Consider the following 57,671-nt stretch of genomic DNA (forward strand, 5'->3'; position numbering starts at 1 on the left):
GTTAGACAACCAGACCGCCCACATATCTCTTCAGATAAACTATCAATGTCAAAAAGCAGAGGAACAAAATCACCAGAGAAGCGCCAATCAATCGACGCCCGCTCCAGACAATCCGAACCAGAATTTCACCCCGGTCAGCCGCGCCTCTCAGCACCGCCTGCCCGGCCCCTCCAGCGTTCCCGCCTTCGGTGAAGCGGTGTTTAGACAGACCGAACCAGAGACGCAAGCAGGTTTCCCGAGAAAAACGACACAAAACACAAAAACAAACGCAACCCGCTGATAATACAAAGATAAATATCCGAGCCAACAACGAGAAACACACCGGAACGCCAGTAGGAACACGAATCAACCCTGCGACTCGCCGAAAATTTCAGCAGTTATGCTGCCATACCACGCCTCGGCCTGATCCGCCGTGGCCTTGCGTTGTGCCGCACTTTCCGACGGTTGGCTAATGAAGCTGTTGCTGGCCAGAATACGTTTATCTCTGACCCCGTAATTGGCCCCTACGCGCACGGCATCACCGGGCGCAATCAGGGACCAGCAGGTATTGGCATAGCTGGCCTCATAGGCGGGGGTGTCGATCAGCTGGTTCAGGATCGCCTCGGCGGCGACCTTGGCCTGTGAATTTGCGGCATAGGCCGATTTTGGCATCTCACCCTGATCTGCGCTGTCACCCAGGACGAAAATGTCAGGATCCATCAGGGATGCCATGTTGGTCCCATCCACCGGGGCCCAACCTTCGCCACCCGTCAATCCGGCAAGGGTTGCGATGGCACCGGCCTTCTGCGCCGGAATGACATTGCATAAATCGACCGGTTGCACCTGTCCATCGATGATCACTTCGTTGCTTGCCGGATGAACCTGAACGTCTGCACCGCCAAAATCTGGGCCAATGCGCTCGATCATACCGGGGTAGTGGTACTGCCAGCCTTCAAGGAACAAGGCCTGCTTGGCAAAGCGCGGCTTGGGGTCAAGAACCAGGATCTTGGCGGTCGGATTCCGATGCTTGAAGAAATGAGCGATCATGCTGACCCGCTCGTAGGGACCAGGTGGGCAGCGATAAGGGTTTGGCGGGGCGATCATCGCGAACAATCCCCCTTGCGGCATGGTGTGCAGCAAGCGCGCCAGCAGCTGTGTCTGCGCACCTGCGCGATAGGCATGAGGCATCCTCTGCGCGTCCTGCTGTGTCCAGCCCGGGACGGATCCATCGACGAAATCGATCCCCGGCGACAGGACCAGACGGTCATAGGACAGGCGCGCACCTCCGGCCAGGACGACCAGACGACGATCACGATCCACGGCCACCGCCCGGTCATGGATGACCTGCACGCCGGCGCCTGCAATGCCGCGATATCCGTATTGCAAGCTGTCGAAATCCCGAAGTCCGCCAAGATAGAGGTTGGAGAAGAAGCAGGTGGTATAGATCGCGTTCGACTCGACCAACGTGACCTTGATACCGGGATGGGCGGCCAGCATTCGGGCCGCGGACGCCCCCCCTGCCCCGCCACCGACGATCACTACACGCGCCGAGCCTTGGGCACGCAACGCAGGTGCCGAAAGCACGGTGGCGGCTCCGGTGGCCAGGAACATGCGCCGCGATAGGAAGGTCGAGCGTGCGGTCATCTTATTCCACCCTCAGATCGCGGCTGTCGCTATGGACGTCGCCATTCTCATCGTACCAGGTGAATTCCAACCGCCCCGAGCTTTCGGTCAACACATCGAATTCGACAAAGGGATCGGCCGAGATGGCGGGCTCGAAGGCTATATCGATGACCGGCACCCCATCCATGGCACAGGTAAAGCGATGAATGATGCCGCGCGGCACGCGCCGGCCCGTGCGGTCGATGCGCAGACCGGTTTCCATCGGGTGGCGGATCATGGCGCGCACAGCGAAGGGTTCCCCTGCCCGCACGACCTTTGGAAGCCTGATGCGGATCCGGGTCATCCGGCGCATCCTGCAACAAGCACATGCACGAATGCCACCGCCTGCAACACCGCGCCATCGGGCCGTCGGGCCAACGCCATGACCTGCTGGCTTTCCGCCAATCTGATCCGGGTCGCAAGGCGTGCCGGACCACTGGCCGGTCCGAACTGGGCCCGGGCGACTAGGGGCGACCGGCGGGCCAATGCCAGCAGCATAAGGTGACTTGCCCCCGCGGCCCGAACCTCGACCGGAACCCAAAAGCCGTCCGGTGCCTCGGACGGAACCGACAGGGTGATGCCGTCCTCTACCGGAACCGAGCCTTGGGCGAAACCCGTGATCAGATCGTTCACCGATCCTGCCATGACCTGCCCCGGCAGGACGGATGCGGCAAGACCGCTCAGGCCAAGCCAGATGGCATCACGGCGCGACAGGGTCACGGGCATTGCGTCTCCTCCTACAACGAAGGTTAGCGCCCGGTGCCCGCGCCGCGCAACAATGACACAGGGCACCCAAGACAAAGGCCGCAGAACGGGGCCTCAGTTTCCGAACATGGCCAGCAGAACCAGGTAGAAGACCGAGGGCCCCATCAGGCAGCCAAGCCCGGTGTAGAAGGTCGCCGTCATCGCACCGTAAGGCACCAGCCGCTTGTCGGTGGCTGCAAGCCCGCCAGCCACGCCGCTGGTCGTTCCCATCAGCCCGCCATAAGCCATGGCCGATTTCGCGTTGTTCAGCCCGATGTAGGGCGCGACGAAGGGCGTGCCGATCATCACCAGAACCGCCTTCAGCAGACCCGCCGCGACCGACAGGGCGATCACCTCGGAGCTGGCACCAAGCGCGGTGCCGGTGACCGGACCCACGATATAGGTCGCGGCACCGCCGCCGATGGTCGCCATGCTGATGGCATCGGTATAGCCGAAGGCGGCAGCTACCAGTGCGCCAACGATGAAGGACACGATGATCCCGAGCGCCAAGGCGGTGGCACCCGCCACTCCGGCCTTCCTGATCTCGCGCATGTCGACGCCGTATGCGGTCGAGACAATGGCCAGATCGCGCAGCATCGACCCGCCCATCAGCCCGATGCCCGAAAAGAGGGTCAGATCCGCCAGCCCCTTGGAGCCGCCGGTGATCGTGCCGCCCAGCCATGCCAGGAACAGGCCGATGATGATGGCGATGGCCGAGCCATGCAGCCGCCCCGCCGACAGCTTGTCCGACAGCTGATAGGAAATCCACATCACGACGCCGATCACGACGAAGGCGAAGACGAGGCCGTTCTTGGCCAGAAGTTCGACGATCTCCATGGATCAGGCCTCCTGCACGGTTAGGGGCGGCAGGGGGGCGTCCTGACCTCCGATGCGGGCGACGACCGGGACCAGCGCCATGCAGGCGACGGTCGCGCCGACGCCGGCGATGATGGCGATCGGGCCACCGGCCAATGCGGCGACGACGTTCTGCTGTGCGGCCATGGCGACGACGATGGGGATGTACATCGCGCTCCAGAACAGGATGCCCTGTTCGCTGATGGCGGGCAGGCGGCCGGTGCGGCGCATCCAGTCGGTGGCGAAGATTAGCAGCAGCATGGCAAAGCCCACGCCGCCGACATTGGACTGGACGCCCAGAAGGCTGCCCAGCAGGTCGCCCAGGATGACGCCCGCCAAGTGGCAGGCGGCCAGGGCCGCAACTCCGAAGATGATCATGTTTCCTCCCATGTGTTTGATCCCCGCCAGCGCCCTCCTCCGACGCGGGCGGGGTTTTGATCAGGCAAATGTGTCGGCGTATTCCTTGCGCAGCTGGGCCTTCTGGACCTTGCCCATAACGTTGCGCGGCAGGGCATCTGCCACGAAGACGCGCTTGGGCTGCTTGAAGCGGGCCAGCCCGTCGGCCAGCAAGGCGCGGATGGCGTCGGGGTCGACGCTGGCACCGGCGCGGGGCACGACAACAGCGGCGACGGCCTCGCCCAGATCGGGATGCGGCAGGCCGATCACGGCGCTTTCCAGAACGCCGGGAAGGGCGTCGATGGCCTCCTCGACCTCCTTGGGATAGACGTTGTAGCCGCCCGATATGACCAGATCCTTGTCCCGCCCGACGATGCGCAGATAGCCGTCATCACCGATCATCCCCAGATCGCCGGTGATGAAGAAACCGTCGTCGCGAAACTCCGAGGCGGTCTTTTCGGGCATGTTCCAATAGCCTTCGAAGACGTTCGGACCCTTGACCTCGATCAGGCCGATATGGCCCTGCGGCAGGACCGCCGCGCTGTCGCGATCCGCGATGCGAACCGTGATGCCGGGCAGCGCCATGCCGACGGCACCGGGGATGCGGTCGCCGTCATAGGGGTTCGACGCGATCATGCAGGTTTCCGTCATGCCATAGCGTTCCAGGATCGCCATGCCGGTGCGTTCCTGGAAGGCGCGATGATCCTCGGCCAGAAGCGGGGCCGAGCCCGACACGAACAACCGCATGTTCGAGGTTGCTTCATGCGTCAGGCGGTCGGACTTCAGCAGGCGGGTATAGAAGGTCGGCACCCCCATCAGCACGGTGGCGTCCGCCATCAGGTCGATCACCTGATCGGGGTCGAACCTGGTCAAGAAGATCATCGTCGCCCCGGCGGTCAGCGCCATGTTGGCGGCCACGAACAGCCCGTGGGTGTGAAAGATCGGCAGGGCATGGATCAGGCGGTCGTCTTCGGTGAAGCGCCAATGCTCCAGCAGGGCCTCGGTATTGGACATCAGGTTGCCATGCGTCAGCACGGCCCCCTTCGACCGCCCCGTCGTCCCCGAGGTATAGAGGATCGCCGCACGGTCGTCCGCCCCGGCAGGATGGCTGTCCTGACGCGGGCTGGCATCCGCGGCCCTTGTCAGCAGCGTGCCGTCGCCATCCGCGCCAAGCGTCTGAACCGCCAGCGCGTCGCCCGCACGGTGGGCATGAGCCTGTTCCTGCGCCGGATCGCAGACGAACAGCCGCGGGGCGGCGTCGCCGATGAAATAGTCGATCTCGGGCCCGGTATAGGCGGTGTTCAGCGGCAGGAATATCGCCCCGACGCGCAGCACGGCCAGATAGAGCGCGATGGCCTCGGGCGATTTCTCGACCTGCACGGCCACGCGGTCGCCGGGGGCGACGCCCAGGTCGCCCAGCACCGTGGCCAGCCGTCCGACCAGATCCTGCATGTCGGCAAAGCTGATGTCTGGCTGTTCCGGACGCTCGAAAAGCGCCTTGTCGCCCAACTTTGTGGCAACCTTGGTGAAATTCTGTTCGATGGTCTGCATCTTGATGTGCCTTTCCTTCAGCTTGTCAACGCTTCGGCCAGCTGGTCGCCATGGGCGACGGTCTGGTCGCGGACGAATGCCTCGTGTCGCGTCTCGATCTGCGTCAGTTCGTAAAGATAGTTGATCATCAGGCCATGCGCGGCCTTCATCGCCGAAGGTGCCATATCCGCAGGCCAGTTCAAGCGATGTGCCGAAGCGCCGTTGCCCAGGTGGAAGCGGGCGACCGGATCGGGGGGCATGCCCCCCCTGCCCCGTTCAACCACGATATAGCGCGCGGCAAGGGCCATAACCTCGGGGCGCAGCGCCTCGATCCGGTCGGGGTCGTGCTGCCAGTCGTCTGCGGCCAGCGCCTGCGACAGGGCACGGGCGCGCTCGTCCCCCTGCCCCGCCAGCCAGCGCGCGAAGCCCGGCACCGGCGAAAGCGTCACGAAGGTCTTCAGCTGCGGCAGTTCGGCCGACAGCTCGGCCACCACCTGCTTGATCAGGAAGTTGCCGAAGGACACGCCCTTCAGGCCTGCAAGGCTGTTGTTGATGGAATAGAAGACAGCGGTGTCAGCCACGGGTTGCCCGGTGCTTTCGGGCGCGGTCAGGATGGGGGCGATGGCATCCGGCATGCCGCTGGTCAGGGCGACCTCGACGAAGATCAGGGGCACATCGCCCGTGGCCGGGTGAAAGAAGGCATAAAGCCTGCGATCCGCCGGCGCCAGGCGCCGCTTCAGATCGTTCCACCCCTGCATCTGGTGGACACTCTCATACCGCTGGATCTGTTCCAGAATCGCCGCGGGCGCATTCCAGTCGATCCGGCGCATCGACAAGAAGCCGCGGTTGAACCATGACGCCAGCAGATGCGCGAAATCCTGATCGATGGCGGCAAGCGAGGCATCCTGCCGGATCGCGTCCAGAAGATCGCTGCGCATGGCGACCAGCTGAGGTGTCGCACCGGGGGCAAGGTTCAGGCGGCGCAGCAACGTCTGACGCGCCGGTTCGACCACGCGGAACAGATCGGCCACGGCGGCGGCATCGGGATTGGCGTCCCATGCGCCATAGGCTTGGCGGATGCTGTCGGCATCGACGCCATAGTCATCACGCAGCCCTTGAAAGAACCGCAGCTTTTCATCGGGCTGCAACTCGCCATAGGCCCGCAACGCCTGTTCTGCCACGGCAACCCGCGCCGCATCCCGATCCGTCCCATCAACACCGAGCAGGCAGCGGTGATCCGTTCAAACGCTGGCCGCGCCAGCGCCTTCAGCGTCTCGGCCTCTTCGCTGGAATTGCGGCTCCGGCGGGTGACGGCCTCCACGAAATCGGTCAAGAATGCCAGACGTTGTTTTACCATGTTCCGATCCTCCCCGGCTGTTGATATACACACTTTTGTTCTTGATGTATATAACAAGCTTGTCGATGGACTTTCGCCGCGGGGAAAGGTCCAATTGCCAAGGCAAGACTGGACGAAGCCATGAAGATACCGACTGCAACACAGATCCGGCTGGCCTTGGAAAACGCCATTGTTGATGGGGTCTACTTTCCGGGTGACCGGATCGACCCGGACAGGATCGCGGCGGAATACGGCTGTTCACGAACGCCGGTCCGTGAGGCCCTGCAAGCCTTGGAGGCGTCGGGTCTGCTGGTCGTTCAACCCAAACGGGGCACATTCGTGACCAAGCTGACCGTCACCGAACTGATGCACCGCTTCGAAGTCATGGCCCAGCAGGAAGCGTTCTGCGCCACCTTGGCCTGTCGACGTGCCGATGCCTCCGATCTTCTGGCTATCGACGACAGCCTGCAGGCTTGCGAAAAGGCCGCGATTGCCGGTGACAGCGACGCCTATTATGCATGCAACACGCAGTTCCATCAGGCGATCTATGCTGCGGCCCACAATCCATTCCTGCGGACCGAGACATTGCGCCTGCAGGCCATGCTGCAGCCCTATCGCAGGCGGCAATTGCAGGCACAGGGACGGGTGCAAACGTCTCTGGCCGAACATCGTGCCATTGCCGCCGCCATCCGGGCAGGCGATGCCGAGGTCGCATCGCGCGCAATGACCGATCACGTGCTGGTGCAGGGTGAAAGGTTCCGCGACCTGGTCGCACTTCTGGACCATTTGTCGGCGCGGCAGACGGGCTGAGGCCCTTCCCTATCCCGGTGGCGTCCCCGCGCGACGTTGGCAGGTGCGTTCCAACCCCAGCTTGTGTTCGCGCCAGATGATCAGAATACCCGCCATGATCACCACCGACGCGCCACTCAGCACCGTCGCGGTGGGCATCTCTCCGAAGACGGTCCAGCCGATCAGCACCGCAAGGATCATCGAGGCATAGTCGAATGGCGCCACGACCGAGGCATCGGCGAAGCGATAGGACGACGTCAGAAGGATCTGGCCCAACCCGCCAAGGATGCCGGTCAGGATCAGCATCGCGAAGGTCCCGCCCGACGGCATGACCCATCCGAACGGCAGCGTGACCAGCGACAGCAACGTCGATGTGACCGAAAACCAGAAGACGATCGCCGAGGTGCGCTCTTGCTGGACCAACTTGCGCACGAAGATCTGTGCCAATGCCGCACAGGATGCGCCCATCAGCGCGACGACAGCGCCAAGCATATGGGCAGGGTTCGAAGGACCGGCCCCGGTCAACTGCGGTGACAGGACGATCAAGACGCCCGCCATACCCATCGCAACCATTCCAAGCCTGAAGGCGCGGACGTTCTCACCCAGGAACATGCCGGCGAAGATGACCACCAACAGTGGGGCCGCATATCCGATGGCCGTCGCCTCGGGGAATGCCAAGAGCGACAACGCCCAGAAGTTGAAACCCATGGCCGCGGTTCCGACGATGCCGCGATAGAAATGCCCCATGGGTCGAAAGGTCTTCAGCCCGACGCGCAGTTCGGAACGGAAGACCAGCCAGATCAGGATCACCGGCAAGGCGAAGAACGACCGGAAAAAGACCTGTTGTCCCGGAGGCACCGGCACCTCGCCAAGGGATGTCGCCTTCACCAAGGCAGCCATGACCGTGAAAACACTGACGCTGAGGCATTTCAGGACGATCCCCCTGAGCGGGGCGGCGGGTGTCGGGGTCATCGGATTACCTTGGCTGGGATCACGTCGTGGTAAGCCTGTTTTGCATTTTGTGCAATATGTAAGATCAGTGACCCCGCAGGTCCACAATATATAACCTATTGTTTTTCAATGTTTTTTCACACGCGACCGTCGGCACTTCCCCGCGGGGAAGAACCTATTCCAATTGGTCCAGCATAGCTGCTACTGCGGCCTCCAGCTTACGACGGTCCACGGCAGAGAAGTCGCGCGGCAGACGGATCTCCAGCCGACCATTGGCGGCGGTGCATTTCGCGCTGCCCTGTGGGCGCTGCAACTGAAAGGTCGTCTTGGCCTTGGCAGCAGGCGCCGGGCGATCCGACGTTGCGGTGCGATCGGTGGGCATGGCCTCCGCCCCACCCTGCCCCGCATATCGCCGAAGCAATTCGACCTCATCGCTTGCCGAGCGCTTGTCCCAGTTCTTCAGGTCCGACTTGATCGCGGCGGCGATTCCCGGAACATCCTGCAGACGCTGCGCCAATGACAGACCCAACGCGCGAGAGATCTCCTGCGGAAACATCAGCGCATCGCCCAGGTGTTGGACCAGAGGAATGAAATTCCGGATATAGCTGCGCTTCTGATAACCGGCCGATTTGAACAGGATCGCCACGGCCTTTTCCGGGTCCGGTTCGGCCGTCTGCGGATCTTGCGCATATCTGAGAGCCAACTGCGCCATTTCAGCAAAGGAGATATCCTTGCGGATCAGGTTCTCATCCACCATGCGGCGATAGAGTTGTTCAAGCTGGTCCCCACGCGCCGCGATACCTGCCGGTATACGCCCCCACTTTTCGGTTTCACCGGTGTCGTCACGCAGCTTCCGATAAGCTGAAAGACGGCGGTACCCTTGAATCAACTGGTACCGCCCCTCGCCCGAGGGCTCGACCTGGATCGGATTCGACAGACCTATATCGCGGATCGAGGCGATCAATTCGACCAGCTCAAGATCGGCCACGGGTTTACGGTCGCGAACCAGCTTCGATGTGTCGATCAGATCCAGATCGATCATGTCTGTGATCAGACCCGCACGCTTCAGGCGGACATGCTCCTGCGCCAAGGCATCGTTCTCGGCCCGAATTCTTGCTTCGATGGCGGCCCGATCCCGGGTGGATTCCGCCGTTTCGACAATCGCGGCCGCCATCGGGCCCCTGCGCTGGTCCGCCTTGTCGACCTTCCCCGCGGGGAAGTCGGCGCCTTCGTCTTCGGGAATGTCGATGTCGAACATCCGGCGCTTGCGGCTCATGCTTGATCCTCCAGCTGGTCCCATGCGGTCAGGACGTGGCCACGAAACTCCTCATAGGCTTGGTCAAAGGTTGCACGTGCGCGACGCCAGGTTCCCCGTGTCATCTCCCGGTAATCGATCTCGTAGATCGAAGAGAGGAAACGGCCCGACTGTTCTACGGCGCGGGTCAGTTCGATGGGGTTCTCGGCCATTCGATCTCCGAAGACCTGCCTGAATGCTCCCAGCATCGCTTGGTGCAGTTCATTCGACGGCTCGAAACGCGTCATCAGAAAGCGGATGTCAGTGAAAGTCTTGGGCAGGGTGATCTTCCCCGTGGGGAAGTTCTCGAAGCCATGGGACAGATCCTCCAGGGCTTCGGACAGCTGTCCGATGAAGCTGGTGGTGCTGTCGTATTCCCAGTAACCGGGGCCCGAAGGAACATAGAGCATGTCTGCGGCAAAGACCGCATTCATCGACTGATAGCCGATCGCCGGCGGGCAATCGAAGAGGATCAGGTCGTAGGCATCATCGGCCAGACTGTCCAGAAAGCGCGAGACCGCACCGAAGAAGGTCCATTCGGGATTCAGATGCCGGTATTGAGCGCTGGCAAATTCGACGAAGGCCGCATTGGCACAGCTTGGAACGATGTCGATGGTGGGCCATGCGGTCGACTTGATGAAATCGGCCGGCCGCAATGTGCCAAGACCCATGTCGCGGATGGAGGCGGGCAACTTGCGTTGGGGCAGGGCGGTGCCAGATTCGGCCCCGGCACTGGCTAAATTCATTCGATCGGTCTCACGCTCCAGGTCGCGGGCCATGATCCCCCAGACCGTATGATCCTCACCGACATCGGAGAGACCCATCGAATGCGACAGGGTTGCCTGCGGATCGAAATCGACGACCAGGACGCGATAGCCGTCCAAGGCTGCGGCATGCGCGAAATGCAACGCCACCGTCGATTTCCCCGCGCCACCCTTGAAGTTGGCGATGGCCGCGCGAAAGGCACGCTTCCCGTCGGGGCGAGGCGGCATCAGGCTCTTCTTGTTGATACGGACCCGACGGCGCAGTTCATTCACCTCCTCGAGGCTGAACCAGCGCTGCCGGCCATCCTCCTCGACTTCCCCAAGGGGAAGGTTCGGATCTGCGGCAAGCTTGCCACGAAAGGTCGACTGGTTGATTCGGAAGATCAACTCCGCAACCTCCCAGCTCGAGAAGCGACGCAAGGTCTTCTCATTTGCGGGGCTGAAGGTCTGACGGCGGATCCAACCCTGCATCTTCAGGGACTGTGCCTGCAATCGGGCGAGGTCTTCGTGGGTATACATGTTGTGCTTGAATCCCAGAACGCTAATTATCGATGTTTTGGCTTTTACGCCTGATTTGCCTTTTTGGCAAAAGACAACTTCACTCGAATCCAAAAAAGTCGACAATGCTCGTCGATAGCTCGAATCATCAGCACGGCTTGAGAGTTTCACCCAGCCTCCGATGAAAGCGGAAAATGGGGACAGAAAAGCAAGGTTGGCACTCGAATGGGGGACATCGCATCCTGACTACGGGACATTCAATGTGTCCCTCTATACCAATGATACCTGAATTTCTAAGAATGCAGGGGCAATCAAATTGATCCCTCGGCCTACCTGCTTGACAGAATCGTCAAACAGGACGCAAATGCGATCAGGATGCGGAATTACGTTGGGGCGCCCCAAGACCTCGCCCGTATCCAGGCAGTAGCCGGACCCTTCCGGCAGCAGGAGCGAAGATGCAGGTGATCAAACCCGTCGGCCGAGAGGCGGCGGCGCGCAAATACGACATTCTGTCGGCATTGCTGGCGCATGGTCTGGCAGGCGATCAGAACTTGCAGCGGCTGGTTCTGCGCCTGATATCGCTGATCACGACTCGCTACAACTGGCAACGCAACGACCTGTCGATCGGCCAGAAGGAGATCGCCCGTCTCTGGTGCGTCGACGAACGTACCGTCAAACGCGACATGGCGAGACTACGGGCCTTGGGGTGGATCACCGTCAAGCGACAAGGCGCCCGGGGCCGCGTGTCGGTCCTGGCCTTGGACCTTGATCGCATTCTCCTCGACACGCGTCCCGCCTGGACGAACATCGGCAGCGATTACGTCACGCGCATGTCCGGTCAAACCGATCCCGAACCGGCAGCCAACGTGGTGCCCTTCCGTCGAAGCGAGTCCGAGGACATGCCGGGCGCATGGGGTACGATGCGAGCCATGTTGCGGGCCGAGGATCAGGCGCTTTTCGATGCCTGGTTCGCCCCTTTGACGGATGCCGGTCAGGAGCATGGTATCCTGCATCTGGCGGCGCCCTCGCGGTTTCACGCAACCTATGTGCGCACGCATTTGATGGGACGCTTGACCATCGCCGCACGTCGGTCAGGAACCGATGTGCAGGCAGTCCGCCTGATACCATAGTGCCCCCGGAGGAGATGGCGCATTCACACGCCATGGGGGTGAACCGAGACAAGAGGAGGGGCCTGCATGGATTTTACCATCACGCCGGAGCTGGACGATCTTCGCGGTCGGATCGCCGCATTCGTTGAAAGCCGCATCATCCCGCATGAAGCCGACCCTGCGGCCTATGACCATCACGGCAATATCGACGACGCGTTGCTTGCGGAATTGCGCGCCCAAGCCCGTGCCGAGGGGCTGTGGTGCCTGCAATTGCCCGAACGCGACGGCGGGCTTGGCGTCGGCATTCAGGGCATGGCCGTCTGCTACGAGGAGATGAACCGTTCGATCTTCGGTCCGGTGGTCTTCAACGCGGCAGCCCCGGACGATGGCAACATGATGGTGCTGTCCAGGCTGGCGACACCGGAACAGCGCGACCGCTGGCTGGCACCGATCGCGCAAGGGCGGGTCAGATCGGCCTTCGCGATGACCGAACCCGCTCCGGGTGGCGGGTCGGACCCCTCGATGATCCGGACGCGGGCGGTGCGGCAGGGGGACCATTACCTCGTGACCGGCCGCAAGTGGTTCATCACTGGCGCAGAAGGTGCGCAGCACTTCATGCTTCTGGCGCGCACCTCGGATGGCCCCAAGGATGCGCTGACCGCGATGATGTTCGACGCAGCGCAACCCGGCTGGCGGATCCTGCGGCGCATCGGCATCATGGGTCCCGAAGAACACGGCGGACATTGCGAGTTGGAGTTCGACGGCCTGCAGATTCCGGTCGAGAATGTCATCCTGGCCGAGGGCAAGGGCATGCGCGTCACCCAGACCCGCCTTGCCCCCGCGCGGTTGACCCATTGCATGCGCTGGCTGGGGCTGGCCAAGCGCTGCATGCAGATCGCGCAGGACTACGCAGAGACGCGCGAGGGTTTCGGCATCCGCCTGGCGGACCGCGAAACCGTGCAGGTCGCCACGGGCGATCTGGCCATGCGGATCGAGATCGGGCGCCTGCTGGTCATGCGCGCGGCGTGGGAACTGGACCAGGGGCGCCGGGCAGGGCCCCAGATCTCGATGGCCAAGATCCACGTCGCCAATCTGTTGCATGATGCCGCCGACCGCGCGATCCAGGTGAATGGCGCGCGCGGCTATTCCACCGACACGGTGCTGGAATGGATCTATCGCTATGCCCGTCAGGCCCGGCTGGTCGACGGCGCGGACGAGGTTCACAAGATGGTCCTGTCGCGGGCCTTCGCAGGGCAGGGCGCCGATTTCTGGTCGTGGCCGGTCGCGGATGCAGGGGACGCCGATGACGCAGGATGACCGCTTCGCAGGGCTGAAACCTTGGCTGGACCTGAGATTCGGCGAAGGGGTTTACACCCTGCGACCCATCGCAGGGGGCCAGTCGAATCCCACATGCATGGTCGATCACGGCGACCGCCGGATGGTCCTGCGCACGCAGCCCATGGGACCCATCCTGAAAGGCGCCCATGCCATCGATCGCGAATATCGCGTTCTGACCGCCCTGCAGGGAAGCGATGTCCCCGTCCCCGAACCCATTCTCTACTGCGATGACGCGGACATCATCGGGCGGCCATTCTACCTGATGCAGCGATTGGAAGGGCGGGTCTTTCACGACAATTCGCTGCCGGGGCTAACCTCGGCCGAGCGTGCCGACATCTTCGGCGAGATGGCCCGCGTCATGGCGCGTCTGCACGCCGTCGATCCCGCGGCCGTTGGTCTGTCCGACTTCGGACGCCCCGAGGGATACTATCCGCGCCAGATCTCGCGCTGGTGGCAACAGTGTCAGGCTTCCGAGGTTCTTCGACGCGATCCGATCGCCTCCTTGCCCGTGCTGCATGACTGGTTGCAGGCGAACCTGCCACGACAGGAGGAACGCGTTTCCATCGCGCATGGTGATTTTCGGCTTGGTAACCTGATCTTTGCCCCCGATGCGCCGCGCGTCATCGGTATTCTGGACTGGGAGCTTTCAACCCTTGGCCCGGCCTTGGCCGATCTGGGTTTTGCCTGCATGGCGTGGCGCACGTCACCCGATCAGTTCGGCGGCATCGCGGGGCTGGACCTTCAGGCCTTGGGCATTCCCGCGCGCAGCGAGTTCGTGGAAAGCTATTATCGGCACGCCGTTCCGACCCCGCCCTTGCAGCCCTTCCACGAAGCTTTTGCCCTGTTCCGCTTTGCGGCGATCTTCGTGGGCATCGCGGATCGGGCAGCGGCCGGAAATGCCGCGGGGCAGGGGGCCGGTGATCTGGCTCCGTTGGCTGCGGTCTTCGCCGAACGTGGCCTGCAGATTGCCATGGGGACCTGATGGGAACCGCGGCGGCCCCGTGACGTTTCCATGCAGCCCCAACAGGAAGGTTTCGCCATGTCCCGCCCGTTCTTTCAGATCGCCTTCGGCATCTCGGCCCTGATGATCGGCCTGTCAGGTCCGGTGATGGCGCAGGACGCCCAAGGCAAACCTTCGGCCGTCTCGTCCGAAGCGACCAATGACAGCGCGGCACCAGCCTGCACCGACGAATCCGGAACGGCTGAACCCGCGACCAGTCCCGCCCCGTCAGAAGATGGCACTGCCGCCGAGAACACCGGCACCACGGGTTGGAGCGGCGGCACGGGTGGATCGCAGCTGGGCACCAACACACAAGGAGCAATCGAGCGGTCGCCGACGTGGCAGCCGCCCACGGCGCGTGGTCTGGATCTGAAGGGCGAGCCGGACGAAACGCAGACGTGCTAAGCGTCGTCCAGACGCAAGCGCAATCCGTCGCGGTTCAGGAACTCGCCATCGCGGATCAGGGTGCGGTCGGCATGCATCGCCTTGACCAAGGCATCCAGCCGGGTCTTGGCGACATCATCGGGCACGATGCCTTCGCGTCCGGCGCGGAACAGGGCAACCGCATCCCAAGCGACCCCGGCACTGTCTAGGTGCTGTGCCAGCACGGGCCAGTCCAGCTCATCCCCGATGACATGCAGATGGGCCGACCGCAGCAGCGTGATGCGCCCGTCGTTCAATCCCAGCAAGACCACCAGCATGGTAAAGCCGTCGGAATCGCTCAGCGATTTGGCCAGCCATTCGTCGAAGTCGGTTGCGTGGTCGATCATCTTGTTCCGCATCAGTTGGTGATGGCGGAGAGGAATGGGAGTCGAACCCACCCGGGACAGGCTCGCTGCCCCAACCGGATTTGAAGTCCGGCCGCCCCACCAGAGACGATTCCCCTCCGCAGCCAAGTCGATGCCTGGCACGTTCCACAGATGGACCGCGCCAAGCGCCTTGGCAAGGGGAGGGGGCGATCAGCTGGCCAGCAACGCTGCGTTCCCCCCGGCCGCCGTGGTGTCGACGCAAAGATGCCGTTCATGGCAGACGTGCGCACGGTCCGGCATGGCGGTGATCAGCGCCACGATGGGCCCGTTGCGCTTGGCCAGGGTCAGGGCGTGATCGCGACCACGTGCCTCGTCCCCCCACCACAGGACCGCAGCCAGGTCATCCATGCCCGTCAGTGCCTCGGCATCCCCGGTGATTGCGATGCCACCCAAGGCCTCGACCGCGGCGACCTGGTTGCGGATGTCCTGATCGTCCGGGCCAAGGCACAGGACCGGTCCGCGCGGCACCAGGGTCAGGCGGTTCAATTCGCCCGTGGGCCCGGGCATCAGCTGATCCGACGGGACGACCGACATGTTCGTCATCTTGCCCGGCACGGCAGGGGCGAAGAAGCGCGGCAGATACAAAGGTCCGCCCGCCTTCGGGCCGGTCCCCGACAGACCCTCGCCACCGAAGGGTTGGCTGCCAACCGTGGCACCCACCTGGTTGCGGTTCACATAGACGTTGCCGACATGGATCTTGGCGGTGACCTGTTCGACCCGGCTGTCGATACGGGTATGCAGGCCGAAGGTCAGACCATAGCCGCACGCGTTGATCGTCTGCACCACCTTGTCCAGATCGCGCGCCTTGTAGGTGGCGACATGCAGGACGGGGCCGAAGATCTCTCGGTCCATCTGCTCGATGCCGTCGACGCGGATCAGGGTGGGGGCCACGAAATGGCCATCGGCGGGGGTCTGCAGGCGGTGCAGCACGCGGTCGCGGTGGGCCTCTACATAGGCGTCGATCTGGTCGCGCGCATCCTGATCGATGACCGGCCCGACATCGGTCGACAGATCCCAAGGGTCGCCGACCCGCAACAGATCCATCGCGCCCTGGATCATGCGGATGATCTGCGGGGCAACGTCTTCCTGCACATAAAGACACCGCAGCGCGGAACAGCGCTGTCCTGCCGAGCGGAAGCTTGACGCGATGATGTCGCGCACGGCCTGTTCGGGCAGGGCGCTGCTGTCGACGATCATGGCGTTCAGACCGCCGGTTTCCGCGACCAACGGCGTGCCGGGGGCCATATGGGTGGCCATGCTGTCGGCGATCAGCTGTGCGGTCTCGGTCGATCCGGTGAAGACGACGCCTGCGACGTCGGCGCTGCGGGTCAGGGCCGCGCCGACCGAGCCGCCGTCGCCCGGCAGCAGCTGCAGCGCCGATTGCGGCACACCCGCCTTCAGCAAAAGGCGCGTGGCATGGGCCGCCACAAGCGAGGTCTGCTCGGCCGGTTTCGCCACCACGGCGTTCCCCGCCATCAGCGCCGCCGCGATCTGGCCGGTGAAGATCGCCAAGGGGAAGTTCCACGGGCTGATCGCCACGATGGTGCCGCGAGGGGCGTCCTTACGACCCTCGCCCTGCTGTGCATAATAGCGCAGGAAATCGACCGCCTCGCGCAGTTCGGCCACGGCGTCGTTCAGCGTCTTGCCGGCCTCGCGGGCCAGCAGGCCGAAGAAGGGACCGAATTCGGCCTCATAGAGATCGGCGGCGCGGCGCAGCACTGCGGCCCGCTGGTCCGCGGTGGCATCCCAAGGGCGGGCATCGGCCAGCGCACGGGCGACGGTATCGCCGTCGGCCATGGTGATCTGCGCGATGACCTGACCCGTGGCGGGGTTCACGACCGGCTGCGCCTCGCCCGTGGGCGGGCTGACGGTCAGCGGACCGGCATCGGCAATCGCGCCGTCACGCGCGACTTCGATCCGGTCCAGCACATCGCGGGCATTCAGATCGAAGCCCTGCGAGTTGACCCGACCCGCGCCATAGATGGCTTCGGGTGCGACCAGCGATGCGGGCGGGGTCTCGGTCTTGACCGCCTCGAAGGGGTCGCGGGCGACCTCCTCGGGGGTCACGTCCTCATCGACGATCTGGTTCACGAAGCTGCTGTTCGCGCCGTTTTCCAGCAGGCGCCGCACCAGATAGGCCAACAGGTCGTGATGCGCCCCCACCGGCGCATAGATGCGGCAGGCCGTGCCGTGATCGCGCAGGACGATGTCATGCAGCCGTTCGCCCATGCCGTGCAGGCGCTGGAATTCGAACTGATGCCCCTTGGCCATGTCCAGAACGGCCGCGACCGAATGGGCGTTATGCGTGGCAAACTGTGGATAGATGCGGTCGTTCATCCCCAAGAGCTTGCGTGCCAGCGCGATATAGCTGACGTCGGTTGCCGATTTGGTGGTGAACAGCGGGAAGCCGTCAAAGCCCTCGACCTGCGCGCGCTTGATCTCGGTGTCCCAATAGGCGCCCTTGACCAAACGCACCATGATGCGGCGGTCCAGCTGGGTCGCCTGCGCGTAGAGCCAATCGATGGCGGCACCGGCACGCTTGCCATAGGCCTGCACCACCACGCCGAAACCATCCCATCCCGCCAGCGAGGGATCTGCCAGAACTGCGCGGATCACCTGCAGCGACAGGGTCAGACGGTCCTGTTCCTCGGCGTCGATGTTCAGACCCATGTCGGCGGCCTTGGCACGCTGCGCCAGATCCAGCACCACGGGCACCAGTTCCGCCATGACGCGATCCGTCTGCGCAACCTCGTAGCGCGGATGCAGCGCCGAGAGCTTGATCGAGATGCCGGGGTTCTTGCGCACCGACCCCTTGTTGCAGGCACCGGCAATGGCCTCGATCGCCTTGCGGTATTCACCTGCATAGCGGTCGGCATCGGCCTGCGTCATCGCGGCCTCGCCCAGCATGTCGTAGCTGTAGGAATAGCCCTTCTTTTCCTGCCCCTTCGCGCGGGACAAAGCGTCCGAAATCGTCTGTCCCAGGACGAACTGGCGGCCCATCTCGCGCATGGCGCGGGTGACGGCGGTGCGGATGACAGGCTCGCCCACGCGGCGGATGGCACCGCGCAGCGTGCCCGCCAGCCCCGGCTGGTCGTCATCCAGAACCTTGCCCGTGAGCATCAGCGCCCAGGTCGAGGCATTCACCATGCTGGATGAGGATTCGCCGAGGTGACGCCCCCAATCCGAGGGCGCGATCTTGTCCTCGATCAGCGCGTCGATGGTGGCGCGGTCGGGCACGCGCAGCATCGCCTCGGCAAGGCACATCAGGGCGACACCTTCCTGCGTGGACAGCCCGTATTCCGCCAGCATCAGCTCCATCATCGTCGGCTCGGATTCCTTGCGGATCCGGGCGACCAGCTTGGCCGCATCTTCGCTGATCCGCTGGCGGTCCGCCGCGGAAAGCGCCGCTGTCGCGGTCAACTGGTCCAGCAGCGGCGCATCCGGCTGGAACTTGGCAGAGGAATCAAATGCGGACAGATCGATCATGGCGGCCCCCTTGGCGTTTCACGCATGATACAGGGTCACGTCTGGACTATGTGTCCAAAGATGGCGTAAATTGTGGGTACTCAGACCAAAATGAACCAGGATCAAAGCCGTTGACCGAACTTCTGGACGCCACGAATCGCCGCATACTTGAGGCGCTGACCGAAGATGCACGCATTCCCATGACGGAACTGGCGCGCAAGGTCGGGCTGTCCAAGACCCCCGTCGCCCTGCGCGTCCGCCAGCTTGAGGATGCCGGGCTGATCACCGGGTATCGCGCGATCCTGTCACCGCTGAAGCTGGGCCTGACCCATGTGACCTATATTGAGGTCCGCGTCACCGACACCCGCCAGAAGGCGCTGGAGGCGTTCAATGCCGCCGTCCGCGCCGTCCCTGAGGTCGAGGAGTGCTACATGATCGCAGGCGGCTTCGATTACCTGCTGAAGGTGCGGTCGCGCGACATGGCGCATTACCGCCAGATCATGGCCGAGAGCATCTCGTCGCTGCCCCATGTCCATGCCACATCCAGCCATGTGGCGATGGAGGCCGTGATCGAGCAGGGGGCGATCACCTTCTAGCCGAACTGGTCCAGCCGGTGCGGGTTCAACCGGCGCAGGTCGCCGCGCCGCAGCGTGACGCCGTGGCGGTCGAAGAAATCGAGGATCTCGATGGCGACCTTGCGGCCGTTCTGCACCCGGTCGCGGAAATCGGCGGCGGTGAACCAACCGTCGGACGATGCCGCCGAAACATCGCGCAGGATGGCGACCATTTCGGATGTGGTGCTGCGGGCGAAGAAATGGTCATGCGCGATCTGATCGGTCCGGCCCAGCTTCTGCGTAAGCTTCAGCACGCGACGCACTTCTTTTTCATCGACGCCGAAGTCGGTGGCGAAATCGCGCACGCGGGGCGGGCGAAAGCGGATCGGGCCATCAAGCGAGGGCGCGATGCGATCCCAGAGCGCCTGATCCTGATCTGTCAGCCGCACCTCATGCCCGGGTAGGCGGATGAAGGCGCCGTCCAGCACGATGCGGCCCGCCTGCGCCTCGGCATGCAGCAGCGCCAGATAGGCGTCCTTGGTCAATCGCGGCGTCAGGGCCAAACGCAGCTTTTCCCGTCCCAGCCCCGATAGATCGGGGTTTTCGGCGTGAAATTGCGATAGCTGTCCCTGCATGCCATCCTGCAGAGATTGCAGATGGTCGGCCGAAAGCGCCATCGGACCGATGGCCCGCCCGCCCGCGTCATGCAAAGCCTGACGCGTCGCGGCATCGGTCAGCCCACGATCGCGCGTGAAGACCGCCAGTTCGACCGGCGCGACGGCCAGCATCGCCCGCAGCGCTAGGCCGGGGGTGGGATGTCGGGCGGCCTCGATCAACGCAAGGCGTTCGGGCGTCCGCCGTTTCCTGGCCGGGGCCCGCAGGTCGAGGAAATGCCCGCCGCCGATGGTGCGCACCGCAGAGACATCGCGCAGGATGAAGCGGTCGCCGATCCCCGCCGCCATGGGCCGGTCCAGCACGATCTGCACCGGCCCCTGCGTTCCGGGCTGGATCGGATCGCCAAGCGGCACGATCCGCGCGCCAAGTTCCGCCGCATGGCTGTGCAGCCGCGCGGGGAACCAGGTGCCGATGGGTGCCGGCTCGGACGGCAGGACGGCGAGGGTCGCATCGATCCGCATCGTGGGGGCGTGCAGGGCAGGGGCCATGACCACATCGCCACGGTGGATCGCCTCTTTCGACACCTGATCGCCCGCCAGGTTCAGGGCGCAGCGCTGACCGGCCAGCCCTTCGCTCGCCACGCGGTTCTGCGCATGGATGCCGCGCACCCTTGCCGCCAATCCCGAGGGGCCGACAATCACCTGATCGCCGATCGCGACGCGCCCCGCGATCACTGTGCCGGTCACGACCGTCCCCGCCCCCGAAAGGGTAAAGCTGCGGTCGACCGTCATTCGTAGGGGACCGTCGGCGTGTCGCGCGGCGGTCTCGACCTCGGCCCGCGACAGGGCGTCGCGCAGTTCGGGGATACCCTCGCCCGTCAGCGAGGAGACCATCATCACCGGCGCATCCCGCAGCTCCGATGCCGCCGTCAGATCGCGAAGCTGTTCGACCACGGCGTCGCGCCGCCCTTGATCGGCCAGATCGCATTTCGTGACGACCACTAGCCCGCGTTGCATGCCAAGCAGGTTCAGGATCGCCATATGCTCGCGCGTCTGCGGCATCACGCCATCGTCGGCGGCGACGACCAGCAAGGCCATGTCGATACCGCCCGCGCCTGCCAGCATGGTGTGGATCAACCGTTCATGCCCCGGCACATCGACGAAACCGGTGATCCGCCCCGACCCCAGATCGGCATAGGCGAATCCCAGGTCGATGGTAATGCCGCGGGCCTTCTCCTCGGCCAGGCGGTCGGCATCAGTGCCGGTCAGCGCCTTGACCAAGGCGGTCTTGCCGTGGTCGATATGTCCCGCCGTGCCGACGATCATAGGTCGGACAGCGCCCGCATCAGTGCATCGTCGTCGCCAAGACAGCGCAGATCAAAAATTAGCGCACCGTCGCGGATATGTCCGATCACCGGGCGGGGCAGGGCGCGCAGCATGGCGGCCAGCCGGTCGGGCGCATCGCCACCTGCACCCGTCAGCCGCAAACCGGCCGAGGGGATGGTATCGGTTGGCAAGGCCCCCGACCCGATCTGGCTGGCGCAATCGGTGACGGCGGCGGCGAAACCATGCGGTGCCAGCAGCGCCTGCACCTGCGGGGCAAGCCGCGCCGCCTGCGCCGCGATCTGATCGTAGGGACGCGACAGCATCCGCAGCACCGGCATCCGCGCGGTCAGCCGGTCGGGGTCGCGATAGAGCCGCAGCGTCGCCTGAAGCGCGGCAATGCGGATCTTGTCCAGACGCAGGGCGCGCTTCAGCGGATTCCTGTTGATCCGCGCGATCAGGTCCCGCCGCCCGACGATGAAGCCTGCCTGCGGCCCGCCGAGCAGCTTGTCGCCCGAAAAGGTAATCAGGTCCGCGCCCTCGGCCACGGCCTCGGCGACGGTGGGTTCGCGGCGCAGCCCGTAATGCGACAGATCGACCAGCGATCCGGCGCCAAGGTCGTTCATCACCACGACCCCCGCTTCGCGTCCGATCCGCGCCAGTTCGGTCGCGCCCACCTCGGCAGTGAACCCCTCGATCCGATAGTTCGAGGTATGCACCTTGAGGATCAGCGCCGTCGCATCGGTGATCGCCTCGCGATAGTCGCGGGGATGGGTGCGGTTTGTCGTCCCGACCTCGACCAGGCGGGTCCCGGCGCGGGACATGATGTCGGGCATGCGGAAGGCGCCGCCGATCTCGATCAGCTCGCCGCGCGAGACGATCGAGTCGCGCCCCTGTCCGAAGGTGTTCAGCGCGATCAGCACGGCGGCAGCATTGTTGTTGACGACGGTCGCATCCTCGGCGCCCGTCAGCTCGCAAAGAATGTCGCGCAGGTGATCGTCGCGCTGCCCGCGCCCGCCCGTGGTAAGGTCGAACTCCAGCGCCAGCGGCGAGGCCATGGCATCGGTCGCGGCCGTGATCGCCTCATCGGACAGGATCGCGCGGCCAAGGTTGGTGTGCAGCACCGTCCCCGTCAGGTTCAGGATCGGGCGCAGGTCCGTCTGCGCCATCCCCGCCAGATCCGCCGCCAGCAGATGCGGCAGCCGCGCGGCCTGCACCGCGCCATCCGCGCCATCCCTGATCGCGGCCCGCGCGGTGTCCAGCGCGGCCCGCGCGGTTGCGGTCACCAGCTGGCGACCATGCGTGTGGATCAGCTGCGCAACGCTGTCCGTCTGCAGCAGCTGATCGACCGAGGGGAGGGCACGAAAGCCGTTCATCAATAGCCGATCAGGAAGGGATTGAAGCCGCCACGCGTCTTGTCGGTGTCCTTCATCATCAGGTCCAACCCAAGGCTGGCGACATCATCGGCAATGGGTTCCAGGCTGTGGTTCTTGTTCTGATACAGGACCTTGACCCAGTGATCGCATTCCGAGCAGACTTCGGCGCGGACGGTGGCCTCGATGGTCTCGACGCTGCGATAGCTGATGCCCTTGGTGGACCCGCAGCACAGGCAGGTCAGGCGGACCTCGTTCCACTGCGTCGTGCAGCAGGAACAGGCGGCATAACGCGCACCGTCCAGCGCCCCGATGCCGACCACGCTGGAGGTCGCCGGACGACCTCCGCAGGACGGGCAGACGCCGGTGCGGATCGGCACCAACTGATCGGCGGGCAGCGTCGCCGCAATGCGCGACAGATGCAGCTGGACGGCAGCGGCGACGAACAGATGGGCCGCCGCGCTGTCGTCGGGAATACGGTCGGCGAGCACGTTTTCCAGCAGCCAGTGGCGGTCGGCCAAGGGGGCCGCCTTGACGGCCTGAAGGGCGATGCGGGCGGGTTCGGGCATCTCGATCTCGGCGGCCAGGTCAAGCAGGCGGTCCAGCGTCGCGTACAGCGTCGCATCGGTCGCCAGGTCGGCGCGGTCGATCGGGGGCATGCGGTTGGCGCGGGCAGTCTGGATGACATCGGCGGGCAGCGCCTCGACGGCGGGCAGTTCCGCCGCCAGCCGCGCCTGAACCGCCGTCAGCGCCCCCAGAAACCGCAGATAGGGGGCGACGTTACCCCCGTGGTCGGCCAGAAAGCCGAACCGCTCGGCCCGGGTCGCGAACAGCTTCGCGGGGTCCGGCAAAAAGGCAAGCGGCGCCTTGGGGACGCCGCCGATGGCCGATGGATCGGGTTGGATCACAGTGTTCATTGTCTTCTCCGGGCCGACCGGCCACAGGGGGTCGGCGATGAAGCCTCGGCAGATTACTCTGCCGGGCCTTTTGTGTCGCGGCTGGCGATCTCGCGCAACCATTTCCGGTGGTGACGCCACGCCCAGCCACCGGTGACGGTGCCGCGGGTCATGGCGCGCAGGGTGCCACGGGTCCAGACCGCCGCATAGACATGCAGGATGAAGACCAGCAGGATCGCCACGGCTGCCAGGGCATGCAGAAGAACCGCGATGCGGCGCAGGGGAACCGGCACGTAATGGGCGAAGAACTGCTGCCAGATCATCACGCCGGTGACGATCAACAGCAGGATCAGCCCGGTCATCGCCCAGAAGACGAACTTCTGCCCGGCATTGTACTTGCCAAGCTCTGGCAGCTTGTCCTCGTTCCCCTTGACCACGTCGCCGATGCGGGTGGTCCAGGTGACATCCTCGGGCTTGGGCATGTTCAGGCGCCACAACTGCACGAACATCAAGAGGAAGCTGAAGAACAGCACCACCCCCATGATCGGATGCAGCCAGCGTGTGATCTGACCGCCGCCGAACAGCCCCGTCAGGAAATAGAGCGACGGGTGGAACAGCGCCAGCCCCGAGATCGCCAGCAGGATCAGCGTCGCCGCCGTGATCCAGTGGTTGATGCGGGTGAACCCCCGGTAACGGCTGACCGTCACCGGGGCCTTGCTGTCGATATGATCGCCGCGTTCGGAATAATAGGGACGTGGCGCCATCAGACATGACCTCCGTTTTCGGGATCGCGACGTTCGACCACCAAGGTTTCGGCGGCGTCATCGTCATGTTCGTCGGGGCGGTTGCCGCGGCTGAACAGCCCGTGCAGGGTCGCACCAAGGGCGGCAAGCCCCACGACCGCCAGACCGGCGGTCTTGGTGACACCCTTCCAGCCTTCCACCAGCGGAGAGATCCGCGGGTTTTCCGGAAGGTTGTTGTAGATGCCCGGCTTGTCGGCATGGTGCAGCACATACATCACATGCGTGCCACCGACACCCGCAGGATCATAGAGCCCGGCGTTATCGTAGCCGCGCGACTTCAGATCCTCGATCCGGGTTTCGGCATGGGCCTTCATGTCTTCCTTGGTGCCGAAGACGATGGCCTGGGTCGGACATGCCTTGGCACAGGCCGGGCCCTGGCCCACGGCGACGCGGTCCGAACACAGGGTGCACTTGTAGCTCTTGTGATCGACCTGGCTGATCCGCGGGATGTTGAACGGGCAGCCGGTGACGCAATAGCCGCAGCCGATGCAGTTGTCGTGGATGAAATCGACGATGCCGTTGGAATATTGCACGATCGCGCCGGGGGCCGGGCATGCCTTTAGGCAGCCCGGGTCTTCGCAATGCATGCAACCGTCCTTGCGGATCAGCCATTCCAGATCGTCGGTCTCGGGGTTCTCCCATTCGCTGAAGCGCATCAGGGTGAACATGTTCGGGGTCAGATCGTGGGGGTTTTCATAGACCCCCACGTTCTCCTCGATCTCGGGCTTGGTATCGTTCCACTCGATGCAGGCGGATTGGCAGGCCTTGCAGCCGATGCATTTGGACACATCGATCAGCTTGGCCAGCTTCTCCAGCTGACGGGTGGGTTGCGGCACGTCCTTGGTCGCCGAGATCCGGACGATGTCGGACGTATCGAAATACGCCTTCATCGGCTGGACGGGCGGGTTCGAGACCGCTGTGGTCGGTCCGGTGGCTGTATCCTTCATGCGACCGGCTCCTCTGCTGCGGGTTCGATATTGACAAGGAAGGCCTTGAATTCGGGCGTATCCGTGTTGGCGTCACCGACGAAGGGCGTCAGGCTGTTCGGCCCGAAACCTTTCTTGGCGGCCCCCATGAAGCCCCAATGCAGCGGGATGCCCACCACATGGACGGGCTTGCCGTCGCAGATCAGCGGACGCAGGCGCTTGGTGACCACGGCTTTCGCCCAGACCTCGCCCCGTTTGCCCCAGACCCGGACGCGACCGCCCTTCTTGATGCCCCGTTCGGCCGCCAGCTCCTCGCTGATCTCCACGAAGAACTCGGGCTGCAGCGCGGCGTTCACCACGTTGTGCTTGGTCCAATAGTGGAAATGCTCGGTCAGGCGGTACGAGGTCGCCACGAAGGGGAACTCGTCGCTGGTGCCAAGACGTGCCGCGTCGCTTTCGAAGATCCGCGCCACGGGGTTGCCACGCATCTTCGGGTTGAAGACGTTGGCCATGGGGCTTTCGAACGGCTCCATATGCGTCGGGAAAGGCCCGTCGCGCATCATGCCCCGGGTGAACAGGCGCGAGACGCCTTCCTGGTTCATGATGAAGGGGCCGACCTCGGAGGGCTTCGCGGTAGGCGAGATGTCGGGCACGTCGTAACCCTCCCATTTCTCGCCGGTCCACTCGATCAGCTTGCGGGACGGATCCCACGGCTTGCCCTGCATGTCGGCCGAAGCGCGGTTATAGAGGATCCGCCGGTTCGCCGGCCATGCGAAGGACCAGTTCAGGAACATGCCGGTATCGTCGGGATCGGAATTGTCCCGCCGCGCCATCATGTTGCCTTCCTCGGTCCAGCTGCCGGAGAAGATCCAGCAGCCCGCCATGGTCGAGCCGTCGTCGCGAAGCTGGCCAAAGCCCGAAAGCTGCTTGCCGGCCTCGGCCACCACCTTGGTATCGTCGGCAGTGTCATAGACGGCGGACAAGGCCTTGCCGTTCATTTCCCGTGCCAGTTCCTCGGGGGTGGGCTCGTTCGGGTCCTCATAGTTCCAGGTCAGGTTCACGATCGGATCGGGGAAGGCACCGCCTTCTTCCTGATACAGCTTGCGCACCCGCTGGAAGATCTGCGCCATGATCCAAGTGTCATGCTTGGCCTGACCCGGAGGCGTCGCCCCCGCCCAGTGCCACTGCAGCCAGCGACCCGAGTTGACAAGCGCGCCTTCGTCCTCGGCGAAGCAGGTCGTGGGCAGCTGGAACACCTGCGTCTGGATGGACGCGGTGTCGACGTCGTTGTGGATGCCGTGGTTCTGCCAGAAATTCGAGGTCTCGGTTTCCAGCGGGTCCATGGTGACCAGCGTCTTCAGCTTGGACAAGGCCGTCGTGATCTTGCCCCGGTGGGGGAAGGACAGCATCGGGTTGAAGCCCTGGCAGAAATACAGGTTCACCCGGCCCTGGTCCATCAGCTCGAACATGCGCAGGATGTCGTATGACGGCACGTCGAGCTTGGGCAGGTATTCGAAGGCCCAGTCATTCTCGGCCGTCGCGGCATCGCCCCACATCGCCTTCAGGAAGCTGACCATGAACTTGGAATAGTTCTGCCAATAGCTTGTCTGGTTCGGCTGCAGCGGCTTGAAGTCCCGCGTCGACATATAGGTCTGCCAGTCGGGTTCCTTTTCCGTCGGGATGTTCAGATACCCGGGGATCAGGTTCGACATCAGGCCCAGATCGGTCAGGCCCTGGATGTTGGAATGACCGCGAAGCGCGTTCATGCCGCCACCGCGCACGCCGATGTTGCCCAGGATCAGCTGAAGCATCGCCATGCCGCGGATGTTCTGGCCACCCTTGGAATGCTGCGTCCAGCCAAGCGCATACATCGAGGTCATCGTCCGGTCGGGCGCGCTGCATTCGCCGATCATCTCGCAGATGGTCAGGAACTTGTCGCGCGGCGTGCCGGTGATGTTCTCGACGAATTCGGGCGTATAGACATCGACATGCTTCTTCAGCAGCTGCCAGACGCAACGCGGGTTCTGCAGCGTCGGGTCGGTCAGCGCATAGCCGTCGTCGCCAATCTGGTAATCCCAGCTGGACTTGTCGAAGTCGCGCTTCTCTTCGTCGTAGCCGGTGAAGAGCCCGTCGTTCCAGCCGAATTCATCCTTCACCAGCAAGGCGGCATTGGTGAAGTTCTTGACGTATTCCCACTGGACCTTGTCGTTTTCCATGCACCAGCGGATCGCGCCCATCAGGAACGCGATGTCGCTGCCCGGACGGATCGGGGCATAGTAATCCGCGACCGATGCGGTGCGGGTATAGCGCGGGTCGACCACGATCAGCTTGGCACCACGATGGGCCTTCGCTTCGGTCACCCATTTGAAGCCGCACGGATGCGCTTCGGCGGCATTGCCGCCCATCACGACCACGAGGTCGGTATTCTTGATGTCGGTCCACGCGTTGGTCATCGCGCCACGGCCAAATGTTGGGCCCAAACTGGACACCGTAGGGCCGTGTCAGACGCGTGCCTGATTATCGAAGCCGACTATCCCCATGGAGCGGACCGTCTTGTAGGTCAGCCACGCGGTTTCATTGGTGGTTGCGGACGCGGCCAGGAAGCCTGCGGTCGTCCAGCGGTTGACGGTGACGCCTGCATCGTTCTTGGCGATGAAGTTCTCGTCCCGGTCGTCCTTGATCGCGCGCGCGATGCCGTCCAGCGCCTCGTCCCAGGAAATCTCCTCGAAGCGGTCGGAACCGGGGCGACGGACGCGGGGCTGCGTCAGACGGGTGGGCGCATGGACGAAGTCCTTCAGCGCGGCGCCCTTGGGGCACAGCGTTCCGCGGTTCGTCGGGTGATCGACGTCGCCTTCGATATGCAGAAGTTCGGCTTTTTCGCCGGCCTTCACATCGCCCTTGGAATACATGATGATCCCGCAGGCCACCGAGCAGTAGGGGCAGGTGTTGCGTGTTTCCGTCGTCGTGGCCAGCTTGAAGGCGCGCACATGCGCGGCCTCGGCTGCCTCGGCCTCGCCGAAGCCCAAGGCTCCAAGCGACGTTGCCGCAACCCCCGCACCCGCCAGCCGTAAGAAGCCGCGGCGCGAAAGGTCAATATTCATGGGGACCCTCCATCCTGCCTGTCGTCATTGATAGGTACTGTCATATTGTCCGCCCCGCCCGCGGCCAAGTCAAGGGGAGCTGACGCGCGCGTGAGCCTGCAATCCCTGCTGTTCACGATGTCTTGCGCGGGGGGCGCGGGGCTTGCTAGAAGGACGGTGAAAAGCCAATGCGCCGGGTGCGCTTGGGCCGATGGGCTTGACCGCATGGCGGTGGCTTGACGACACGGTGCGCGACCCGGCCTGCGACTTGCGGGGTCCGCCGTTTTTCCCCGTGTTCCGCCATCTGCAGCCAAGGATCCCGCCCATGTCCCTTTCCCGTCTGTCCACCCTGGCCGTCGCGGCCTGCCTGTCGCTTGCCGGCATCGCCCAGGCTCAGGACACCCTCTATTTCTCGGCCATCCCCGATGACGACGAAACCCGTCTGGCCGAACGTTTCGGCGCGGTCGCGGACTATTTGTCGCAGCAGCTGGACGTGCCGGTCGAATTCGTGCCGGTGAAATCCTATCCGGCCGCCGTCACCGCCTTCCGCAACGATCAGGTGCAGCTCGCTTGGTTCGGCGGTCTGTCGGGCGTGCAGGCCCGCCTGCTGGTCCCCGATGCCCGCGCCATCGCGCAAGGGCAGGAAGACACCAGCTTCGTTACCTATTTCATCGCCAATACCGAAACCGGCCTCACCGAATCCGAGGATTTCCCCGAAGCAGCCCGCGGCATGTCCTTCACCTTCGGCGCCAAGACCTCGACCTCGGGTCGGCTGATGCCGGAATACCAGATCCGCGAACAGACCGGCGAGGCCCCCGAGGAATTCTTCGGTCGCGTCGGCTTCTCGGGCGATCATGCGCAGACGCTGCGGCTGGTGGCTTCGGGCGCATGGCAGGTCGGTGCGCTGAACTTCACCGTCTATGATCAGGCCGTGACCGAAGGCGCGCCGGAAGTCGAGACCGCCAAGATCATCTGGAAGACTCCGCCTTACCCCGATTACAACTGGACGATCCGCGGCGACGTCGATGCCCGTTGGGGCGAGGGCTTTGCCGACAAGGTTCAGGCCGCGCTGATCGGAATGGACGACCCGGACCTGCTGGCGGCCTTCCCTCGCGCCTCCTTCGTGCCCGCCAGCAACGAGGATTACGCCCCGATCGAGCAGGTCGGTCGCCAGCTGGACCTGCTGGAGTAATCGCTTGCAACTGCTGGACGGGGTCGATCTGGGCTATGACGGCGCGCCGGTGCTGCGCGATCTGCGTCTGACCATCATCCCCGGCCAGCGTGTCGCGCTGTTGGGGCGCAGCGGGTCGGGGAAATCGACCCTGCTAACCGCCCTGCGCGACGCCCTGCTGCAACGCGACATGCGTGTCGCGCTGGTGCCACAGGATCATGCGCTAGTCCCGCAGCTCTCGGCGCTGCGCAACGTGCTGATGGGGCGGCTGGACGATCACGGGGCATTGCGTAACCTGCGCACCCTGATCCGCCCGTCGCGGGCTGACCGGAACGCGGGCCTTCACGATCTGGATCGCGTCGGCCTGACCGATCAGGCCGATCGTGCGGTCGAGACCCTGTCCGGCGGCCAGCAACAGCGCGTGGCCCTGGCCCGCGCCTTTCATCGCGGTGGCGACGTCATCGTCGGGGACGAGCCGCTCTCGGCCGTCGATCCGCGTCAGGCACTGGCGTTGGCGGATCAGATCCACCACGCCTTCCCGACTGCCATCCTGGCCCTGCACGACGTGGCCATCGCCCGTGCCTTTGCCACCCGCATCATCGGGCTGAAGGATGGCGCGGTCCTGTTCGATCTGCCTGCCGATCAGCTGGACCCCGCCCGGACCGAGGCGCTCTATGCCCGCTAGCCTGTCGCGCGGCGGCCTGGTCGCGGTCTTTGTAGCGCTGGCCGTGATCTGTCTGCCCTTTGCCGATCTGGCGACCGCAGGTCACGACCCTTGGGCCGAATTGGGTCGCATGGCACGCGGCTTCCTGTCCCCCGATTTCACCGCGGTCGAGCAGATCGGATGGGCCGTCGCCCTGACCGTCGCCTTCGCCGTGGCGGGGGTGGCGCTTGGCGGGTTGGCGGGGCTGGCGCTGGCGCCCTTCTATCGCCTGCGCCCCGTGAGCTGGCTGGCCATCGCCCTCCGGTCGGTCCATGAACTGTTCTGGGCGCTGCTGCTGTTGCAGGTCTTCGGCATCAGCGTCTGGTCGGGGCTGCTGGCCATCGCGCTGCCCTATGCGGGCATTTTCGCCAAGGTCCTTTCCGAGATCCTGGACGAGGCCGACCCCCGCCCCTCCCGCTGGCTGGGCGTGCGCGTCGATCCCCTGACGCGCTTCCTGTGGGCGCGCGCGCCCTTGGCCCGGCCGCAAATGGTCAGCTATGCGCTCTATCGGCTGGAATGCGGGCTGCGATCCTCGGCGGTGTTGGGGTTCGTGGGGCTGCCGACGCTTGGTTATCAGTTGGACAGCTTCTTCAAGCTGGGAAACTATGGCGCGGCGGGCGCGGTGATGGCCATCTATATCCTGCTGATCGCCACGGTGCGCCAATGGATGCGCCCGCGTCTGGCACTGGCCTGGCTGGCGGCGGCTGTCGGCGTGCTGACGCAGGTCAGCTCGCCGCCCATGGGGCAGGGGGCGTTCTGGCGTTTTCTGACGCAGGACATCGTCCCGGCGCCCCTGCGCGCGGGCGATCCGGCGGCGCTGTGGCCTTGGCTCCAGGATCTGGTCACCGGGTCCATCCTGCCGGGGCTGGGGGCGACACTGGTCGTGGCGCAACTGGCGCTGATCCTGGCGGGGGCGCTGGCCTTCGTGGGGCAGGCGCTGATCGTGCCGCGGATCAGCGGGCGCATCGGCGCGTGGCTGGGGCATCTGGTGCTGGTGCTGCTGCGGTCCTTTCCCGAATACATGTTGGCTTATCTGTTCTTGCAGGTCTTCGGGCCCTCGATGCTGCCCGCCATCCTGGCGCTTGGGCTGCACAACGGGGCGATCATCGGCCATCTTCTGGGACGGCAGGCCCGCACCCTGACCCTGCGCCCCGACGCGCCGCGTGGTCTGACGCTCTGGGGGTGGGAGTTCGTGCCACGACTGTTCGGCAGCTTCATCGCCCTGTGTCTTTATCGGTGGGAGATCATCATCCGCGAAAGTGCCATTCTGGGGCTGCTGGGGGTCGCGACGCTTGGGTTCTATCTGGACGACGCCATCGTTGCGCTGCGCATGGACCGCGCAGTCGTCATCCTCGTCGCCACCGCGCTGGTGACGATCGCCATTGATGCCCTGTCGCGGGGCATCCGCGCCCGCATCGGTGCGGGCGAACTGCAGCGCAGGGATGCCTTGCCGGGCCGTGTGGCCCGGCAGGCAGGCCCGAGCTAGGCGGTCATGTCCAAGGGCGCCCGGACCGCGCAGGCGAAGGCCAGGAACTTGCCGTCGTCGTTCGACACCAGGTCCCCCATCGGGCGCGGCGTCCAGCCAAGACGTGCCGCCATCCGCAGGAAGGCGGGCGGCCCCAGGAACAGGCAGTCGCTGGCGCCGACCGTATGCAGGTGGGTGTTGGCAGCCTCGAGGATGCTTTCGGCCAGACCCGGCAGGGGCAGGGCGGCAAAGCGTGTCAGCTCCCATGCACCCGCATCGACGGGCGGTTCCTCGTGGCACAGGTTGGTGGGCATGCCCGGAAGCAGGCCCAGATGCGCATCGCGGATCATGTAGGAATAGACCACCTTTCCCGCCCCGAACACCTTGTCGGTGCGCTTCAGCCGGGCGCCGCCCACGGCCTGCCCATCGCGATGCGCGATGACATAGACGGTGTCGAAGGTGTCGTACTGCTCGAACTCGATCCCTTCGGCGTGGTGCAGCGGCCAGGCCATGCGATCCACGAAGATCTGCTTGCGCAGCTTGAAGAAGCTGGTGACCAGATCGAAGCGTGCCATGTCGCGCGGCAGGCAGATCAGCTCGACGGTGATGTCGTTGGCGGGGGTGCGTGTCATCGTCATGTCCCCCTTATTGCCGGATGCCGTCGGGCAGCTTGGCCAGCCCCAGGAACTGGCGTCCGCCGGTCACCTTGTTGGGCAGCCACAATCCCCATGAGGTCACCTCGACCTGCAGGACGCCTTCCTCGGCGTAGGCGTCGAAATAGGTCAGCATGGTTTCCACCATGTCACGGCTGAATTCGGCCGTGGCCAGCTTTGGTTCCTTGATATGTGCCATCATCGCATGTCTCCTGTTGGCGTGATCAACGCCGGGAGCCTGCGCCCCGAAGATGCATCTGTCTTGCAAAAACCGGACAACCTGCCTTTTCAGTATGTCCGAAAAGGCATATCCTGCAGGTCAGGCAACATGGGCACGACATGCTGAACGATCTGATACCGAACTTCGACGACGAAATCGCCCAGATGCATGCGATGGCACCAAGCGGCTGGATCATGGGGTTCAACCTGACCTATCGGGGGCCGGAGCACCTGTACAACGCCTATCCCGATGCCTGGCGCAAGATCTACGAGGATCGCAACTACTTCTTCGGCGATCCCATCGCGATGTGGACGATGACCCATGACGGGGCCGCCCGCTGGTCCGAGGTGCGCATCCCCGACCTGCGCGGCGTCATGTCGGCGGCCAAGAAGTTCAAGCTGAACCACGGCGTCGCCATTTCACGCAAGGTGGCGGGCAAGCGGTCCTTCCTGACCCTGTCCCATCCCGACCGCGAATTCACCGACGACGAGATCGCGCGCTGTTCGGCCAAGTTCCATCTGTGGACGGACATGGTCCTGAACCGCGCGGCGCTGACGCAGGCGGAACTGGACGTGCTGCGCTGTTTCCGCGACGGGCAGGGGCAGCAGGAGACGGCCTCGCAGCTGGGCATCGCTGAATCGACCGTCAAGCAGCGCGCCTTGAAGGCCTGCGCCAAGCTGGGTGCGAAAAGCCGCACCCAGGCCGTGGCGATCGCGGTGGCGCGAAATTACCTCTGAGCGGTGGCGATCGCCGGATAGGCGGCACGGAAACCGGCGTATGCCTCGTCGAAGGCGGCGCGCAGGTCGGGGTCCGGTTCCACGCGGTCGGTGATCTGCGGCGGTGTCATCACCTGCGCCACATCGCCTTCCCCCGAGGCCACCATCGCCAGTCGTGCCGCCCCAAGCGCCGCCCCGAATTCGCCGCCCGCGGGCAGATCCAGCGTGACGTTCAGCGCGGTGGCGATCACCTGCAACCAGTAACGCGACCGCGCACCGCCACCGATGGCCATCAGGCTGTCCGGGCGGGCACCTGTGGCGCGCAATGCCTCCAGACTGTCGCGCAGGCCGAAGGCCACGCCCTCCAAGACAGCGCGGGTCATGTCGTCGCGATCGGTCGCCAGCGCCAGCCCGGTGAAGCTGCCACGGATGGCAGGGTCGTTGTGGGGCGTGCGCTCACCCGACAGATAGGGCAGGAAGCGCACGGTGCCGGGGGCCCGCAGGTCGCCCAGATCGGCGGTCAGCTGCGCCGGGGTCGCGCCGGTGATGCGGGCCAGCCAGTTCAGGCAATCGGTCGCCGACAGCATGACGCCCATCTGGTACCAGGTATCGGGCACCGCGTGGCAAAAGCTGTGCAGCGCCGTTTCTGGCGCTGGCCGGTATCCGTCCCGCGCCATCAGCAACACCCCCGACGTGCCAAGCGAGACGAAACCCGCGCCCTCGGTCATGGCGCCGATGCCGCAGGCGGCAGCGGCATTGTCGCCCGCGCCACCCGCCACGGTGACTGTCCCCCGCAGGCCCCATTCCGCCGCCAATTCCGCGCGCAGCGTGCCGGCAGAGGCGCAGCCCTCGACCAGGCGGGGCATCTGATCGCGGGTCAGGCCGGTGCGTGCCAGCAAGTCGTCGGACCAGTCGCGGGCGCCGGTGTCCAGCCATCCGGTGCCCGACGCATCCGACAGATCGCCGACATGATCGCCTGTCAGCCACAGGTTCAGATAGGCGGCAGGCAGCAGGACGCGCGCGGCCTTGGCCCGCAGGTCGGGCTCATGTTCTGCCATCCAGTCCAGCTTGGGGGCGGTGAAGCCCGGGAAGACGATGTTGCCGGTCAGGGTGCGGAACTCGGCCTGCGCATCCAGGGCCGCCGCCTGCGCGTGACTGCGGGTGTCGTTCCACAGGATGCAGGGCCGCAGAACCGCATCATCTGCCCCCAGCACCGTGGCGCCGTGCATATGTCCGGCCACGGCGATGCCGCGCAACGATGCGAATTCGGGGTGGCTGTCTCGCAGTGACGCGACCGCGCCACGAAAGGCCGCGATCCAATCGGCCGGGTCCTGTTCGGACCATCCGGGGTGGGGGTTGCGGGCGTGATAATGCCGTTCGGTCGCGCCGATGGGCTGGCCGTCATCGCCCACCAGAAGTGCCCGCAGACCCGAGGTCCCCAGATCGATGCCAAGATAGCTCATGTCGTCATTCCCCCCTGATCGACCCGCCGCCGTTTGTGACGCAGCCCGGGGGCCACGTCAAATCCGCCACGGCAGATTTGACGCATGAGGGAAAAATCCGCATGCTTTGGGCGTCAGGGACGGGTATCGACGTGGGTCTGACCACGCGCGCGCATCTGGGCCGTCTGCTCGTCCATCAACTCGCGTGCGCGCTTCAGATAGGCGGCGTTGTGCTGGGGTGGCACGTCGGGGTCATGCAGATCGGCCAGCTCGCGGATGGTGCGCTGGTTGTGGGCCACGAACCTGCGGGCGGTCAGCTCGGCCTGATCGCGCGGCACGCCAAGCGCCTCATAGACGGAACGTCCCGCGCGGACGGCGCTGTCGAAGGTCTCGCGGATGACATCGCGACAGCCTGCTGCCCACAGCTCATAGACATGGCTCTGATCGCGCGCGCGGGCGGTGATATGGACATGCGGATAGGTCTGGCGGACATAGCGGACCATGGCGGTCACCTGGTCGCGGTTGTCGATGGCGATGACCAGCACGGTCGCCGTCTCCAGCCCCGCCGCGCGCAGCAGGTCCGGCCGTGTCGCATCGCCATAGAAGGCGCGGACCCCGAAGGCGCGCAGCATCTCCAGCTGGGCCGAGGAATGGTCCAGGACCGTCGTTTCATGGCCCGCGCTCAGCAGCATGCGGTTTATGATGCCGCCGAAACGCCCGTGACCGGCGATGATGATATGGCTGGGGGCGGTGATCGTATCGGCCTCGGTCGGTTCGGCAAAGCGGTAGCGGGGCAGGATCACCCGGTCATAGAGGATGAACAGCAGCGGCGTCAGCATCATCGACAGCGTGACGACCAGCGTCAGCCGCGGCGCGATGGTGTCGGACAGCACCGCATTGGCCGTCGCGAATGAGATCAGCACGAAGCCGAATTCCCCCGCCTGCGCCAGCCCGATGCCGAACAGCCAGCCCTGTTCGTCGCGCACCCCGAAAAGTCGCGCCAAGGTCAGCAGCACCGCCGCCTTGACGGCCATGACCCCAAGCGCCAGGCCGATGATGACGAAGGGTTCGCTGGCCAGCAGGCCGAAGTCGATGGCCGCGCCGACGGTCATGAAGAACAACCCCAGCAGCAGACCGCGGAAGGGATCGATGTCGCTTTCCAGCTCGTGCCGGTATTCGCTGTTGGCCAGCACCACGCCGGCCAGGAAGGTGCCAAGCGCGGGCGACAGCCCCACCAGCGACATCAGCAGGGCGGTTCCCACGACGAAGGAGAGGGCGGCGGCGATGAAGATCTCGCGCAGGTTGGCCTGGGCGATGAAGCGGAAGACGGGGCGCGTCAGATAGGTGCCGCCCGCGATCACCAGCCCGATGGCCAGCAGCGTGACGATGCCGGTCTGCCAACCCTGCAACCCCTCGACCAGGGACATGCCGTCGCCATGGGCGTCGGCTTCGTGATGCGTGCCGCCCGTGACGGCCAGCAGGGGCAGGAAGGCCAGCATCGGGATGACGGCGATGTCCTGAAACAACAGCACGGAAAACCCCGCCTGCCCGCCGTCGCTTTTCATCAGCCCCTTTTCGGTCAGGGTCTGCAGCACGATGGCGGTCGAGGACAACGCGAAGATCAGCCCCACCGCCAGCGCCATCGGCCAGGCCAGCCCAAGTGCCATGGCCGCACCCGCGATCAGCCCGGCGCTGAGCGTGACCTGCAGCCCGCCCAGCCCCAGCAGGCGCATCCGCATGTCCCACAAAAGCTTCGGCTCAAGCTCCAGCCCGACAAGGAACAGCATCATCACGACGCCGAACTCCGCGAAATGCTGGATGGACAGGACGTCGACGTTCAGCAGCGCCAGAACCGGGCTGAGAACGATCCCTGCGATCAGATAGCCCAGCACCGATCCCAACCCGAGGCGCGAGGCAATGGGCACGGCGACCACCCCGGCGATCAGGAACAGGAAGGCCAGCAGCAGGACATCCGTCATTGGGTAGGGCTTTCCTTAATGGGGGCTGTCTGTCGACAATCGGGCAGGGGGGCGTGCCTTGTCCAGCCCTTTGCCGCGCCGCTGCCTGCGGGCGCGTCGCCATGCGCCCGCGCGCTCGCCCAGCATCAGCATTGCGGGGGTGACGATCAGTGTCAGCACGGTCGCCACCATCAGCCCGCCCGCGATCGCCGCGCTGAGTTCCGTCCACCATTGGGTCGATGGCGCACCATAGATGATCTCGCGCCGGAAGAAGTCGATGCTGACGCCGATGACCATGGGCATCAGACCAAGCGCGGTGGTAACGGATGTCAGCACCACGGGCCGCAGGCGTTGTGCGCCGGTGCGCAGCGCGGCTTCGGGCGGGGACATGCCCGCGCGGCGCAGGTCGTTGTAGGTGTCGATCAGCACGATGTTGTTGTTCACCACGATCCCCGCCAGCGCGATGACCCCGATGCCGCCCATGACGATGCCGAAGGGCCGCCCCGTGACCAGCAACCCCAGCAGCACCCCCGCCACCGAAAAGACGATGGCGGTCATGACGATGAAGGCCTGGAAGAAGCTGTTGAACTGCACCACCAGGATCACGATCATCATGCCGATGGCGGCGGCAAAGGCACCCGCAAGGAAGATCATCGCGTCCTGCTGATCCTCGGCCTCGCCGGCGAACGACCATGTGACGCCATCGGGCAGGTCCATCTGGGTCAGTGCCGTGCGCAGGGCCACGATCTGGTCGTTGACCAGCAGGCCCGGCGCGACATTGGCGGCGATGGTCGTCACGCGCCGTTCATCGACCCGCTTGATGGTGCCGCTGCGCGGGGCGGGGCTGAAGGTGACGAAATTGGTGACCGGCACCAGGCCCGAGCTGGTCGGCACGCGCAGGCTCTCCAGTTCCGCCAAGGTGCGGTCGCCCGCCGGGAAACGCACCCGGATATCGACCGTGCCCTCGGCATCGTCGGGGCGGTATTCGGCCACTGTGATGCCTTGGGTCAGCAGCTGCACGGCCTGACCCAGCAGGGCGACATCGGCGCCGAAGCGCGCGGCCTCTGACCGGTCCAGCGTGATCGCCCATTCGACGCCCGGCAGGGGGCGCGTGTCGGTGACATCTGTGAAGCCGCCGATCCGCTCCATGCGGTCGCGGATGGCGGTGACCGCCTGCGCCTGCAGGTTGCGGTCGCGGGAGGCGATCTCCAGGCTGATGGGCTTGCCCGCAGCGGGGCCACCCGATTGGGTCTGGACCTGCACGTCGATGCCGGGGATCTGCGCCATGTCGCGGCGGATGCGGTCGGCGATCTGTTCGGCGGGGGGGCGTGTGTCCCATTCGGTCAGCTCCAGCTGGATGGTGCCGATGACTTCCTCATCGGCCTGCTGGCTGGACCCGCTGCGGGCATAGACGCTGTGGATGGCGTCATAGGACAGCAGCCGGTCCTCGACCTGCCGGACCAGCGCATCCTTTTCATAGATCGAGAAATTGTCGCGCGCCCGCACCTCGACCTGCGCGAAATCGGGCTCGATAGAGGGGAAGAAGCTGATTCCGTTGCCGAACTGGCCATAACCCAGAAACGCCGCGATCAGCAGCATGATCGAGAACAGCAGCGTGCGACCGGGCCGCAGGATCGCCCATTCCAGCGCGCGGACATAGACCCCCGCAGCCCCCGTCATGTCGCGCGGATCGCCGGTCTCGGCGGCGGCGATCTGGCGCTTCTGACGGGCCGATTGCGGCTGGCGGCGGCCGATGACGCCGCCGACGACCGGGATGAAGACCAGCGCCATGAACAGCGATGCCGTCAGGGTCAGGATCACCGTGATGGGCAGGAACTTCATGAATTCGCCCACCGTTCCCGACCAGAACAGCAGCGGGAAGAACACGCTGAGCGTCGTCGCGGTGGATGCGATGATCGGCCATGCCATGCGCTTGGCCGCGCGGGCATAGGCATCCTTGGACGACAGGCCTTCATGCAGCAGCCGGTCGGCCAGTTCCACCGTAACGATGGCGCCGTCGACCAGCATGCCCACCACCAGGATCAGGCTGAACAGCACCACGATGTTCATCGTCAGCCCCATGAAATAGAGCGCCGAGACCCCCGCCAGGAAGGCGCCCGGAATCGCCAGCCCCACCAGGATCGAGGATCGCAGCCCAAGCGCCCAGACAATCACGATCATCACCAGCAGCACCGCGGCGATGACGTTGGATTCCAGGTCCGACAGCATGGTCTGGACCTGTTCGCTTTCGTCCTGCATATCGTTGATGCGCACGCTGTCGGGCCAGTCGGCCTGCGCGGCCTCGATCTCGGTGCGGATTGCGGCGACGGTTTCGATGATATTTGCGCCGACGCGCTTCTTGATTTCCAGCGCCAGGGCGGGCTGGCCGTTGATGCGCGCGAAACCCGAAGGATCCTCGTATGTGCGCCGCACCGTGGCCACATCGGCGAAGGTCACGACCGTATCGCCGCGCACCTTGACGGGCAGTTCCATCAGGTCGGTCAGATCCTCGATCAGGCCGGGCACCTTCAGCACGATGCGGCCCGCGCCGTTCTCGATGGCGCCCGCCGCGATCAGGCGGTTGTTGCGGTTGATCTGGCCGATCAGTTCGTCGAACGAGATGTCATAGGTCTCGAAGACGGTCGGATCGATCAGCACCTCCAGCAGCTCGACCCGTTCCCCGCCGATATCGACTTCGAGGACGCCCTGAACCCCTTCCAGCCGGTTCTTCAGATCGTCTGCCAGCGCGTTCAACGTGCGTTCGGGGACGGGGCCGGACAGGATGGTGGTCAGGATCGGGAACAGTGCCGTGTTGATCTCGGTCACGACGGGATCATTGGCATCCTCGGGCAATTCGTTGCTGGCGCGGTCGACGGCCTCGCGGACCTTGTCCAATGCCGCATCGGCATCGAAGCCCGGTTCGAATTCCAGCTGCACGCTGGCATAGCCCTCGGCGGCGGTGGCGGTGATCCCCTCAAGGCCGGTCAGGGCCGACAGCTCGGTTTCCAGCGGCTCGACCAGCAGGCGTTCGGCGTCTTCGGGGGCGATGCCTTCCAGCGAGGTCGAGACATAGACCGTGGGGATCGGAATCTCGGGCGAGCTTTCCTTGGGGATGGCCACATAGGTCACCGCCCCGACCGCCAGGATCAGGCCCAGCACCATGACCACGACGCGGGCGCGGTCGAAGGCGGCGTCGATCAGCCCGTTCATTCCGCATCCTCGGCGCTGTCCTCGGGGGTGGGAACCACCGGCTCGCCCGCGCTGACGAAGCCCTGCCCGATGGTGATGATGCGGGCGTCTTCGGGCAATCCGCTGACCCAGACCCCGTCGGTCTGCGCCTGTTCGACCACCACCGGATGGAAGGCCACCGTGTCGTCGTCCTGAACCGTCTTGACGCCCAGCTGCCCGTCCGTCCCAAGCGACAGGATCGCCGGAGAGATGAAATGCGCCGACATCTGACCCGTGGGGATCGACACTGTCACCGACAGGCCCGATGCGATCCGCCCTTCGGGGTTCGGCACGGCGATCTCGGCGCGGAAGGTGCGGGTTTCGGTGACGGCGTCCTTGCTGACGTATTCGACGGTGCCTTCGATTTTCTGCCCGGTGATGAACTTGACCGTCGCATCGCTGCCTTCGCGGATGCGCGCCAAGGCCTGCTGGGGCACCTGGATGACGATCTTCAGCGGGTCGATGTCCAGCATGGTGCCGACCTCGGTCCCGGCGGGGACATAGGCGCCTTCTTCAAGGTCCAGCGCATCCAGCCTGCCGTCGAAGGGCGCGCGGATCACGGCGGCATCGACGCCTTCCTCGGCCTGCGCCAGTTCGGATTGCGCCCGCGCCAAGGCCGCCCGCGCCTGCGAGACGCGGTCCGTCGTCGCCACCCCGCGTTCCAGCAGCGTCTCGGCATTGTCGAAATCGCGCTGTGCTGCGGCCAGTTCCTGCTGGGCTCGGGCGACGTCGGCCTCCTGTTCCCGGGTGCCCAGCCTTGCGATGATGTCGCCCTGCGCCAGATACTGCCCGCGGCGTGCCGAAAGCACCGCCACATCACCGCCGATCTCGGCGCGCAGAACGGTCCGGCGGTCGGGTTGGGCCTGGCCTTCGGCGGTAAAGACCTGCGTCACGTCCTGTGCCTGGCTGTCGCGCACCGCGACGGCGATCGCCTTGACCGGCTGGACGGGGGTGTTGGTCTCCTTGGGTGGGGCGGGCAGGATATAGCCGCTGCCCATCCAGGCGATCAGCACCAGCGCCAGGATGCCCGCCACCCATTTGGACCGGGACGCGCCGCGTTCATCCGCGAAATGCAGGGCGGCGGGGGATTGCGGATCGCGCAGTTCGTTCATCGGTCACGAAGTCCATGGGGCAGTTGCGGCGGCAGGTGCCACCTTGCGACATTCCGTCCCGCGGGCCAAGCGCGCAAGCGCAGCCCGTGCGATCCTTGCGCCAATAGGTCGCGATGTGCGGGTCTCGCAGGGAACGATGGGTCGGCGCATCTGTTGGGTCCCTTGGAAGACCCCAGCAGAAGGACCCCCTGGCATGAGCGATCCCATCTTCTTCGACAGCTGGTTCGGGCTGTGGCGCGTGTTCATCGTCGGCGTCTTCGCCTATCTGGGGCTGGTCGTCATGCTGCGGATCTCGGGCAAGCGGACGCTGAGCAAGATGAACGCCTTCGACCTGGTGGTGACCGTCGCGCTCGGCTCGATCCTGGCGTCGGTGCTGCTGAGCGATTCCGTTCCCCTGGCCGAGGGGATGGTGGCGCTGGCCCTGCTGATCGGGCTGCAATTCATCATCACCACGATGTCCGTCCGATCCCAGAGGTTCCGCGACCTGATCAAGTCCGAACCCTCGCTGCTGGTGCATCGGGGTCGATATCTGCACGACAGCATGCGCCGCCAGCGCATCACCCCCGAGGAAATCCAGGCAGCCCTGCGCGAGGCTGGCCACGACGACGAGGCGTCGGTGCAATCCGTCGTGCTGGAGACCGACGGCTCGTTATCGGTGGTGGCTTAGGTGTCGAAGCGCGGCCAATCCGTCATCGGCCCGCGCCACGCCTCATAGGCGCGGGCAAGGGTCATGACGGTGACATCGTGGAAACGCGGCGCGACGATCTGCAGCCCGATGGGAATACCGGACGCCGACATGCCGCAGCTGATCGAGCAGGCAGGTTGTTCACCCATGTTCCATGGCACCGTAAAGCAGATATGTTCGAAGGGCCGCGCCGGATCGTTCGTGGGCGAGGCCCATTCCGCCGGATAGGACACATCGGGATTGACCGGCGACAGGATGGCATCGACCTGCTGGAACGCCTCGGCGGTAGCGCGGCGCATGGCGAAGGTCTGATCGAAGCCCTCGGCGACCTGCAGTGGCGTCGCCTCGGCCCCCTTGGCCGCCCAGTCATGGATATAGGGCAGGATCTGCACGCGTCTTTCCTTGGGCGTGGGCTGGATCATCGACCAGAACCGCGCCCGCCACACGTGATCCAATCCGTCCAGCATCTGGCGCGTCAGCACCGGCGCGATGGGGATCACCGTCGCGCCGTGCTGTTCGAACAGCATGGCCGCACGGGTCACGGCCTCGGCCACCTGCGGGTCGGCGGGGTTGCCGCAGCCCGCGTCCAGCATCAGCCCGATCCGCAGCCCGCGCACATCGGCGGGCGGCGCATCCCAGTCCAGCGGCTGATAGGGCAGCGCCGTCGCATCCCGCCAGTCGGGCCGCGTGATCGTCCCCATCAGCAGCGCCGCATCATCGACGGTCGGCGTCATCGGCCCCGCGCATCGCCCGGTATAATAGGGATCAATCGGCACCCGCCCTTGCGTGGGCTTGAAGCCGAACAGCCCCGTCCAGCCCGCAGGCAAACGCACCGAGCCTCCGATGTCTGTCCCGACATGCAGCGGGCCATAGCCCGCCGCCCCCGCCGAGGCCGCCCCCGCGCTGGACCCGCCGGGGTTCTGCGACAGGTCCCAAGGGTTGCGCGCCAACGGGTGAAACGACGACAGCCCCGAGGACAGCATCCCGTAATCGGGGCAGGTGGTCTTGGCAAAGATGATGGCGCCGTCCTCGTTCAGGCGCGCGGCGGTGGGGGCATCCTGGGCCGCAGGCAGGGGATCGGTGGCGGCGGTGCCCATCGGCACCGGATCGCCCTTGGTGGCGATCAGCTCCTTCACCGTCACCGGCATGCCGTCCAGCGGCCCCATCGGCGCGCCCTTGGCATAGCGTTCCTGCGCCGCGCGGGCCTGCTTCAGGGCACGTTCGGGGCGGAACAGGTAAAGTGCGCCGACCTTCGGCTCGGAGGCCTCGACCCTTGCGATCAGGGCAGTCATGTAGTCCACGGGCGATAGGCTGCGATCGCGGAAATCGGCCAGGATGCTGCGGGCCGGGCGATCCAGGATGGGGGAGGTCTTGGCAGGGACGGACATGGCGCGGACCTTCGTGTCGGGGTTGCTTCAGGTGGGGTGGCGGCGGGCCTTGCGACCGATCACGTCCAGGCGCGGCTCGGCCGCCAGCAGGCGTCGGGTATACTCGTCGGCGGGGCTGTCCATCACCTGACGCATGGGACCGGTTTCCACGATGCGGCCGTCCTTCATGACGGCGACGCTGTCGCAGATCTCGTCCACGACGCCTAGGTTATGGGTGATGAACAGCACGGCGATGCCATGTTCGGCGCGCAGTTTCAGGACCAGATCAAGGATCTGCCGCTGCACCGTCAGATCCAGCGCCGAGGTCGCCTCATCCGCGACCAGCAGACGGGGGCGGGTGATCAGCGCGCGGGCGATGGCGATGCGCTGGCGCTGACCGCCGCTGAACTCATGCGGGAAACGGTCCTGGGCTGCGGGCTCCAGGCCGACACCCTGCAGCAGGCTGCCGATCAGGTCGCGGCGGGCCGCCCCTTTGGGGGCGTCAGGGTCCAGATGCAGCGGTTCGGCGATGATACGACCGACGCGATGACGCGGGTCCAGCGAGCCATAGGGGTCCTGGAACACCATCTGGAAATCGCGCCGCGCCCTGCGCAGATCGCGGGGGGACATGGCAAAGATGTCGCGACCCGCGATGCTAACGCTGCCGGCGGTGGGTCGGTCCAGCCCCATGACGATCCGCGCCAGCGTGGATTTTCCGGACCCGGATTCGCCGACAACCCCGAGGATCTGCCCGGCTTCCAGCGTCAGGGAAACCCCGTCCAGCGCCTTGACCACGCCCTGACCCAAACCGAAGTGCCGCGTCAGGTGATCGACCTGCAACAGGGGCGTCATGGCGCATCTCCCAGGGTTTCCCGCACCCGACGCGGCATCGCGTCCAGCAGGCTGCGGGTATAGTCGTGGCCGGGGCTGCGCAGAATGCGCTCGGTCGGGCCATGTTCGATCATCGTGCCGCGATACATGACCAGCGTGTTATCCGCGATCCGCGCGATCACCCCGGGATCATGCGAGATCAGCATCAGCGCGATCCCCAGATCGCTCACCAGATCGTCCAGAATGTCCAGGATGCGCGCCTGAACGGTCACATCCAGCGCGGTCGTCGGCTCATCCGCGATCAGCAGGTCGGGTTTCATGGCAAGCGCCATGGCAATGCCGACACGCTGGCGCTGGCCGCCCGAAAGCTCATGCGGGAAGCTGTCGATGCGTTCGGTCGCGCGGGCGATGCGGACCATCTGCATCAGGTCAAGCGCGCGTTTGCGGGCGTCGTGGCGGGACATGGACTGGTGCAGGATCAACCCCTCGGCGATCTGCGCGCCGATGCGCATGGCGGGGTTCAGCGCGGTCATCGGTTCCTGAAAGATCATGCCGATGCGATTGCCGCGCAGGCGGCACAGATCGCGCTCCGGCATCGTCAGGATGTCGCGCCCGTCGAAACCGATGCGCCCCGTGGCCTGCGCGGTGCCCGGCAGCAACCCCATCACTGCCAAGGCCATCACCGATTTGCCCGATCCGGATTCGCCCACCACCCCAAGCGTCCGCCCCCGTTCCAGCGACAAATCGATACCGTGCAGCACCTGCCGGTTGCCGAAGGTGACGCGCAGATCGCGGATCTCCAGCATCATGCGCGCTGTCCCCGCCGTGGATCGGTCAGGTCGCGCAATCCGTCGCCCAGCAGGTTCAGCCCCAGCACGGTGATCGCGATGGCCAGCCCCGGTGCAAGCACCAGATGGGGTGCGCTGCCCAGAAAGGTCTGGCTTTCCGACAGCATCCGCCCCCAGCTGGGGGTGGGCGGCGACACGCCCATGCCAAGGAAGGACAGCCCCGCCTCGGACAGGATGGCAAGGCCGGTCTGGATGGCCAGCTGCACGATGATCTGCGGCATGATGTTCGGCAGCACATGTTCCGCCGTGATGCGCGCGTCGCTCTTGCCCGCCATGCGGGCGGCGGCGATATAGTCGCGCGCCCAGTTCTGGATGGCGGCAGCGCGGCTGATGCGGGCAAAGACCGGCACCATGAAGCAGCCGATGGCGGTGATGGCCGTCACCGCCCCCGGCCCCAGCAGCGCCCCCAGCAGGATGGCCGAGAGGATCGGCGGAAAGGCAAACAGCACGCCGTTCAGCGACATCACCAGACGCTCGGTCCGGCCACCGCGGGCGGCGGCGGTCACGCCCAGCAGCGTGCCCAGGGCCCCGCCGATGGCCGTCGCCACCACTGCGATCCCAAGCGAGGTCCAGGCCCCCGCCATGATGATCGACAGCACGTCCCGCCCGATCTGGTCGGTCCCGAACCAATGCGCCGCGTTCGGCGCCTGCAGGCGGGCCATGATGTCCATGGCCGTCGGATCGGCGGGCGTCCAGATGCGGCTGACCAGCGCCGCCCCCGCCACCAAAACTGTGATCACCCCGCCCAGGATCAGCGAGATGTGCCAGCGGCTCATGCCCGCCCCCTCAGCCGCGGGTCCAGCCGAGCATAGAGCGCATCGGTCCCGGCATTCACCACCAGCACGATGACTGCGAACAGCAGGACGACGTTCTGCACCACGATCAGATCGCGCTGCGACAGCGCCTGATAGGCCAGCGTGCCGATGCCGGGCAGGTTGAAGACGTTTTCGACCAGCACCGCGCCGGAAATCAGGAAGGGGATCTGCAGCCCCAGCATCGTCACCACCGGCAGCAGCGCGTTCGGCACGACATGCCGCCACAGGGCACGGCGGCGCGACAGGCCCTTGGCGCGGGCGGTGCGGACGAAATCCTCGGATGCGATGTCCAGGACGGCGGCGCGGGTGACGCGGGTCAGGACTGCCGCCTGCGGGATGGCCAGCGCGATGGCGGGCAGGACCAGCGAACGGATCGCGCCGATCCCCGCATCGCCCCAGCCCGGAAAGCCGCCCGTCGGAAACCAGCGCAGCTTTAATGCGAAGCCAAGGATCAGCAGCAGCCCGATCCAGAAGTTCGGCACCGCGATCCCCATCTGCGCAAAGACCGAGGCCAGCCCGTCGCCCGCACGCCCCGGACGCGCCGCGGCCATCACCCCAAGCGGGACCGAGACCACGACCGCCAACACCGTCGCCATCAGCGTCAGCGGCAGCGTCACCAGCATCCGTTCCGCGATCAGCCCCGCCACCGGCACGCCATAGGTATAGGACTGCCCCAGATCGCCCGTCACGACTCCGCCCAGCCAGGCCGCGTATCGCACCATCAGCGGTCGATCCAACCCCAGCTGGCTGCGCAACGCCGCCAGCGTGTCGGCCTGCGCCGAGGTGCCCAGCATGATCTCGGCCGGATCGCCGGGGGCGGCTTCGATCGCCAGGAAGATCACCAGCGATGTCACCAGCAGCATCAGCAGCGCCGCCGCCAGCCTGCGCAATCGGGTCGGGATCATCGGCGGCTCACTTTGTCCAGCGGGCGTCGGTCATGTCGTTGGCAGGCACCGGCCCGTTTTCCCAGACCCCTTCCAGGCCCGCCTTCCAGACGCCCAGCTTTGGATAGGAAAACAGGAACAGCGCCGGCAGGTCGCGGGCCAGCATCTCCTGCGCGGCGCGATAGCCCTCCCGCCGCTCCGCGTCGGTCGTCGCAGAGGCGATGGCGTCCATCTGGTCGCGGAAGGCGGGGTTGTCATAGTTGAAGTAATAGGGATCGCGGGCATAGATGCCGATGTCCAAGGGTTCGGCATGGCCGATGATAGTCATGTCGTAATTGGTGTCCTTGAACACATCCTGAATCCAGGCCGCCGGAAAATCCGAGGTCTGGATGTTCGCCGTCACCCCGATCTGCGCGAAGAAGGCCTGCATGATCTGGGCCGAGCGTTGGGCGTAATCGCGGTTCGGCACCTTGAAATCAAAGCTGAAGCCATCGCCATGCCCCGCCTCGGCCAGCAGGGCGCGGGCCTTTTCGGGATCATAGGGAAACAGCTCGGTCAGGTCCTGATAGAGCGGATTTGCGGGCGAGAAATGCGTGCCGATGGGGGTGCCTTGGCCCGCGCTGACGGCCTCGACCAGGCTGGGGCGGTCGATGGCCATCATCAGCGCCTGCCGCACGCGCAGGTCGTCGAAGGGCGGGTGGGCGTTGTTCATGCCGGCCACGACCTCCATCTCGCCCGCGCCGGAGACGGCGGTGAAGCCCGGATCATCGGTGAATTGCGCGAAAAGCTCGGGCGCGCTGAGGTCACCAACGATGTCCACCTGGCCCGATTGCAGCGCCGCCGCCTGCGCCTGCGCATCACCGATGAAGCGGGCGGTCACACCGGAAACCTCAGGGGCATCGCCCCAATAGCCGTCCCATGCCGACATGATGACCCGGTCGCCCTTGCGCCATTCATCGACCTTGAAGGGGCCGGTGCCGACGGGGGTGGTGCCATTGGTATCGGTCGAGGACGGCTCGACCATGACGGCGGCGGGATAACCCAGCCAATAGAGCAGATCGGCATTCCGACCTGAAAGTTTCAGGACCAGCGTCTGCGGATCGGGGGCCTGCACGTCCGCGATGGCGGTGTAATTGGCCTTCTGGCCGTTGGTCGATCCCTCGGACAGGATGCGGTCGATGGCGAACTTGGCGACGGCGCTGTCGAAGGGGACGCCGTTCTGGAAGGTGACGCCCTCACGCAGCGTGAAGCCATAGGTCAGACCATCGTCCGACACGGTCCATTCGGTCGCCAGCTGCGGCACGATCTGGCCGTCGCGGTCGATTGCGACCAGCCCCTCGAAGACGTTCTGCCAGGTGACCTGTCCCGCCGCCACCGGCGACGACACCGTCGGGTCCAGCCCCTGCGGTTCGACCGATTGGGCGAATGTCACGCCTTTGGCATCCTGCGCCAAACCCGCCGTGCCGGCCGCCAGCAGGACGGCCAGGCAACCGCCAGCCAGCGAAAGAAGGTGTCTGGTCATCATCTTGTCCCCATTCATGGATGCCACGATCCCGATCCCTTTGCCCCAATGTGACCGAACGAGGGGTGCTGGCAACCACCTATCTGGCCCGACATCCCGGATCGGCCCTTACCGGAAGGCGACCAAAATTGCACGATGTGCACCCCGCCCGCGAAATCATCCGCTTGCCACATGAATGCGCAATTGGCCATCATGCCGACACCAAGCCGTCAAATTGCCGTTACGAAAGCCCGTTAACCATCTTGGCAAAAGCTGGCCGGACCAGTGTCACGACCATCCCGCATGCGTTTCCGGGGCTGTTGCGATCCGTCGCGCCCATGACATGCCTGCCCAACCAGAGCGAGAGCCTCCGATGACCGCGATCTTCATCAACGAATTCCACTATGACAACGCCGGTGCCGACGAAGGCGAGTTCGTCGAGATCGCAGGCCCTGCGGGCACCGATCTGACCGGGTGGAGCGTTGTCCTCTACAATGGCAACAACGGCGCGATGTACGGGACGCTGCCGCTGTCGGGGGTGTTGGCGGATCTGGGGCAGGGGTATGGCACGCTGGTCGTTCCCGCCCCCGGCATCCAGAATGGATCGCCCGACGCGATCGCGCTGGTCGATGCTGCGGGCGCGGTCGTCCAGTTCCTTGGCTACGAAGGGTCGATGACAGCGGTGGACGGGCCTGCGGCGGGCATGACCTCGGTCGACGTTGGCGTGGCCGAGGATGGCGGCACCGCCGTCGGCATGTCGCTGCAACTGACCGGATCGGGCGCCGAGGCTGCCGATTTCACCTGGGCGCCCGCATCCGAGGCGACGCCCGGCGCGGCCAATACCGGCCAGGATTTCGTCACCGGCCCCGCTGTTACCACCTATGCCATCGCCGATGCAGAGGCGGTCGAGGGTGATGCGGGCACCACCCTGATGACCTTCACCGTCACCCGCAGCGACGCAACCGGCGCGGCCAGCCTTGATTTCGCCACATCGGATGGCACCGCCACGGCGGGCAGCGATTACACCGCCGCCACCGGCACGGTCGATTTCGCCGACGGCCAGACCGCCGCCCAGATCCAGATCGCCATTACCGGCGATACCGATGCCGAACTGCCCGAGACCTTCAGCGTCACCTTGACCGACCCGACCGGCACGCTGGCCATCACGCAGGCCACCGCCCAAGGCACGATCCTGAACGATGAGGTCACGCTGATCTCGACCATCCAGGGGAACGCCGAAACGCAGGGCGCGAACCCTGCCGGCGGATATGACAACCGCGACGCCAGCCCGCTGGTCGGGCAGGTCGTGACCGTCGATGCCATCGTCGTGGGTGATTTCCAGAACGGCGACGGCGACGAGGCCCGCAGCCTTGGCGGCTTCTACCTGCAGGAACAGGACGTGGATGCGGATGGCGATGCGGGCACGTCCGAAGGCATCTTCGTCTTCGACGGCAGCTTCGGCACCGACGTCCAGATCGGCGACCGCGTGCGCGTCACCGGCACCGTTGGCGAATATTTCGGCCAGACCCAGATCGGCAGCGTCACCGACATCCAGATCGTGTCCCAAGGCAACCCGCTGCCGACGGCGGCCGTGCTGCAGCTGGGCGGCGATGTCTCGCGCGATCAGTCGGGCGGTTATCAGGCCGATCTGGAAGCCCATGAAGGCATGCTGATCACCGTGCCCGACACGCTGACCATCACCGAACAGTTCCAGCTGGACCGCTTCAACGAGATCACGCTGTTCGACACGAACGGCTTCGAACAGACGGGTCCGGGCGGCACGACCATCACCGGCGAACGCCCCTTCACCTACACCCAGTTCAACACCCCCGATGCTGCCGGCAACGACGCCTATCTGCAGGAGGTCGGCAGCCGACAGGTCGTCTATGACGACGGGTTGAACCAGCAGAACCAGCCCATCGGCAATCTGGACGGGTTCCAGGGCTATTCCGACGCCACCGCGCCCTCGATGGGCGACACGGTCACGGACCTGACGGGTGTGCTGGATTACCAATGGGCGGGCAATGCGGCCTCGGGGGCGACCTGGCGCATCCGGGGGACGCAGGACGGGCAGAACACGTTCGAGGACACGAACCCCCGCCCCGACGCCATCGCCGAGGTAGCGGGCGACATCAAGATCGCCAGCATGAACGTGCTGAACTTCTTCACCTCGATCGACGGGTCGGGCAACGAAGGCGTGGGGCCGGGTCTTGACCAGCAGGGTCGCGGTGCCGACAGCGTCGAGGAATACGACCGCCAGCTGGCCAAGCTGACCACCGCCATCGAGGGCACGGGCGCCCATATCATCGGGCTGGTCGAACTGGAGAACGACTTCCTTGATCCGGGCATGGCCCCCGGCGCAACCGGCGCGCAGGGCGACCGCGGCCTGCCGATCGAGGCCATCGTGGCATCGCTGAACGACAGCGCGGGCGCAGAGGTCTGGGCCTGGGTCGATCCGGGCAGCGAATTCGTCGGCGATGACGCCATTGCCGGTGGCATGATCTATCGCGCGGACATGGTGCAGGTCGCACCGGGCACCGCGCCCGCCTTCCTGACGGACGCCCAGGTCGATCCGGCGCTGCTGTCGCAAAGCACCACCGGCAGCATCTTCGACGGCCCCTCGACCAGCCGCGCGCCCTTGGCCGCCACATTCGAGACGCTGTCGGGTGGCGACCAGATGACCGTCGTCGTCAACCACTTCAAATCCAAGGGCGGCAGCGGTGAAGGCGCGGATGCCGATGCGGGCGACGGTGCCGGCAACTTCAACAACCAGCGCCTGCTGGCCGCGCAGGCGCTGGACGACTGGCTGGGAACGAACCCGACCGGATCGGACACGCCGAACCTGCTGCTGCTGGGCGATCTGAACTCCTATGCGTCCGAGGATCCCCTGGCCTATCTGGTCGACACCGCGGGCTTCGTCGATCTGGCCGCCGAATTCGTGGAACTGGGCTATTCCTACCTCTTCGACGCGATGCTGGGCGGGTTGGATTACGCGCTGGCCTCGCTTGAAATGTTCAACCACATCGTCGATGCGATCGAATGGAACATCAACTCGGACGAGGCCGACGCGCTGGACTACAACCTCGATTTCGGGCGCGATCCTTCGGTCTTCGACGGCGACACGCCCTATCGCGCATCCGACCACGACCCGATCGTGGTGGGCATCGACTTCGACAAGGATGACAGCCCGGTCACGCCCGCCATCTATGAGGGTGCCAGCTTCAACGGCGACATCACGCCCACCGATGCGCTGACGCTGGACCACAAAGGTTCCTTCAGCCTTGCGGGTGCCGAGATTGCGGCCCATGCGGCGGGACGTCTTTATGTCACCGCATCGACCGGCCTGCAGATCGTGGACATCGCCGACCCCTCGGCGCCCGTGCTGACCAAATCCATCGACTTCACGGCGGCGGACTACGGCTTCGCCTCGACCGACATCACCTCGGTCGCGACGAACGGCAGCGTCGTTGCAGTGGCCCTGCCCGCCGACCCCAAGACGGACGCGGGGCAGGTGGTCATCCTTGATTTGGACGGCAATCTGGTCACCAGCTTCGATGCGGGCGCGCTGCCCGACATGCTGACCTTCACCCCCGACGGCACCAAGCTGCTGGTCGCGAACGAGGGGGAGCCTGCCGATCTGTCGGTGTCGAACCCCAAGGGCGGCGTGACGGTGATCGACCTTGTCGCGGGCACGGCCACGCAGGTGGATTTCACCGCATTCGATGGTCAGGAAAACGCCCTGCGCCAGGCCGGCGTGCGCATCTTCGACGGCCAGAGCGTCTCCGACGACCTAGAGCCGGAATATATCGCCGTCTCGGCCGACGGGCTGACCGCGATGGTGACGCTGCAAGAGGCGAATGCCGTCGCCGTCCTTGACCTGACCACCAACACTTTCGACCGCATCGTTCCCCTTGGCGGCAAGGATTTCGCAGGGCTGCTGGCCGATTTCTCGGACCGCGACGACGGCATCAACCTGACGACGAGCAATCCGGTGATTGGGCAGTTCATGCCGGATGCCATCTCCTCATATACCGGTGCGGATGGGCGCGACTACTATGTCATCGCCAATGAAGGTGACGACCGCGACGACTTCGCCCCGGACGGCGACAGCACGCGCCTGAAGGATGCGACGCTGGACCCGACCACCTTCCCGGACGCCGAAGCCCTGCAGGCCGACGAAAATCTGGGCCGCCTGAACGTCTCGGGGTCGTCGTTGCTGGATGGCGATACGGATGGCGACGGCGATATCGACCAGATCCTGACCTATGGGGGGCGGTCGTTCTCGATCCTGGATCAGGACGGTCGGATGGTCTTCGACAGCGGCGACGCGCTGGAACGCATCATCGCCGAACAATACCCCGAGCTGTGGGATGACGGGCGGTCCGACAACAAGGGCCCCGAGCCCGAAGGCGTCACCATCGGTCGGATCGGCGACAGCACCTATGCCTTCGTCGGGCTGGAGCGTGCCAATACCACGATGATCTTCGACATCACCGATCCCGCCGATGTCAGCTTCGTCACCGCAGCCGGACAGGCGGGCGACATCGCCCCCGAAGGCACGCTGTTCATCCCCGCCGAGGACAGCCCCACGGGCGAGGCGCTCTATGTCGTCACCAACGAAGGCTCGGCCACCATTGGCATCTATGGGGTCGAGGAAACGCCCGCACCCACGCAGGACAGGTTCACGCTGGAACTGCTGCACTTCTCGGACCAGGAGGGATCGACCAGCGCGCTGGCCGATGCGCCGAACCTTTCGGCGGTGCTGAACGGTCTGCGGGCGCAGGATCTGGGCGATGACGGCATCGCCGACAATACGCTGACGCTGTCGTCCGGGGATGCCTTCATCGGGTCGCCCTTCTATGACGCATCAGGGGCGGTCTTCGGGTCGAAGGGTATTGCCGATATCCAGATCCAGAACGAGCTGGGCGTCCAGGCCATGTCGCTTGGCAACCATGAATTCGACTTCGGCACCGCCAACCTTGCCGGGCTGATCAGCGGTGATGCGCCGGGTGACATCCTTGGCGCGGATTTCGCGGGTGCGATGTTCCCCTATCTGTCGGCGAACCTCGACTTCTCGACCGATCCGGCCCTTGCCCCGCTGCAGGTTGCGGGCGGTCAGGCCCCGCAGGCGGGCACGGTCACCTCATCCGTGGTCATGTCGGTGGACAGCGAACAGACCGGCCAGACCGAACTGGTGGGCATTGTGGGGGCGACCACCCCGACGCTGGCCCGCATCGCATCGCCCGGTTCGGTGGGCATCACGCCGGGCACCTTCGACAACGATCCGACCCCCGAACAGCTGGACGCCCTTGCCGCCCAGATCCAGGCCGAGGTCGACGCCCTGCTGGCCGCCAATCCCGGCATGGACAAGGTGATCCTGCTGGCCCACATGCAGGTTCTGGGTATCGAGGAACAGCTGGCCCCGCGCCTGTCGGGCGTCGATGTGATCGTGGCGGGCGGGTCGAACACGCGCCTGTTCGATGAAAACGACCGCCCGCGCGACGGCGACAGCGATCAGGGGCAATACCCGATCTTCACCACCGATGCCGACGGCAATCCCATCGCTGTGGTCAATACCGACGGCAGCTACAAATACGTCGGGCGTCTGGTCGTCGATTTCGACGAGGACGGGCACATCATCCCCGAAAGCTATGACGCGGGCGTCTCGGGGGCCTATGCGACCGACGATCAGGGCGTTGCCGATCTGGGGGCGCAGGATCTGGTCGATCCCGAGATCCAGGCCATCGTCGATCAGCTCGAGGATCAGATCGTCGCGACGCAATCCAACGTCTTCGGCTACTCCGACGTCTTCCTGAACGGCAACCGCACCGGCACGGATGCGGGCGGCGATACCGACGGCGTGCGGACGCAGGAAACCAATCTGGGCAACCTGACCGCCATGGCCAACCTGGATTACGCCAAGGGATATGACGGCAGCGTCATGGTCTCGATCAAGAACGGCGGGGGCATTCGGGCATCCATCGGGGAAACGGTGGTGCCCGCGGGTGGCACGGCACCCTTGCGCCTTCCCAATGGGGAATTGGTCGATGGCGACGGCAATGTCATCAAGCCCGAGGGCGCAATTTCCCAGAACGACATCGCCTCGGCGCTGGCCTTCAACAACGGGCTGTCGCTGGTGACCCTGTCCCCGGCCGAGCTGCTGCAGATCCTGGAACATGCGGCGGCATCCTCGGGCGGGGGGGCCTTCGGGCAGTTCGCGGGCATCAGCTTCAGCTTCGATCCCGACCTGCCGGCGGGTGAACGGGTGATGCAGGCCGATATCGTCGACGAGAACGGCGCATCCACCCTGGCCCTGGTCCGCAACGGCGTGATCGTCGCCGACCCCGATCTGGCGATCCGCACGGTGACGCTGAACTTCCTGATCCCGAACGGTGACGGCTATCCCTTCGATCTGGCCAATCCGGACCGGGTCGATCTGTTCGATCTGGACGGCGACGGCGTGTCGGACGGTCTGCGCGACGGCGTGGCCGATTTCGCCGACAACGGCACCGAACAGGATGCCTTTGCCGAATACCTGGCGGCCAATCACGGCACTACCGCCACCGCCTATGATCAGGCGGACACGGGGCGCGATCAGGACCTGGGGATCACCAACCTGGGCTTCACCAGCCAGAGCGTGCGTCTGGACGATGCAGGCACCGCCGACTGGTCGCAGATCACCCAGACCTTCGACGGCAGCGGCGTGCTGCGCGAACGGGTGATCGACGGCGACGATGGCACGATCACCACCATCCGCTATGCCGCCGACGGCAGCAAGCTGACGGCCACCACCGCCGACAGCACCGATCTGACGCCCCGCGCCTCCAGCACGGATGTCTTCGACACCGATGGCAACCTGTCCCGGCGCGAGGTTCTGCTGGACGACGGCCGGACCAAGACCGCGCTCTACGACGGTGGTCAACAGGTCGGCCAGCTGATCGAGGGCACCGACGGGTCGTCGATCACGCGCAGCTATGTCGATGGCACGCTGACCCAGACCCGCTGGACCGCGGCGGATGGCGATCAGAACGTTCGCGCCGAGGCGGGCGACGACATCGTCTTCGGTGGCACGGGCGACGACAAGCTGACGGGGGGTGCAGGCGACGACACCTTCGTCTTCTTCGAGCCGGGCTTCGGTCAGGATCGCATCGCCGATTTCGACCTGAACGGCGACGACCTGCTGGACCTGTCGGGACTGGGCATCCAGTCGCTGGCCGATCTGCAGGCCCTCGGAACCGTGCAGCAGCAGGGTTCGGATGTGGTCATCCGGATCGAGGATGACAGCATCACCCTGTCGAACAACCAGCTGGCCGATCTGACCGATCAGGACTTTTTCGTCCTGAACATCGGCTGAACCTGCGGCCCGCGGCCCCTTCGGGGTTGCGGGCCGGCTATGCCCTGTCGATCCGGGCGAATGCCGACATCACCACGCGTTCCGACTGATCAAGATAGGCCGCCAGCCGTTCGCTGGCGGCCTGCGGTTGTTCCTGCGACAGCAGCGCGACGATCTGCTGGTTCGCCTGGATGAAGGGGGCATGCAGCAGTTCGGGCGCGTCCATCAGCCCGAAGGCCAGGCGCAGTTCGGCGGTGATCTGCGCAAAGAACCCCGCAAGACGCGGGCTGTCGGTCAGATCGACGATGGCGGTGTGAAACGCGATGTTCGCGCTGCCGACGGCCATCCAGTCGTTTCTGTCGCGCGCGGCCACCGCCGTCGCGACCGCATCCGCCATCCGGCCCGCTGCGGCGTGGCGCGGCCATGCCTGCGCCAGTGCCGGGATCTCGATCAAGCGGCGGATGCGATAGATGTCCAGGATCGTCGTCATCGAGGGCACCGCCACCGACATGCCGCGATTGGGCAGATGGGTCAGCAGCCCTTCACGCGTCAGCAGGCGGAACACCTCACGCAGGGTATTGCGCGAGACGTCCAGCTCGCCCGCCAGTCGCGCCTCGGAGAGGCGTTCCCCGGGGCGGAGTTCGCCCGAGGTCAGTCTGGCGCGCAAGCGGTCGGCGGTTTCCTCGGCCAATCCCGGGGCGGTCGTCTGGCGTGTCATCGTCGCTTCCTGTTTCTTGGTCCCGAATTGATCGGAATGCCGCGCAGGGGACAAGAGCCAAGCCGCCGTTGCCTTATTTATCGGCAATCAGGCAGTGTCATGCCAAAGATTGTTGAACAAAATCAGTCTGATCATCACAAAAAAGTTGACCGATCATGGGCCTGTCCGTCAGCCTCGGGCCAATCAGGAACATATTTCAGGGAGACCACGTCCATGCAAATCCTCGAACGGCCCGACAAGGCTAGTTTGCGCGGCGGCCTGATCGCCGCGATTTTCCTGATGGCGACATCCGCCATTGGGCCGGGGTTCATCACGCAGACGGCGACGTTCACGGCGCGGATGGGATCGGCCTTTGCCTTTGCCATCCTCGTGTCGGTCATCATCGATTTCGTGGTCCAGCTGAACATCTGGCGCATCACCGCGCTGACCGGGCGGCGCGCATCGCAGACGGCGAACATGGCGATCCCCGGTGCGGGCTTTCTGCTGGCGGTGCTGGTGATCATCGGCGGCCTGGCCTTCAACGTCGGCAATATCGCGGGCGCGGGTCTGGGCCTGAACGCAATGCTTGGGCTGGACCCCAAGATCGGCGGCGCGCTGTCGGCGGTGCTGGCCATCGGCATCTTCCTGTCGCGCCGGGCGGGCCTGCTGCTGGACCGCATGATCGTCGGTCTTGGCATGGTGATGATCGTCCTGACGGTCTTTGTGGCGCTGGTCTCCAACCCGCCGGTGGGCGAGGCGTTGCGTCAGGCGGTCTTCCCCGACTTCATCGATTTCGCCACCATCACCACCATCGTCGGCGGCACGGTCGGCGGCTATATCACCTATTCCGGTGCGCACCGTTTGCTGGACAAGGGGCTGACCGGTCCGCAGAACCTGGGCGCCGTCACGCGCGCGGCCCTGACCGGCATTGCGGTCACCGGCGTCATGCGCTTCGTGCTGTTCCTTGCCATCTTGGGTGTCGTGGCATCGGGCGTGACGCTGGATCTGTCGGGACAGGCGGCGAACCCCGCGGCGCAGGCTTTCTCGGTCGCAGCGGGCGAATGGGGCATGCGCGTCTTCGGCATCGTGCTCTGGGCGGCGGCGCTGACCTCGGTCATCGGGGCGGCCTATACCTCGGTCAGCTTCCTTGACGTCTTCGGCGTCCGGTCCGAGCGTGCGCGCAGCATCGCGACGGTGTGCTTCATCGCCTTCTCGCTGCTGGTCTATGTCGCCATGGGCACCGCCCCTGCGGCCATCCTGGTCTTCGTCGGCGGCTTCAACGGGTTGATCCTGCCGATCGGTCTGACGATCTTCACCTATATCGGTTTCGCGCGCAGCGACCTGATGGGCGGGCACCGCTACAACCGCCTGCTGCTGTGGGCCAGTGCCGCGACCTGCGCGTTGACCTGGTACATGGGGGCCGTTTCGGTCAGCACCATCTTCGCATTCCTGGGCCAATAAGGGGGAACACCATGACGACGATCGACCTGAACAGTGATCTGGGCGAGGGCTATGGCGCTTGGCAGATGGGCGACGACGCCGCGATGCTGGATATCGTCAGTTCCGCCAACGTGGCTTGCGGCTTTCACGCGGGCGACCCGCGGGGGCTGATGGCGACGCTGGAGCAGGCCGCTGCCCGTGGCGTGGCGGTGGGAGCGCATGTCTCCTATCCCGATCGCGTCGGGTTCGGTCGTCGCAACATGGATGTGACCCCCGATGAGCTGCACGCCGATGTGATCTATCAGATCGGCGCGTTGCAGGGGCTGGCGCGGGCGGCGGGCACGCGCGTCACCTATGTCAAGCCGCACGGGGCGCTTTATAATACCATCGCGCAGGATGCGGGGCAGGGGGATGCGGTCATCGCGGCAATCCGCGCCATCGACCCGGACCTGGTGCTGATGGGGCTGGCGGGCGCGCCGATCCTTGACCGCGCCCGCGCCGCCGGCCTGCGCGT

The 57,671-nt window shown here is 65.3% G+C and carries 47 protein-coding genes and 1 tRNA gene (1 of these 48 running past the window's edge); 15 read left to right on the plus strand and 33 right to left on the minus strand.

What is annotated here, in order from left to right; translation table 11 throughout:
* A partial coding sequence (locus DDE75_RS17335; protein ID WP_162799040.1) for a hypothetical protein occupies positions 1-280 on the plus strand: 280 nt, incomplete at its 5' end.
* 65 nt (positions 281-345) lie between these two features.
* Here the strand turns inward: DDE75_RS17335 and DDE75_RS13520 are convergent.
* The 7 genes from DDE75_RS13520 to DDE75_RS13550 form a co-directional block, all read right to left on the minus strand.
* Positions 346-1,623: an NAD(P)/FAD-dependent oxidoreductase gene (locus DDE75_RS13520; RefSeq protein ID WP_108502927.1), complete on the minus strand. Its 1,278-nt coding sequence runs from the start codon at positions 1,621-1,623 to the stop codon at positions 346-348.
* Position 1,624: 1 nt separating this feature from the next.
* On the minus strand, positions 1,625-1,945 hold the full coding sequence (gene soxZ / locus DDE75_RS13525; protein WP_162799041.1) for a thiosulfate oxidation carrier complex protein SoxZ: 321 nt from the start codon (positions 1,943-1,945) through the stop codon (positions 1,625-1,627).
* Positions 1,942-2,367 carry a thiosulfate oxidation carrier protein SoxY gene (locus tag DDE75_RS13530; RefSeq protein WP_245894754.1) on the minus strand — a complete coding sequence of 142 codons (426 nt, stop codon included), beginning with the start codon at positions 2,365-2,367 and terminating at the stop codon, positions 1,942-1,944. The genes soxZ and DDE75_RS13530 overlap by 4 nt, the downstream gene beginning before the upstream one ends.
* 93 nt (positions 2,368-2,460) lie before the next feature.
* Positions 2,461-3,222 carry a malonate transporter subunit MadM gene (gene madM, locus DDE75_RS13535; protein ID WP_108502929.1) on the minus strand — a complete coding sequence of 254 codons (762 nt, stop codon included), beginning with the start codon at positions 3,220-3,222 and terminating at the stop codon, positions 2,461-2,463.
* 3 nt (positions 3,223-3,225) lie between these two features.
* Complete coding sequence (madL, locus tag DDE75_RS13540; protein ID WP_108502930.1) at positions 3,226-3,618, minus strand: malonate transporter subunit MadL; 393 nt, start codon at positions 3,616-3,618, stop codon at positions 3,226-3,228.
* Positions 3,619-3,678: 60 nt separating this feature from the next.
* Complete coding sequence (locus DDE75_RS13545) at positions 3,679-5,187, minus strand: malonate--CoA ligase (protein ID WP_108502931.1); 1,509 nt, start codon at positions 5,185-5,187, stop codon at positions 3,679-3,681.
* Positions 5,188-5,204: 17 nt separating this feature from the next.
* Complete coding sequence (locus DDE75_RS13550) at positions 5,205-6,347, minus strand: malonyl-CoA decarboxylase (protein ID WP_162799042.1); 1,143 nt, start codon at positions 6,345-6,347, stop codon at positions 5,205-5,207.
* A 296-nt stretch (positions 6,348-6,643) separates the two neighbouring features.
* Here DDE75_RS13550 and DDE75_RS13555 point away from each other — a divergent pair, with 296 nt between their 5' ends.
* Positions 6,644-7,312 carry a GntR family transcriptional regulator gene (locus DDE75_RS13555; protein ID WP_108502933.1) on the plus strand — a complete coding sequence of 223 codons (669 nt, stop codon included), beginning with the start codon at positions 6,644-6,646 and terminating at the stop codon, positions 7,310-7,312.
* Positions 7,313-7,321: 9 nt separating this feature from the next.
* Here the strand turns inward: DDE75_RS13555 and DDE75_RS13560 are convergent, their stop codons facing one another.
* The 3 genes from DDE75_RS13560 to DDE75_RS13570 all read right to left on the minus strand — a co-directional run bounded on the left by DDE75_RS13560 (position 7,322) and on the right by DDE75_RS13570 (position 10,819).
* Positions 7,322-8,263, minus strand: a complete 942-nt coding sequence (locus tag DDE75_RS13560) for a DMT family transporter (protein ID WP_108502934.1) — start codon at positions 8,261-8,263, stop codon at positions 7,322-7,324.
* A 154-nt stretch (positions 8,264-8,417) separates the two neighbouring features.
* A complete protein-coding gene (locus DDE75_RS13565) occupies positions 8,418-9,518 on the minus strand; it encodes a ParB/RepB/Spo0J family partition protein (protein ID WP_108502935.1) in 1,101 nt (366 codons plus the stop codon).
* Positions 9,515-10,819, minus strand: coding sequence for an AAA family ATPase (locus tag DDE75_RS13570; protein WP_108502936.1), 1,305 nt, complete (start codon positions 10,817-10,819; stop codon positions 9,515-9,517). Before DDE75_RS13570 ends, DDE75_RS13565 begins: the two co-directional genes overlap by 4 nt.
* A gap of 434 nt (positions 10,820-11,253) precedes the next feature.
* Here DDE75_RS13570 and DDE75_RS13575 point away from each other — a divergent pair, with 434 nt between their 5' ends.
* From DDE75_RS13575 to DDE75_RS13590, 4 genes are all read left to right on the plus strand, one after another.
* Positions 11,254-11,928 carry a DnaA N-terminal domain-containing protein gene (locus DDE75_RS13575; RefSeq protein WP_108502937.1) on the plus strand — a complete coding sequence of 225 codons (675 nt, stop codon included), beginning with the start codon at positions 11,254-11,256 and terminating at the stop codon, positions 11,926-11,928.
* Positions 11,929-11,994: 66 nt separating this feature from the next.
* Positions 11,995-13,224 (plus strand): acyl-CoA dehydrogenase family protein, encoded by a 1,230-nt coding sequence (locus DDE75_RS13580; protein WP_108502938.1) that lies wholly within the window; start codon positions 11,995-11,997, stop codon positions 13,222-13,224.
* Positions 13,211-14,227, plus strand: a complete 1,017-nt coding sequence (locus tag DDE75_RS13585) for a phosphotransferase family protein (RefSeq protein WP_108502939.1) — start codon at positions 13,211-13,213, stop codon at positions 14,225-14,227. Before DDE75_RS13580 ends, DDE75_RS13585 begins: the two co-directional genes overlap by 14 nt.
* 57 nt (positions 14,228-14,284) lie before the next feature.
* Positions 14,285-14,650 (plus strand): hypothetical protein, encoded by a 366-nt coding sequence (locus tag DDE75_RS13590; protein WP_108503048.1) that lies wholly within the window; start codon positions 14,285-14,287, stop codon positions 14,648-14,650.
* Here DDE75_RS13590 and DDE75_RS13595 read toward each other — a convergent pair.
* The 3 genes from DDE75_RS13595 to putA all read right to left on the minus strand — a co-directional run bounded on the left by DDE75_RS13595 (position 14,647) and on the right by putA (position 18,540).
* Positions 14,647-15,015, minus strand: a complete 369-nt coding sequence (locus DDE75_RS13595; RefSeq protein ID WP_108503049.1) for a hypothetical protein — start codon at positions 15,013-15,015, stop codon at positions 14,647-14,649. The genes DDE75_RS13590 and DDE75_RS13595 overlap by 4 nt on opposite strands.
* A 22-nt stretch (positions 15,016-15,037) precedes the next feature.
* Positions 15,038-15,133, minus strand: a tRNA-Sec gene (locus tag DDE75_RS17340).
* 71 nt (positions 15,134-15,204) lie between these two features.
* On the minus strand, positions 15,205-18,540 hold the full coding sequence (gene putA / locus DDE75_RS13600; protein ID WP_108502940.1) for a bifunctional proline dehydrogenase/L-glutamate gamma-semialdehyde dehydrogenase PutA: 3,336 nt from the start codon (positions 18,538-18,540) through the stop codon (positions 15,205-15,207).
* 110 nt (positions 18,541-18,650) lie between these two features.
* On the opposite strand from putA, the gene DDE75_RS13605 reads away from it, so the two are divergent.
* Positions 18,651-19,115 carry an Lrp/AsnC family transcriptional regulator gene (locus tag DDE75_RS13605; RefSeq protein ID WP_108502941.1) on the plus strand — a complete coding sequence of 155 codons (465 nt, stop codon included), beginning with the start codon at positions 18,651-18,653 and terminating at the stop codon, positions 19,113-19,115.
* Here the strand turns inward: DDE75_RS13605 and selB are convergent.
* From selB to DDE75_RS17905, 7 genes are read right to left on the minus strand one after another with little or no spacing between them, the layout of a single operon-like run.
* A complete protein-coding gene (selB, locus tag DDE75_RS13610) occupies positions 19,112-21,013 on the minus strand; it encodes a selenocysteine-specific translation elongation factor (protein WP_108502942.1) in 1,902 nt (633 codons plus the stop codon). The two genes, DDE75_RS13605 and selB, sit on opposite strands and share 4 nt — an antisense overlap.
* Positions 21,010-22,386 (minus strand): L-seryl-tRNA(Sec) selenium transferase, encoded by a 1,377-nt coding sequence (gene selA, locus DDE75_RS13615; RefSeq protein WP_108502943.1) that lies wholly within the window; start codon positions 22,384-22,386, stop codon positions 21,010-21,012. The genes selB and selA overlap by 4 nt, the downstream gene beginning before the upstream one ends.
* Positions 22,386-23,300, minus strand: coding sequence for a formate dehydrogenase accessory protein FdhE (gene fdhE, locus DDE75_RS13620; RefSeq protein ID WP_108502944.1), 915 nt, complete (start codon positions 23,298-23,300; stop codon positions 22,386-22,388). The genes selA and fdhE overlap by 1 nt, the downstream gene beginning before the upstream one ends.
* Positions 23,301-23,353: 53 nt before the next feature.
* Complete coding sequence (locus DDE75_RS13625; RefSeq protein WP_108502945.1) at positions 23,354-24,043, minus strand: formate dehydrogenase subunit gamma; 690 nt, start codon at positions 24,041-24,043, stop codon at positions 23,354-23,356.
* A complete protein-coding gene (gene fdxH / locus DDE75_RS13630) occupies positions 24,043-25,029 on the minus strand; it encodes a formate dehydrogenase subunit beta (RefSeq protein WP_108502946.1) in 987 nt (328 codons plus the stop codon). Before fdxH ends, DDE75_RS13625 begins: the two co-directional genes overlap by 1 nt.
* Positions 25,026-27,497, minus strand: a complete 2,472-nt coding sequence (gene fdnG / locus DDE75_RS13635; RefSeq protein WP_472462639.1) for a formate dehydrogenase-N subunit alpha — start codon at positions 27,495-27,497, stop codon at positions 25,026-25,028. Before fdnG ends, fdxH begins: the two co-directional genes overlap by 4 nt.
* Positions 27,498-27,509: 12 nt before the next feature.
* Complete coding sequence (locus DDE75_RS17905) at positions 27,510-28,109, minus strand: molybdopterin-dependent oxidoreductase (RefSeq protein WP_211659355.1); 600 nt, start codon at positions 28,107-28,109, stop codon at positions 27,510-27,512.
* A 304-nt stretch (positions 28,110-28,413) separates the two neighbouring features.
* Here DDE75_RS17905 and DDE75_RS13640 point away from each other — a divergent pair, with 304 nt between their 5' ends.
* The 3 genes from DDE75_RS13640 to DDE75_RS13650 are packed head-to-tail and all read left to right on the plus strand — an operon-like array spanning position 28,414 to position 31,448.
* Positions 28,414-29,280 (plus strand): putative selenate ABC transporter substrate-binding protein, encoded by an 867-nt coding sequence (locus DDE75_RS13640; protein ID WP_108503050.1) that lies wholly within the window; start codon positions 28,414-28,416, stop codon positions 29,278-29,280.
* Positions 29,281-29,284: 4 nt separating this feature from the next.
* Positions 29,285-29,944, plus strand: a complete 660-nt coding sequence (locus DDE75_RS13645; protein WP_108502948.1) for an ATP-binding cassette domain-containing protein — start codon at positions 29,285-29,287, stop codon at positions 29,942-29,944.
* Positions 29,934-31,448 carry a PhnE/PtxC family ABC transporter permease gene (locus DDE75_RS13650; protein ID WP_108502949.1) on the plus strand — a complete coding sequence of 505 codons (1,515 nt, stop codon included), beginning with the start codon at positions 29,934-29,936 and terminating at the stop codon, positions 31,446-31,448. Before DDE75_RS13645 ends, DDE75_RS13650 begins: the two co-directional genes overlap by 11 nt.
* Here the strand turns inward: DDE75_RS13650 and DDE75_RS13655 are convergent.
* Together DDE75_RS13655 and DDE75_RS13660 are read right to left on the minus strand one after the other, a co-directional pair.
* The gene (locus DDE75_RS13655) at positions 31,445-32,065 is read right to left on the minus strand and encodes an acyl-homoserine-lactone synthase (RefSeq protein WP_108502950.1); all 621 of its coding nucleotides are present in this window, start codon (positions 32,063-32,065) and stop codon (positions 31,445-31,447) included. The two genes, DDE75_RS13650 and DDE75_RS13655, sit on opposite strands and share 4 nt — an antisense overlap.
* A gap of 7 nt (positions 32,066-32,072) precedes the next feature.
* Positions 32,073-32,279, minus strand: a complete 207-nt coding sequence (locus DDE75_RS13660) for a hypothetical protein (RefSeq protein WP_162799045.1) — start codon at positions 32,277-32,279, stop codon at positions 32,073-32,075.
* A 140-nt stretch (positions 32,280-32,419) separates the two neighbouring features.
* Here DDE75_RS13660 and DDE75_RS13665 point away from each other — a divergent pair, with 140 nt between their 5' ends.
* Positions 32,420-33,037 carry a helix-turn-helix transcriptional regulator gene (locus DDE75_RS13665; RefSeq protein ID WP_108502952.1) on the plus strand — a complete coding sequence of 206 codons (618 nt, stop codon included), beginning with the start codon at positions 32,420-32,422 and terminating at the stop codon, positions 33,035-33,037.
* Here the strand turns inward: DDE75_RS13665 and xylB are convergent.
* The 4 genes from xylB to DDE75_RS13685 form a co-directional block, all read right to left on the minus strand.
* Positions 33,028-34,479: a xylulokinase gene (xylB, locus tag DDE75_RS13670; protein WP_108502953.1), complete on the minus strand. Its 1,452-nt coding sequence runs from the start codon at positions 34,477-34,479 to the stop codon at positions 33,028-33,030. The two genes, DDE75_RS13665 and xylB, sit on opposite strands and share 10 nt — an antisense overlap.
* Positions 34,480-34,592: 113 nt before the next feature.
* On the minus strand, positions 34,593-36,437 hold the full coding sequence (locus DDE75_RS13675) for a cation:proton antiporter domain-containing protein (protein WP_108502954.1): 1,845 nt from the start codon (positions 36,435-36,437) through the stop codon (positions 34,593-34,595).
* A 15-nt stretch (positions 36,438-36,452) separates the two neighbouring features.
* Positions 36,453-39,626 carry an efflux RND transporter permease subunit gene (locus DDE75_RS13680; RefSeq protein ID WP_108502955.1) on the minus strand — a complete coding sequence of 1,058 codons (3,174 nt, stop codon included), beginning with the start codon at positions 39,624-39,626 and terminating at the stop codon, positions 36,453-36,455.
* Positions 39,623-40,756, minus strand: a complete 1,134-nt coding sequence (locus DDE75_RS13685) for an efflux RND transporter periplasmic adaptor subunit (protein ID WP_108502956.1) — start codon at positions 40,754-40,756, stop codon at positions 39,623-39,625. The genes DDE75_RS13680 and DDE75_RS13685 overlap by 4 nt, the downstream gene beginning before the upstream one ends.
* A 193-nt stretch (positions 40,757-40,949) precedes the next feature.
* Between DDE75_RS13685 and DDE75_RS13690 the strand changes: the two genes are divergently transcribed.
* Complete coding sequence (locus tag DDE75_RS13690; protein WP_108502957.1) at positions 40,950-41,423, plus strand: DUF421 domain-containing protein; 474 nt, start codon at positions 40,950-40,952, stop codon at positions 41,421-41,423.
* Here the strand turns inward: DDE75_RS13690 and DDE75_RS13695 are convergent.
* The 6 genes from DDE75_RS13695 to DDE75_RS13720 are packed head-to-tail and all read right to left on the minus strand — an operon-like array spanning position 41,420 to position 47,708.
* Entirely contained in the window at positions 41,420-42,829 is a 1,410-nt protein-coding gene (locus DDE75_RS13695; RefSeq protein WP_108502958.1) for an amidase, read from the minus strand. The two genes, DDE75_RS13690 and DDE75_RS13695, sit on opposite strands and share 4 nt — an antisense overlap.
* 27 nt (positions 42,830-42,856) lie before the next feature.
* Positions 42,857-43,660: an ATP-binding cassette domain-containing protein gene (locus tag DDE75_RS17815; protein ID WP_108502959.1), complete on the minus strand. Its 804-nt coding sequence runs from the start codon at positions 43,658-43,660 to the stop codon at positions 42,857-42,859.
* Positions 43,657-44,448, minus strand: coding sequence for an ATP-binding cassette domain-containing protein (locus tag DDE75_RS17820; protein ID WP_108502960.1), 792 nt, complete (start codon positions 44,446-44,448; stop codon positions 43,657-43,659). The genes DDE75_RS17815 and DDE75_RS17820 overlap by 4 nt, the downstream gene beginning before the upstream one ends.
* Entirely contained in the window at positions 44,445-45,263 is an 819-nt protein-coding gene (locus DDE75_RS13710) for an ABC transporter permease (protein WP_108502961.1), read from the minus strand. The genes DDE75_RS17820 and DDE75_RS13710 overlap by 4 nt, the downstream gene beginning before the upstream one ends.
* Positions 45,260-46,207 carry an ABC transporter permease gene (locus DDE75_RS13715; protein WP_108502962.1) on the minus strand — a complete coding sequence of 316 codons (948 nt, stop codon included), beginning with the start codon at positions 46,205-46,207 and terminating at the stop codon, positions 45,260-45,262. Before DDE75_RS13715 ends, DDE75_RS13710 begins: the two co-directional genes overlap by 4 nt.
* A gap of 7 nt (positions 46,208-46,214) precedes the next feature.
* The gene (locus DDE75_RS13720; protein WP_108503051.1) at positions 46,215-47,708 is read right to left on the minus strand and encodes an ABC transporter substrate-binding protein; all 1,494 of its coding nucleotides are present in this window, start codon (positions 47,706-47,708) and stop codon (positions 46,215-46,217) included.
* A 352-nt stretch (positions 47,709-48,060) separates the two neighbouring features.
* Between DDE75_RS13720 and DDE75_RS13725 the strand changes: the two genes are divergently transcribed.
* Positions 48,061-55,041, plus strand: a complete 6,981-nt coding sequence (locus tag DDE75_RS13725; RefSeq protein WP_162799046.1) for an ExeM/NucH family extracellular endonuclease — start codon at positions 48,061-48,063, stop codon at positions 55,039-55,041.
* Positions 55,042-55,078: 37 nt separating this feature from the next.
* Here DDE75_RS13725 and DDE75_RS13730 read toward each other — a convergent pair whose 3' ends face one another.
* On the minus strand, positions 55,079-55,738 hold the full coding sequence (locus DDE75_RS13730) for a GntR family transcriptional regulator (RefSeq protein WP_108502964.1): 660 nt from the start codon (positions 55,736-55,738) through the stop codon (positions 55,079-55,081).
* Between the two features lie 213 nt (positions 55,739-55,951).
* On the opposite strand from DDE75_RS13730, the gene DDE75_RS13735 reads away from it, so the two are divergent.
* Positions 55,952-57,178, plus strand: coding sequence for an NRAMP family divalent metal transporter (locus tag DDE75_RS13735; protein WP_108502965.1), 1,227 nt, complete (start codon positions 55,952-55,954; stop codon positions 57,176-57,178).
* 11 nt (positions 57,179-57,189) lie between these two features.
* A protein-coding gene (locus DDE75_RS13740) for a LamB/YcsF family protein (protein ID WP_108502966.1) crosses the window boundary here: on the plus strand, positions 57,190-57,671 show its 5' portion. The gene runs 286 nt beyond the window's last position; the window shows 482 of its 768 coding nt (coding positions 1-482); the start codon lies at positions 57,190-57,192; the stop codon falls past the right edge of the window.

Origin of the sequence: Paracoccus indicus (assembly GCF_003056335.1) — a bacterium.
GTDB lineage: Bacteria > Pseudomonadota > Alphaproteobacteria > Rhodobacterales > Rhodobacteraceae > Paracoccus > Paracoccus indicus.

Bases quoted from the DNA above. Each gene is read 5' to 3' on its own strand.
- DDE75_RS13520 (WP_108502927.1), bottom strand. From the start codon at position 1,623: ATGACCGCACGCTCGACCTTCCTATCGCGGCGCATGTTCCTGGCCACC.
- soxZ (WP_162799041.1), bottom strand. From the start codon at position 1,945: ATGACCCGGATCCGCATCAGGCTTCCAAAGGTCGTGCGGGCAGGGGAA.
- DDE75_RS13530 (WP_245894754.1), bottom strand. From the start codon at position 2,367: ATGCCCGTGACCCTGTCGCGCCGTGATGCCATCTGGCTTGGCCTGAGC.
- madM (WP_108502929.1), bottom strand. From the start codon at position 3,222: ATGGAGATCGTCGAACTTCTGGCCAAGAACGGCCTCGTCTTCGCCTTC.
- madL (WP_108502930.1), bottom strand. From the start codon at position 3,618: ATGATCATCTTCGGAGTTGCGGCCCTGGCCGCCTGCCACTTGGCGGGC.
- DDE75_RS13545 (WP_108502931.1), bottom strand. From the start codon at position 5,187: ATGCAGACCATCGAACAGAATTTCACCAAGGTTGCCACAAAGTTGGGC.
- DDE75_RS13555 (WP_108502933.1), top strand. From the start codon at position 6,644: ATGAAGATACCGACTGCAACACAGATCCGGCTGGCCTTGGAAAACGCC.
- DDE75_RS13560 (WP_108502934.1), bottom strand. From the start codon at position 8,263: ATGACCCCGACACCCGCCGCCCCGCTCAGGGGGATCGTCCTGAAATGC.
- DDE75_RS13565 (WP_108502935.1), bottom strand. From the start codon at position 9,518: ATGAGCCGCAAGCGCCGGATGTTCGACATCGACATTCCCGAAGACGAA.
- DDE75_RS13570 (WP_108502936.1), bottom strand. From the start codon at position 10,819: ATGTATACCCACGAAGACCTCGCCCGATTGCAGGCACAGTCCCTGAAG.
- DDE75_RS13575 (WP_108502937.1), top strand. From the start codon at position 11,254: ATGCAGGTGATCAAACCCGTCGGCCGAGAGGCGGCGGCGCGCAAATAC.
- DDE75_RS13580 (WP_108502938.1), top strand. From the start codon at position 11,995: ATGGATTTTACCATCACGCCGGAGCTGGACGATCTTCGCGGTCGGATC.
- DDE75_RS13585 (WP_108502939.1), top strand. From the start codon at position 13,211: ATGACGCAGGATGACCGCTTCGCAGGGCTGAAACCTTGGCTGGACCTG.
- DDE75_RS13590 (WP_108503048.1), top strand. From the start codon at position 14,285: ATGTCCCGCCCGTTCTTTCAGATCGCCTTCGGCATCTCGGCCCTGATG.
- DDE75_RS13595 (WP_108503049.1), bottom strand. From the start codon at position 15,015: ATGATCGACCACGCAACCGACTTCGACGAATGGCTGGCCAAATCGCTG.
- putA (WP_108502940.1), bottom strand. From the start codon at position 18,540: ATGATCGATCTGTCCGCATTTGATTCCTCTGCCAAGTTCCAGCCGGAT.
- selB (WP_108502942.1), bottom strand. From the start codon at position 21,013: ATGATCGTCGGCACGGCGGGACATATCGACCACGGCAAGACCGCCTTG.
- selA (WP_108502943.1), bottom strand. From the start codon at position 22,386: ATGAACGGCTTTCGTGCCCTCCCCTCGGTCGATCAGCTGCTGCAGACG.
- fdhE (WP_108502944.1), bottom strand. From the start codon at position 23,300: ATGAACACTGTGATCCAACCCGATCCATCGGCCATCGGCGGCGTCCCC.
- DDE75_RS13625 (WP_108502945.1), bottom strand. From the start codon at position 24,043: ATGGCGCCACGTCCCTATTATTCCGAACGCGGCGATCATATCGACAGC.
- fdxH (WP_108502946.1), bottom strand. From the start codon at position 25,029: ATGAAGGATACAGCCACCGGACCGACCACAGCGGTCTCGAACCCGCCC.
- DDE75_RS17905 (WP_211659355.1), bottom strand. From the start codon at position 28,109: ATGAATATTGACCTTTCGCGCCGCGGCTTCTTACGGCTGGCGGGTGCG.
- DDE75_RS13640 (WP_108503050.1), top strand. From the start codon at position 28,414: ATGTCCCTTTCCCGTCTGTCCACCCTGGCCGTCGCGGCCTGCCTGTCG.
- DDE75_RS13650 (WP_108502949.1), top strand. From the start codon at position 29,934: ATGCCCGCTAGCCTGTCGCGCGGCGGCCTGGTCGCGGTCTTTGTAGCG.
- DDE75_RS13655 (WP_108502950.1), bottom strand. From the start codon at position 32,065: ATGACGATGACACGCACCCCCGCCAACGACATCACCGTCGAGCTGATC.
- DDE75_RS13660 (WP_162799045.1), bottom strand. From the start codon at position 32,279: ATGGCACATATCAAGGAACCAAAGCTGGCCACGGCCGAATTCAGCCGT.
- DDE75_RS13665 (WP_108502952.1), top strand. From the start codon at position 32,420: ATGCTGAACGATCTGATACCGAACTTCGACGACGAAATCGCCCAGATG.
- xylB (WP_108502953.1), bottom strand. From the start codon at position 34,479: ATGAGCTATCTTGGCATCGATCTGGGGACCTCGGGTCTGCGGGCACTT.
- DDE75_RS13675 (WP_108502954.1), bottom strand. From the start codon at position 36,437: ATGACGGATGTCCTGCTGCTGGCCTTCCTGTTCCTGATCGCCGGGGTG.
- DDE75_RS13680 (WP_108502955.1), bottom strand. From the start codon at position 39,626: ATGAACGGGCTGATCGACGCCGCCTTCGACCGCGCCCGCGTCGTGGTC.
- DDE75_RS13685 (WP_108502956.1), bottom strand. From the start codon at position 40,756: ATGAACGAACTGCGCGATCCGCAATCCCCCGCCGCCCTGCATTTCGCG.
- DDE75_RS13690 (WP_108502957.1), top strand. From the start codon at position 40,950: ATGAGCGATCCCATCTTCTTCGACAGCTGGTTCGGGCTGTGGCGCGTG.
- DDE75_RS13695 (WP_108502958.1), bottom strand. From the start codon at position 42,829: ATGTCCGTCCCTGCCAAGACCTCCCCCATCCTGGATCGCCCGGCCCGC.
- DDE75_RS17815 (WP_108502959.1), bottom strand. From the start codon at position 43,660: ATGACGCCCCTGTTGCAGGTCGATCACCTGACGCGGCACTTCGGTTTG.
- DDE75_RS17820 (WP_108502960.1), bottom strand. From the start codon at position 44,448: ATGATGCTGGAGATCCGCGATCTGCGCGTCACCTTCGGCAACCGGCAG.
- DDE75_RS13710 (WP_108502961.1), bottom strand. From the start codon at position 45,263: ATGAGCCGCTGGCACATCTCGCTGATCCTGGGCGGGGTGATCACAGTT.
- DDE75_RS13715 (WP_108502962.1), bottom strand. From the start codon at position 46,207: ATGATCCCGACCCGATTGCGCAGGCTGGCGGCGGCGCTGCTGATGCTG.
- DDE75_RS13720 (WP_108503051.1), bottom strand. From the start codon at position 47,708: ATGACCAGACACCTTCTTTCGCTGGCTGGCGGTTGCCTGGCCGTCCTG.
- DDE75_RS13725 (WP_162799046.1), top strand. From the start codon at position 48,061: ATGACCGCGATCTTCATCAACGAATTCCACTATGACAACGCCGGTGCC.
- DDE75_RS13730 (WP_108502964.1), bottom strand. From the start codon at position 55,738: ATGACACGCCAGACGACCGCCCCGGGATTGGCCGAGGAAACCGCCGAC.
- DDE75_RS13735 (WP_108502965.1), top strand. From the start codon at position 55,952: ATGCAAATCCTCGAACGGCCCGACAAGGCTAGTTTGCGCGGCGGCCTG.